Below are 57,279 nucleotides of genomic sequence, written 5' to 3' on the forward strand. Positions count from 1 at the left end.
CACTGCGCGGACGCGCTGGTCTGCGTCTCCAACTGCGACAAGATCACGCCGGGGATGCTGCTGGCCGCGCTGCGCCTGAACATCCCGACCGTGTTCGTCTCCGGCGGCCCGATGGAGGGCGGGCGCACGGTGCTCGTGGACGGCACGGTCCGCAAGCTCGACCTCATCTCCGCGATGGCCGACTCCGCGAACGACGCGGTGTCCGACGAGGACCTGCTCCGGGTCGAGGAGGCCGCCTGCCCGACGTGCGGCTCGTGCTCGGGCATGTTCACCGCGAACTCGATGAACTTCCTGGTGGAGGCGCTCGGCCTCGGCCTCCCGGGCAACGGCTCGACGCTGGCCACCCACACCGCCCGCCGGGCGCTCTACGAGAAGGCGGGCGCGACGGCCGTCGAACTCGCGCACCGGTACTACGACGGCGAGGACGAGTCGGCGCTGCCGCGCTCGATCGCGACCAGGGAGGCCTTCGGCAACGCGATGGCGCTCGACATCGCGATGGGCGGCTCGACCAACACGATCCTCCATCTGCTCGCGGCCGCCCGCGAAGGCGGGATCGACTACGACCTCGGCGACATCGACCGGCTGTCCCGCCGCGTTCCGTGCCTCAGCAAGGTCGCGCCCAACGGGGCGGCCCTGGTGGAGGACGTGCACCGGGCGGGCGGCGTCCCCGCGCTGCTCGGCGAGCTCGACCGCGCCGGTCTCCTCGACCGCGGGGTGCACAGCATCCACGCGGCGTCGCTGGAGGCGTGGCTGGCGGACTGGGACATCCGCGGCGGATCGGCCACGCCCGAGGCGATCGAGCTCTTCCACGCGGCCCCGGGCGGGGTGCGGTCGGCGCAGGCGTCGTCGCAGTCGGAGCGGTGGGAGTCCCTCGACACCGACGGCGCGACCGGTGTCATCCGGGATGTCGCCCACGCGTACTCGGCGGACGGCGGCCTCGCCATCCTGCGCGGCAACCTCGCTCCCGACGGCTCGGTAGTGAAGACCGCGGGCGTCGACCCGAGCATCCTGGTCTTCTCCGGCCCGGCCGTGGTGGTCGAGTCGCAGGAGGAGGCCGTCGACGCCATCCTGACCAAGCGCGTGCAGGCCGGGGACGTGGTGGTCGTGCGTTACGAGGGTCCGCGCGGCGGCCCCGGGATGCAGGAGATGCTGTACCCGACGTCGTTCCTGAAGGGCCGCGGCCTCGGGGCGAAGTGCGCGCTGATCACGGACGGCCGGTTCTCCGGCGGGACCTCCGGTCTCTCGATCGGGCACGTCTCGCCCGAGGCGGCGGCCGGCGGCGCGATCGCGCTGGTGGAGGACGGCGACACGATCACGATCGACGTCGCGGCGCGCAGCATCCGACTGGAGGTGTCGGACGCCGAACTCGACGCGCGGCGGGAGGCGCTGGCCTCGGGCCGGGGATTCCGTCCGCTGGACCGGGAGCGCCCCGTGTCTGCCGCGCTGCGGGCGTACGCCGCGATGACGCTGTCCGCTGACCAGGGCGCGGCCCGCGACGTCGACCAGCTCACCCGCGCGGCGGTCCCGACCGCCTAGCCGCCGGCCGCCGGCCGCCGAAGGGCACGTAAACGCCCCTAAAACCGCGTTTTAGGGGCGTTTACGTGCCCTTCGATCGCGGTCAGTCCTTCGGGGCGCGGGGCTTCGGGGCCTTGCGCGGCTTCTTCTCCTTCGGCGGCATCCGGCCGACCTGCTCCAGGGCGACGCCGATCCACTCGCGGAGGAGGTCGGGGTCGTCGCGCCAGGCGTCGGGGAGCGACACGTAGCCGCCCATCGGGCGCTCGGCCGGCCCGTACGGCCCGGTCCCGTCGATCGCTTGCAGCTCCTCCCGCACGGCGTCGTCGGGCACGCGCACACCGACGCTCTCGCCGAAGAGCCCGGCGAACATGTTGCCGTTCACGAACGCGCCCAGGTTGGCGAACATCGGCTTCACCTCGACGCCGGGAGCGTCCGGCACCACCGAGCGGAACAGCTCCATCGTCTCCTGCGACGGTCGTGGGATCTGCATGGTCGTGACCTTTCGTCCGGCGGTGGTCTGTGCACAACGGCACCTGTCCACATCCTGCCACTCGCCCGGGACAGTGCGCCCCTGAGCGCCGGTAGACTGGGATCCATCCCCCGCCACCGCCAGCAGCCTGGAGTGCCCGCGTGACCGACACCACCGTCCAGCATGTCGTCGACACCGTCGCGAACGCCGCCGCGACTCCGGAGAAGGAGCAGCCGTTCGCGGCGCTCGGCCTCAAGGAGGACGAGTACATCCAGATCCGCGAGATCCTGGGCCGCCGCCCCACCTCCGGCGAGCTGGCGATGTACTCGGTGATGTGGTCGGAGCACTGCTCCTACAAGTCGTCGAAGATCTACCTGCGCCAGTTCGGCCAGAAGGTCACGCCGGCGATGAAGAAGAACCTCATGGTCGGCATGGGCGAGAACGCGGGCGTCGTGGACGTCGGCGAGGGCTGGGCGGTCACCTTCAAGGTGGAGTCGCACAACCACCCGTCGTACATCGAGCCGTTCCAGGGCGCGGCGACCGGCGTCGGCGGCATCGTCCGCGACATCATCTCGATGGGCGCCCGGCCGGTCGCGGTCATGGACCAGCTGCGCTTCGGCCGCATCGACGACCCGGACACCGCCCGCGTGGTCCACGGCGTCGTCTCCGGCATCTCGTTCTACGGCAACTGCCTCGGCCTGCCGAACATCGGCGGCGAGACCTACTTCGACTCCGTGTACCAGGGCAACCCGCTGGTCAACGCGCTCTCGGTCGGCGTGCTGCGCCACGAGGACCTCCACCTCGCCAACGCGTCCGGCGCGGGCAACAAGGTCGTCCTGTTCGGCGCCCGCACCGGCGGCGACGGCATCGGCGGCGCGAGCATCCTGGCCTCCGACACGTTCTCCGAGGGCGGCCCGACCAAGCGCCCGGCCGTGCAGGTCGGCGACCCGTTCGCCGAGAAGGTGCTCATCGAGTGCTGCCTGGAGCTGTTCCGCGACAAGCTCGTTGAGGGCATCCAGGACCTCGGCGCCGCGGGCATCTCGTGCGCGACCAGCGAGCTCGCCTCCAACGGCGACGGCGGCATGTTCGTCGAGCTCGACAAGGTGCTGCTGCGCGACCCAACGCTCACGGCGGAGGAGATCCTCATGTCCGAGAGCCAGGAGCGCATGATGGCGGTGGTCAAGCCCGAGCTGCTCGACGCCTTCCTCGCCGTCACCGCCAAGTGGGACGTCGAGACCAGCGTGCTGGGCGAGGTCACCGAGACCGGCCGCCTCGTCATCAACTGGAAGGGCGAGGAGATCGTCAACGTCGACCCGCGCACGGTCGCCGTCGACGGCCCGGTGTACGAGCGCCCGGTCGCCTACCCGACCTGGATCGACGCCCTCCAGGCCGACACCGCCGCCGTCCTGGCGCGCCCGGCCACCGGCGACGAGCTGCGCGAGCAGGTGCTCGCCCTCCTCGGCAGCGCCAACCTGGCCGACAAGAGCTGGATCACCGACCAGTACGACTACTTCGTGGGCGGCAACACCGCGCTCTCCTTCCCGGACGACTCCGGCATGGTCCGGGTGGACGAGGAGAGCGGCCTCGGCTTCGCCATCGCGACCGACGCCAACGGCCGGTACTGCCAGCTCGACCCGAAGCAGGGCGCCAAGCTCGCCCTCGCGGAGGCGTACCGCAACGTGGCGGCCTCCGGCGCCGTGCCCGCCGCAGTCACCGACTGCCTCAACTTCGGCAGCCCGGAGAACCCCGAGGTGATGTGGCAGTTCTCGCAGGCGGTGCAGGGCCTCTCCGACGCGTGCCTCGAGCTGGAGATCCCCGTCACCGGCGGAAACGTGTCCTTCTACAACCAGACCGGCGACACCCCGATCTTCCCGACCCCGGTCGTCGGCGTGCTCGGCGTGATCGACGACGTCGCCCGCCGCGTCCCGGCCGGCTGGCAGGACGAGGGCGAGAACATCTACCTGCTCGGCGTCACGCGCGAGGAGCTCGACGGCTCCGCGTGGGCCGGCACGATCCACGGCCACCTCGGCGGCCGCCCGCCCGCGGTCGACCTCGCGGCGGAGCGCACCCTGGCCGAGACGCTGCACGCGGCCTCGGTCGAGGGCCTCGTCTCTGCAGCGCACGACCTCGCGGACGGCGGCCTCGCCCAGGCCCTGGCCGAGAGCGTCATGCGCTTCGGCGTCGGCGCGCGCGTCTGGCTCGGCGAGCTGCAGGAGCGCGACGGCGTGGACGCCGCGACCGCACTGTTCAGCGAGTCCACCGCCCGCGTCATCGTCTCGGTGCCGCGCGAGGATGATGTGAAGTTCCGCGGGCTCTGCGAGGGACGCGGCGTGCCGCTGCTGCGCATCGGCGTCACCGACGCCGAGGTCGGCGCCCAGCCCGTGCTCGAGGTGCAGGACCTCTTCACGGTCGGGATCGAGGAGCTGCGCGGCGTGCACCGCTCCACGCTCCCCGAGCACTTCGGCCCCACGGTCGCGTAACGCTCCCGCCTTTCTGTCGAAGGGCACGTAAACGCCCCTAAAACGCGGTTTTAGGGGCGTTTACGTGCCCCTCGGCGAGGTTAGTCGGCGACGAGGGCGGCCTGGCGGCGGGTGAAGAGGCGCACGCGCTGTTGCGTCAGCAGGATGCCGCACAGGACGACCGCGGCGCCGACCGGCTCGTTCCAGCTCAGGTGCTCGCCGAGGACGAGGATGCCGAGCGCGACGCCGACCACCGGCGTCACATAGGTCACGCCGGATGTCGCGGTCGGGCCCCAGGCGCGCAGCACATTCATGTTCCAGATGTAGACGACGCCCGTGCCGAGCGCGCCCAGCGCCAGCAGGCTGAGCAGCACCGGCCAGCTGAAGGCGACCGGCGACAGGGCCACGACCGGGGTCAGTAGCAGCATGATCACGGCTGCGATGCCGATGTTGAGGAACGCGACCGACGTCGCCGGGATGTCCCGGTGGCTGATGAACCTCCGGATGTACCCGAAGCTGAAGCCGTAACAGGTGACGGCGCCGAGGCACGCGAGTTGGCCCCACACGCTGCCGGACAGCGCCGCGATGGTCCACGGCCCCACGACGACGACCACTCCGACGACGCCGACGAGCACGCCGAGCACCTGGTCCCGGTTGAGCTTCTCGACCCGGAACGCGGCGGTCGCGAGGATCGCGGTGGTGATCGGGGTGACGGCGTTGTAGATGCTGGCGAGGCTGGAGGACACGTACTGCTCGGCCCACGCGAAGAGCAGGTACGGCACCACGCAGTAGGTGACCGCCACGACCGCGAAGTGCAGGTAGACGATCGGCTGCTTCGGGAGCCTGCTGCGCGTGACGAGCACGATGATCCCGAGCGTCAGCGCCCCGAACACGAGCCGCGCCCACGCCACCTGCCCGAACGAGACGCCCTCCAGCGCCACCTTCATGAACAGGAAGCTGGCGCCCCAGACGAGACCCATGGCGACGAACTGCAGAGCGACCTTCACTCGTCGAGGATATGGCCTCCCGCCGACGCCGACCGGCGGAAATCGGACGTGGCGGCTAGTCGCGGACGGGACGCGGGGACGCCTCGGGGAAGCCCTCCCCGCGGTACACCGTGTTCGCGGCCGTCATGTACTGCTTCCAGACCCGGTGACGGAGCTGGTCGGCCTGGACGCCGCCGACCTTGGACCGCCGCAGCGACACGTCCCCTGTCACGTTGCCGACCCAGACCGCGGTGGCCAGGCGGGTGGTGGAGCCCACGAACCAGGTGTCCTTCTCGGAGTCGGTCGTGCCGGTCTTGCCGAACACGGGCACGCCGTCGTCCGGGTTCGACGCCGAGCCCGTGCCGTTGCGCACGACGCTCTGCAGCGCGGAGGTCATGGCCGCGGCGACCTCCGGGCTCACGGCTTCCGAGCAGGAGGAGCCCGGCACCGGGACCTCGGTGCCGTCGGGCCCGACGATGCGGTCGATCGCGATCGGGGCGCAGTAGACGCCCTCGTTGGCGATCCCGGCGAAGGCGGCGGCCATCCGCACCGGCGAGACCTCGTTGGTGCCGAGGACGTCGGAGACATAAGAGGTCAGCGGCTTGCCGTCGGCGCGTTTCACGCCGAACGCCTCGGCCGTCTTGCGGATCTCGCACTGGTCGAGCTTCTGCGCCATCGAGAAGTATGCCCCGTTCACCGACCCGGCGGTCGCGGCCCGCACCGAGATGTTCCCCTGCTTCTGACCGCTGTCGTTCTTGGGCGAGTACGTGCCGGAGCCCGATCCCTGGCAGCTGTCCTTGAACGAGGACAGAGTGAGCGCGCGCGAGTCGCCGTTGACGACATCGTTGAGCGAGTGCCCGTTCTTCAGCCACTCCGCCAGGGTGAAGACCTTGTACGTCGAGCCGGCCTGGAAGCCGTTCGATCCTCCGTAGTCGGAGTCGGTGCTGTAGTTGACGGCCGTGTTCTCCGCCGACGTCTCGTCCTGGTCGGCGTTGAAGTCCTTGTTCTGCGCCATCGCGAGGATGCGGCCGGTGCCCGGCTCGACGGTGACCAGCGACGAGCCGATGTCGAGGACCTCCGTCGCCTTCGGCACGTAGGCGTCGACGGCCGCCACGGCGGACGCCTGCAGGTCGAGGTCGAGCGTCGTGTAGATGTCGTAGCCGCCCCGTTTGAAGCTGCTGTACGACGGGTCCGCGGCATCCGGCAGGACGTTCTCGTTCTCGATCACGCGCTGCACGTAGTCGCAGAAGAAGCCGGCGCCGAGCGGATTCGCGGTGCGGCAGCCGGTGGACGGCGGCGTGATGTTCGGCTCGATCGGGGTGGCGACCGCCTCGTCGTGCTGCGCCCTGGTGATCCTCTTCTCCTCCAGCATGGCGGCGAGGACGTCGTTGTCGCGGCGGAACTTGTTGTCGCCGATGTTGTCCGGGTCGTCGATGCGGAAGTCGTTGGGCGCGTTGACCGTCGCGACGAGGGCGGCGGCCTGTGCGAGCGTCAGCTCGGCTGCCGTCACTCCGAAGTAGTACTCGGCCGCGGCCTCGATGCCGTACACGGTCCCGCCGAAGTGCGCGATGTTGAGGTAGCCGAGCAGGATCTGGTCCTTCGGGAGCGCCTTCTCGAGCCCGATGGCCAGGCGCATCTCGCGGAGCTTCCTGTCCATGCTGGTCTTGGTGGCCTCCTTGTAAGCGGCCGTGCGCTCGTCCTTGTCGCGGATAGCCTCCGCGCGCTGCATCAGGATGTTCTTGACGTACTGCATCGTGATGGTCGATGCGCCCGAGTCCACTTTGCCGGAGGACGCGTTGCCGATCGCAGCGCGCAGCGCCGACGGGATGTCGACGCCGCCGTGCGTGTAGAACCGCGGGTCCTCGGTGGCGGTGAGGGCGTCCTTGACGAACGGGGAGATGTCGTCCCATCCCACGTTCTTGCGGTTCTGCTCGTAGACCGAGGCCAGCAGCACCGGCTCGCCGTCGTGGTTCTTCGCATAGATGTCGGTCGTCTGCGCGAGCGCGTCCACGGTCAGCGCCTCCGGCATCGTCTCGAAGAGATGGATGCCGGTCTCCGTCGCGACCCCCGCGACCGCGACCACCGGCGCCACCATCGCGCTGACCAGCACCCCGGCCGTCACGCTGAGCCCGACGAAGGCCACCGCGGACGCGCCGCGACGACGTGATCGATTCGATTCTTTCTCTTCCCCCATAACGCTCCAGCCTGCCGTACTCGGCTGAGAAAAGCCTGATGTGTGATATACGCACGGCGGGAGATCGCTGGTTCTGGCTCACCCTCCGCCCGATGCGCCATGCTGGTGCCACCCCGCCGGGAATACTTCCAGCTCGGCGTCGTTATATGCGTTTGCATAGATACGGCGAGAACGAACCTGAGGAGCCAGCAATGCAGTACGGAATCTTCTCCGTCAGCGACATCACCCGCGACCCGGTCTCCGGCGAGACCCCGAGCGAGGCGGAGCGCATCGACGCGATCGTGAAGATCGCCACGCACGCGGAGGAGGTCGGCCTGGACGTCTTCGCGATCGGCGAGCACCACAACCCGCCGTTCTTCTCCTCGTCGCCCACCACGCTGCTCGCGCACATCGCCGCCCTCACCGAGCGGCTGATCGTGACGACCTCCACGACACTGATCACCACGAACGACCCGGTGCGCCTCGCCGAGGAGTACGCGATGCTGCAGCACCTGTCGAAGGGCCGCATGGACCTCATGCTCGGCCGCGGCAACACCGGTCCGGTGTACCCGTGGTTCGGGCAGGACATCCGCCAGAGCCTGCCGCTCGCGCTGGAGAACTACAACCTGCTGCACCGGCTGTGGCACGAGGACGTCGTGGATTGGGAGGGCAAGTTCCGCACGCCGCTGCAGGGCTTCACCTCCACCCCGCGCCCGCTCGACGACGTGCCGCCGTTCGTCTGGCACGGCAGCATCCGCACCCCCGAGATCGCCGAGCAGGCCGCGTTCTACGGCAACGGCTTCTTCGCGAACAACATCTTCTGGCCGAAGGAGCACTACCAGCGCCTGATCGCGTTCTACCGCGAGCGCTTCGAGCACTACGGCCACGGCACCGCCAAGCAGGCGATCGTCGGGCTCGGCGGCCAGGCCTACATCGGCAAGACCTCGCAGGAGGCCAAGAAGGAGTTCCGCCCGTACTTCAACGAGGCCCCGGTCTACGGCAACGGCCCGACCATGGAGGAGTTCACCGAGGCGACCCCGCTGACCGTCGGCAGCCCGCAGGAGGTCATCGACAAGACGCTGACCTTCCGCGAGTGGGCGGGCGACTACCAGCGCCAGCTGTTCCTGATGGACCACGCCGGCCTGCCGCTGAAGACGGTGCTGAAGCAGCTCGACCTGCTCGGCGAGGAGGTCATTCCGGTGCTGCGCAAGGAGACCGAGGCCCGCAAGGACCCGTCGACGCCCGACGCGCCGACCCACGCGTCGCTCGTCGCGGCCAAGTACGGCGACGCCGCGCCGCGCCAGCCGCGCCCGAACGCGAATCGCGGCGACAACGTGACCGGCGCCTCCCCCTATCAGGACTCGGCCGACGAGTTCCAGGCGGACTACCCGGCGCTCTGAGCGCCTGGCGCACCGATTGCGAGAGAAGGACACCATGACCAGCACCGACCAGCGCCCGTTCCGGGTGGTCGTCGTCAACGCGGGCGTCAGCGACCCGTCGTCCACCAAGATGCTCGCCGACCGCCTCGCCCTGCGCGTGGAGGCCGCCGCCCAGCGCGACGGCCACACGGTCGAGACGCAGAACCTCGACCTGCGGGAGCTGCTCCCCGAGCTGTCCGGCGCGCTCGCGTCCGGCCACCTCGGCCCGCGCTTCACGGCGGCCATCGAGGCGCTCGCGGCGGCGGACGGCATCATCGCGACCGCTCCGGTCTACAAGGCCGGCCCGAGCGGGCTGTTCAGCTCGTTCTTCCAGGTGCTCGACAACGACCTCCTGATCGCGAAGCCGGTCATCCTCGGCGCCACCGCCGGGACGGCCAGGCACGCGCTGGTCGTCGACGAGCAGATGCGCTCGATGTTCGCCTACCTGCGGACGATGACGGCGCCGACCTCGGTCTTCGCGTCGACCGAGGACTGGCAGGACAACTCCCTCGGCAAGCGGATCGACCGCGCGGCCCGCGAGCTGGTCGTGCTGATGGAGACCGGCGTGGAGGCCCGCATCAAGGACACGTCGTGGAACAGCTACCAGCACGAGTACGGCTCGGCCGGCGGCAACGAGCTGGGGATCGACCTGGGGTCCGACCTGATGCGGTTGGCGGCGGGTGGGACGCTGGGCGGCCCGGCGCGGAGCTGAGGCGCGGGCCTGCCCGGCCGCCCGCTCGCGGTACTCTGTCGGAGACGAAGGGGAGCGGCGTGGACGTGCTGGGCGTGCTGGAGTGGATCGGCGCCGCGGTGTGCCTGATCCTCGCGCTGACCGGGCTGATCCCGGTGATCGCGGCAGCGGCGACGTTCGTCGTCATCCCGTTCCACGCCTGGATCAACCACTACAAGAAGGCCGCGCCCTACCTCCCGCGCGTCGCCATCGTCGTGCCGGCCTGGAACGAGGGCGCCGTCATCGGGGCCTCCATCGACCGGCTGATGAGCCTCGACTACCCCAAGGACGCGCTGCGGATCTACGTGGTGGATGATGCGAGCACCGACGACACCCCCGTCGTCGTGCGCGCCCGCGCCGAGCAGTATCCGGGCAGCGTGTTCCTGCTGCGCCGGGACCAGGGCGGCCAGGGCAAGGCGCACACCCTCAACCACGGCATCGAGCGCATCCTGGCCGAGGACTGGATGGAGGCGCTCCTCATCATGGACGCCGACGTCATCTACCTGCCCGACTCGCTGCGGCGGATGACCCGGCACCTGGCCGACCCCGAGGTCGGCGCGGTCTCCGCGTACATCCGCGAGGGCAGTCGCGACCGCAACTACCTCACCAAGTTCGTCAGCGTCGAGTACGTCCTCTCGCAGCCCGCCGCACGGCGCGCGCAGAACGTGCTCGGCGCCCAGGCCTGCCTCGCCGGCGGCGCCCAGCTGCACACCCGCGAGAACCTGCTGGCCATCGGCGGCCGCGTGGACACCTCCACCCTCGCCGAGGACACCATCACGACCTTCGAGACGCAGCTGCACGGCAAGAAGGTCGTGTTCGAGCCGCACGCGCACGTCCTGGCCGAGGAGCCGCGCGCGGTCGACGCGCTCTGGAAGCAGCGGCTCCGCTGGGCGCGCGGCAACGTGTCCGTCACGTCGCGCTACTCGAAGGTCTGGTTCCGCCCGTCGAAGGTGCACCACCTGGGCGCGTGGACGTTCGGCATCGTCTGGTTCAGCCTGTGGCTGCTGCCGCTGATCATGATCACCTCGGCGATCGGGCTCGCCGGGCTGCTCTTCCTGCAGAACGAGCTGGCCGCGACCGTCTTCCGCGTCCTCTGGATCTCGGCGGCGCTCGCCTACCTGTTCGTGCTCATCCTCGGCTCGCTCACCGACGCCAAGACCAGTCGCAAGGAACTCGGCCACATCCTGCTGTTCCCCGGCATCATCAACATGCTCGTGATGATCACGGCACTGTTCCCGCCGATCACCCTGGTCTGGCTGCCCGGCCTGTTCGGGATGACGCTGAGCGCGGAGGCGCTGTTCATCCTGACGCTCGCGATCTACATCTGGATCCCGTTCTCGATGGTCGTCGCCTGGCTCGCCCGGCGGTCGGAGCGCACCCGCGCGGGACGCTGGCTGGCGCCCACGCTCATCTACCTGGCAGGATACGGATCGCTGCTCTGCGCGATCACGTTCGACTCCTACCTCAAGGAGCTGGTCGGGGCCGAGGCGCGCTGGGACAAGACCGAGAAGGTCGGGCGGGTCGCGGCGGGCTGACGCGGCGACCGGAGCAGGACGCGGTCAGTCGACCAGCGTCAGCTTGACCGGCACGTTGCCGCGCGTCGCGTTGGAGTAGGGGCAGACGTGGTGCGCCTTCTCCATCGTCTCCTCCGCCGTCTCCCGGCCGAGGCGCGGGATGTAGACGTCCAGCTCGACGGTGAGGCCGTAGCCGCCCGCGCCGTTGTCGCCGATGCCCACGCTCGCCGAGACGGCGGAGTCCGACGTGTCCAGCTTGTGCGCGTGGCCCACCGCGTGGATGGCGCTCAGGAAGCACGCGGCGAAGCCGGCCGCGAAGAGCTGCTCGGGGTTGGTGCCCTCTCCCGAGCCGCCGAGCTCGCGCGGCGGGCGGGTGTCCAGGTCGAGCAGGTCGTCCTCGCTGCGGACGTGGCCGTCGCGACCGCCTCCGGAGGCGTGCGCGATGGCGGTGTAGGCGATGTCCATGAGGACAGCCCAGTCGACGGGACTGAGCGTCCGCTGAGAGCGCGCCCAGGATCCTGATGTACACGGATTCGGGTAGCGTTGCGTGCGATGAGAGTGCACGGCGTGACGCAGACCACCGAGACCCGCGAGCTGACCGCCGAGGCCGACGACGCCGAGTCGGCACGCGCGGCCGTCAAGGAGCAGGTGCCGGACGGTTTCGAGCTGCTGGAGGTGCACAACGCGATGCCCCGCGGCGGGCGCGTGATCGCGACCGCGGTCATCCGGGAGTCGGCGACGCAGCACATCGAGGCCGACGGGGCCGACTATCCGGCCGCCCGGGACGCGCTGCGCGCCAAGGTGCCGGAGGGGCAGCGGCTGCTCTCCATCGTCGTCGACGACTGACGCGCGAACGGTCCGCTCGTCAGCGGACGGTGAACTCCTGACCCGACGCGGCCTCCAGCAGCGGCCACAGTCGAGCCCCGGCGCGCGGAGAGCGTGACGCCCGCGTCGCCCGCCCGCTCGACGGCGCGCCCTTCGTGAGCCCGGCCGGCCCGAGGTAGCCGGCGGCGGTCAGGGTCGGATCGAGGACGGCCCGCACCGGGACCCACGCACCGTGGTCCTTGCCCTGCGTCCATGCCGCCTGCAGGTTGTCGGCGAACCGCTTGGCACGGCTCGGCTGGTTGACGCCGTGGACGCCGGGCGTGCGGCCGGAGGTCGAGTAGCCGGGATGGACGACCAGGCTCGTCGCTCCACTGCCCGCGGCGCGGAGCCGGCGCTCCAGCTCGAACCCGAACACCTGCGCGGCGATCTTCGAGCCCGAGTACGCCCGCCACGACGTGTACGACCGTTCGAGCTGGAGGTCGTCCAGCCGGAGCGTCCCCAGCCGGCTCGCGAGCGACCCCAGCGAGACGATGCGCGCGCCCTCGCTGCGCTCCAGGGCAGGCAACGCGCGGGCGACGAGGCGGAAGTGGCCGAGCACGTTGGTGGAGAGGACCAGCTCGTTGCCGTAGCGGTCGGTGCGGTGCTCGCGCGGCGGGTGCACCATCCCCGCGTTGAGCACGAGGGCGTCGACCCGCTCGCGTTCGAGCAGGGAGGCGGCGAGGGCGTCGATGGAGGCGTGGTCGGTCAGGTCGAGCGGCGTGGCCTCCACCCGGGCTCCGCGAACCCGCCGGCGGATGGCCGCGACCGCGCCCTCCGCGCGCTCCTGGTCCCGGCAGGCGAGCACCACCCGGGCGCCGGCCCTGGCGAGCTGCTCACCCGTGAAGTAGCCGACGCCGGCGTTGCCGCCGGTGATGACGACGGTCTTGTCGTGGGCGTCGGGAAGCTCAGTCGGGTCCCAGGCCACCGCCTAACGGCCGTTCTCGGACGCGATGCGCTCGTGGTGGTGGATGACCTCCGCCACGATGAAGTTGAGGAACTTCTCGGCGAACGCGGGGTCGAGGTGGCTCTCCTCGGCGAGCACCCGGAGGCGCTGGATCTGCTCGCGCTCGCGATCCGGGTCGGCGGGCGGGAGGCCGTGCTCGGCCTTCAGAGCGCCGACCTGCTGGGTGAACTTGAACCGCTCGGCGAGCATGTGGATGACGGCCGCGTCGATGTTGTCGATGCTCTGCCGGATGCTCCGCAGCCGCTCCAGCGCCTGCACGGTCGACTCGTTCTCAGCCATGCTCCGACCCTACCGGGCGGAGGGGGGACGTCGGCCGCAGTGGTCGGCGGATGACGGTCCTGTTCTCACGCCGAACCGCCCCGATACGGTGGAGCCATGACCCAGTCGCACTTCACCGCACCCCTGGACGCGCGCTCGACGGCCGACCTGGCGGAGGCCGGCCTCCGGCTCGCCCTGGTCGATCTGGAGGACACCGCCGCCCTCGACGCGTGGATCGTCGCGGACATGCGCGGCTTCCACGGACGCCGGCCGTCGGCGGAGGTCCTCGAGGAGGCACGGACGAGCTTCGGCGGGCGGCGCACGACCGCCGTCTACGACGAGGGCGTGAGCACGCCGGTCGGCACGGTCAACTCGTGGGTCGCGCCGCTCACCGTCCCGGGCGGCGGCAGCCTGAACTCCTGGGCGATCAGCTCCGTCACGGTCGCGCCGACGCACCGCCGACGGGGGGTCGCGACCGCGCTGCTCGGGGCCGAGCTGCGGACGGCGCACGCGCTCGGCATCCCCGCTGCGATCCTGACCGTCTCCGAGTCCACGATCTACGGCCGCTGGGGCTTCGGGCCCGCGACCTTCGTCACCGGCTGGAGCGTGGACGCCAAGCGGGTGCGCTGGACCGGCGCCCCGACCCCGGGCCGGCTCTCGTTCACCACGCCCGACGAGTACCGCGAGACCGGCCGCGCCGTCCTCGCCGAGGCCATGGTCTCCCGCCACGGCGAGATCGGCCTCGAACCGTACCTCGCCGACCGCCTCCTCGGCCCGCTGAAGGGCGACGACGACGCGGCGCGGTACCTCCTGGTGCGCTACGACTCCCCGGACGGGCGGCCGGAGGGCTTCGTCAGCTACGTGGTGCGCGGGGGTGAGGAGGACTTCTCCCGTCACGTCGTGGAGGTGAACTACCTGGCGGCCGCGACCGACGCCGCGCTCACCGCCCTCTGGCGCTATCTCCTCGAACTGGACCTCGTCGCCGAGGTGAAGGCCTGGACGCGCGGCGTCGACGAGCCGGTGCAGCTGCTCGTGCAGGACATCCGCGGCGCCCGCATCACCAGCGTCCAGGACCACCTCTGGGTGCGCATCCTCGACGTCCCGGCGACGCTCACCGCCCGCCGCTACGAGAGCGACGGCGACCTCGTGCTGGAGGTGAGCGATGGGCTCGGCTTCGCCGGCGGACGCTACCGCCTGATCGTGGAGGACGGCGAGGCGCGCGTGGAGTCGACCACCGACGCCCCGGACGTCACGCTGCCGGTCGAGGCGCTCGGCAGCGTCTACCTCGGGCACGACCTGGCGCGCGGGCTGGCGCTGGCGGGACGCCTCCACGGCGACGCGGAGGCACTCGACCGGCTGTTCCGGACGACGGTTCCGCCGCGACTCAGTACGTGGTTCTGAGGGAGGAGGCCGGAATAACGGGATAGTTATTCCGGGTTAGGGGGTGAAAACCGGAATAACGAGTCGCTTATTCCGGGGAATGGTGCTTGAATCGGAATAGCGGAGTTGTCATTCCGGGTTTGGGGGCGCCATGAGCGATGCGAGCGATTGGGTTCCGCACGAGCTCGAGGCCGTCCCGTGGCGAAGCAGGAGCGGTCGCGGATCACGCGCCGACCGGACACTCACGTCCGTCGATGCGACCATCCCGCCGTTCATCGCCGACCGGGTGTACTCCGGCGACCCGGCCGTCCAGGTCGCGCAGGAGGCCGCGATCCGCGCCCTCGCCGCGCTCGACGCCGACACCGGCCCGGGAGTCGGCGCGATCTCCGCGTTCCTGATCCGCACCGAGTCCATCGCCTCCTCCAAGATCGAGCACATCGAGGCCACTCCGGAGGACTTCGCCCGCGCGCTCGCCGGCGTCCGGGCGAACACGAGCGCCACCGCGATGGTCTCGGCGTCGCGCGCCATCACGCGGATGATCGACGATGCCGGCACCACGGGGCGGATCACGCTCGAGTCGATGCTCGACGCACATCGGACACTGCTCTCCGACGATCCGAGCGAGGCGCACTACGCCGGCCGGGTCCGCGACATACAGAACTGGATCGGCGGCAGCGACTTCTCGCCGATCGGCGCCGATCACGTCCCGCCCGCTCCCGAGCGGGTCCTCCCGCTTCTCCACGACCTCCTCGCCTTCGCCAACCGCGACGACATCCCCGTCATCGCGCAGGCCGCGATCGCTCACGCGCAGTTCGAGTCGATCCACCCGTTCACCGACGGCAACGGGCGCATCGGCCGGGCGCTGATCGGTGCGATCTACCGGCGCAGGGGGATGACGTCGATCACGACGCCGCCGATCGCCTCCGCCCTCGCCGCCGACCAGGACGGCTACTTCGACCTCCTGACCGAGTACCGCCGCGGGGTGGCGACGCCGATCGTGCGGGAGCTGGCCGACGCCACCAGGATCGCAGCCGAGGAGGCGCTGGAGTCCGTGCGCGTCATCCGCGCGCTCCCCGGCGAGTGGGCCGCAGCGCTCTCACCCCGCCCGGGCAGCGCGTTGGCGGCGGTCGTCGACGGTCTGCTCGACAGCCCGGTGTTCGACGCGGAGTCGGTCGAGGCACGGATCGGGCGTTCGACGTCCGCGACCTATGAGGCGCTCGAGCGGGTGGAGCACGCGGGGATCACGCTCCGCATCACGAACCGCCAGCGCAACCGCGTCTGGGCCGTCACTACGATCATCGACGAGCTCGGATCGCTCGACTGGCGGATCGCCGCGCGGGCACGTCGGCGCAGCGATCCGGAGCTCCAGGCGCTGCTCGGCGCCTGACCGAGCAGCGCCCCTAGTCCACCAGGTCGTGCCGCACGACGATCTCGTCGCGGGCCGGGCCGACGCCGATCGCCGAGATGCGGGCGCCGGAGATGGCCTCCAGGGCGAGCACGTAGTCCTGCGCGTTCTTCGGGAGGTCCTCGAACGTGCGGGCGCCGCTGATGTCCTCGGTCCAGCCGGGGAACTCCTCGTAGATCGGCGTCGCGTGGTGGAAGTCGGTCTGCGAGGACGGCACCTCGTCGTGGCGCACGCCGTCGACGTCGTAGGCGACGCAGACCGGGATGCGCTCGATGCCGGTGAGGGTGTCCAGCTTGGTGAGGACGAAGTCCGTGACGCCGTTGATGCGGGCCGTGTAGCGGGCGACGGGCGCGTCGTACCAGCCGGTGCGGCGCGGGCGGCCGGTGGTGGTGCCGAACTCGAAGCCGCGCTCGCGGAGGAACTCGCCCCACTCGTCGAACAGCTCGGTCGGGAACGGGCCCGCGCCGACGCGCGTCGTGTACGCCTTCACGATGCCGATGACGCGGTCGATGCGGTTCGGGCCGATGCCCGAGCCGGTCGCGGCGCCGCCGGACGTCGAGCTGGAGGAGGTGACGAACGGGTAGGTGCCGTGGTCGACGTCCAGCATGGTGGCCTGGCCGCCCTCGAAGAGCACGTACTTGCCGTCCTCCAGCGCCTGGTGCAGCAGCAGGGAGGAGTCGACCACCATCGGGCGGAGGCGCTCGGCGTAGCTGAGCAGCTCCTCGACCACCTCGTCCACGCCGATGGCGCGGCGGTTGTAGACCTTCACCAGCAGGTGGTTCTTCTGGTCGAGGGCGCCCTCGACCTTCTGCCGCAAGATGTTCTCGTCGAAGAGGTCCTGGATGCGGATGCCGACGCGGTTGATCTTGTCGGCGTAGGTCGGGCCGATGCCGCGGCCGGTCGTGCCGATCTGACGCTTGCCGAGGAAGCGCTCCGTCACCTTGTCGATGGTGCGGTGGTACTGGGTGATGACGTGGGCGTTCGAGCTGACCTTGAGGCGGGACACGTCGACGCCGCGGGCGATCAGCCCGTCGAGCTCCTGGAACAGCACTTCGAGGTCGACGACGACGCCGTTGGCGATCACGGGCGTGACGCCCTCGGTCAGGATGCCGGACGGCAGCAGGTGCAGCGCGTACTTCTCGTTGCCGACGACGACCGTGTGGCCGGCGTTGTTGCCGCCGTTGAACTTGACGACGTAGTCGATGCGGCTGCCGAGCAGGTCGGTGGCTTTGCCTTTGCCTTCGTCGCCCCACTGGGCGCCGATGATCACGATCGCGGGCACGTTTCGTCCTCTCGAGGGTCGGGAGTGCGTCGGCGCCTCGCGGACGACCGTCGCACTCGATCCTATCGCGACGGGTTTTGCGGGCCGCCGAAGGGCACGTAAACGCCCTTATCCGCGCGTTTTAGGGGCGTTTACGTGCCCCTCGGCGGGATCTCAGCGGGCAGAGACGGGCATTGTCGCGAACCTGAGCGAAGCTCTACATTGGCCGGGATGTCGTCGCTCCTGTACTTGCTGGGCCGCGCCGCCTTCCGGGCGCGCAGACGCGTGCTGGTCATCTGGCTCGCAGCGCTCGTGCTGCTGCTCGGCGGTGCGGCGCTCCTGAGCAACGGGACGGACAACACCTTCAGCATCCCGGGCACCGAGTCGCAGAACGCGCAGGACGCGCTCGCGCGCACCTTCCCGCAGGTCAGCGGCACCTCCGCGCAGCTCGTCGCGGTCGCGCCGAAGGGGACGGACGTACATGATCCGGCGTTCCAGTCGGCGGTCGAGTCGTCGGCGGCGGCGATCGCGAAGATCCCGCAGGTCACGTCGGCGTCCTCCCCGTACAGCGGTCCGTCCACGGGCAATATCGCGGCGGATGGGTCGGCCGTCATCGTGCCCGTCCAGCTCTCGGTCGCGCAGACCGCGGTGCTGCCGTCGACGTCCGACGCGATCCGGAAGGCGGGCAGCGACCTGGAGGCCGCGCTTCCGAAAGGGTCGCAGGTCGCGGTCGGCGGCCAGCTCTTCTCGCAGACGGTCGCCGGGATCAGCGTGACCGAGCTGCTCGGCATCGTCGTCGCGTTCGCGGTGCTGATCGCGACCTTCGCGTCGGTGATCGCCGCGAGCCTCCCGCTCATCACGGCGCTGCTCGGAGCCGGGCTGTCGCTGTCGCTGATCTTCGCGGCGACGCACTGGCTGACCATCGCCTCCACGACGCCGTTGCTCGCGCTCATGCTCGGCCTGGCGGTCGGGATCGACTACGCGCTGTTCATCATCTCCCGGCACCAGGAGCAGCTGAAACACGGGATGGCGCCGGAGGAGTCCGCCGCCCGCGCGGTCGCGACGGCGGGCTCGGCGGTGGTGTTCGCGGCGGTCACAGTGATCATCGCGCTGGTGGGGCTGAGCGTGGCGGGGATCCCGTTCCTCACAACGATGGGGGTGGCGGCGGCGCTCGCGGTGACGTTCGCGGTGCTGATCTCGATGACGCTGACGCCGGCGCTGCTCGGGTTCGCGGGGATGCGGGTGGTGGCGAAGCGGTACCGAGGTGACGCGAAGACGCGGAAGCCGCGGGCGGTCGGGCCTGCGAAGCCGGGCAGGGCGAAGCAGGACGGGCCGAAGCAGGACGGGGCGAAGCCGCCACCGCCTTCCGCCGTCCGTCACCCGATCGCCGGCTTCTGGGTTCGGCTGGTCACCCGCATCCCGATCCTCACCGTCGTCCTCGTCGTCGCCCTGCTCGGCCTGGTCGCGCTCCCGGCAGCGACCCTCCGCCTGGCGCTGCCGGACGCCGGCTCGCTCGACGAGCACGAGCCCGCCCGGATCGCCTACGACCTGATCGCCGAGCACTTCGGCCCCGGCTACAACGGTCCGCTCATCGCCACCGGCTCCGTGATCGGCAGCACCGATCCGATCGGGCTGATGAACGACCTGGGCGCGGAGCTGAAGACGGTGCCCGGCGTCGCGGCGGTCCCGCTCTCCACCCCGAACGAGCCGGGTGACACGGGCATCGCGCAGGTGGTCCCGACCGGCGCTCCCGACTCCGCGGCGACGCAGGAGCTCGTGGCGAAGCTCCGGTCGATGCACGACCACTTCCAGCGCGAGTACGGCATCGACCTCTCCATCACCGGCTACACGGCGGCCGGGATCGACATCTCGGCGCGGCTCGGCGGCGCCCTACTGCCGTTCGCCCTCCTCGTCGTCGGGCTGTCCCTCGTGCTTCTCGCGATCGTGTTCCGGTCGATCGTGGTGCCGGTGACGGCCGCACTCGGCTACCTGCTCAGCATCGGTGCGGCGTTCGGCGTGACCAGCCTCGTGTTCATGAGCGGCTGGCTCGCAGGGCCGCTGGGGGTCGCGCACATCGGCTCGGTGATCAGCTTCATGCCGATCATCGTCATGGGCGTGCTGTTCGGGCTGGCGATGGACTACGAGGTGTTCCTGGCGAGCCGGATGCGCGAGGAGCACATCCTGGGAGCGGACACGAAGGGCTCCGTGCACAAGGGCTTCCAGGGGTCGGCGAAGGTGGTCACGGCCGCGGCGGTCATCATGTTCGCGGTGTTCGCGGCGTTCATCCCCGGTGGCGACGCGCAGATCCAGCCGATCGCGCTCGGCCTCGCGGTCGGGGTCGCGGTGGACGCTTTCGTGGTGCGGATGACGCTCATCCCGGCCGTGCTGGTGCTGTTCGGGAGGGCGACCTGGTGGATGCCGCGGTCGTGGGACCGCGTGCTGCCCGTGCTCGACATCGAAGGCGAGGGCGTGCAGGCGGAGCTCGACGCGGCCGGGTGGCCGGCGCCCGGGACGGTGTACGCGCTTGCGGCGGACGGCGCCCGGGCAGGAGGGTCGGGTGCGCTCGACGCGCTGGTCCCGCCGGGCGGCGCGATCGTGGTCACCGGGCCGGGTCATACGGCGCTCGCGCTGGCGATCGCAGGACGCGCGCCGCTGACGGCGGGGCGGATGAAAGTGGACGGGCTGCTCCTGCCGGTGCGGCGGTCGTCGGTGCGGGCCCGGGCGGGAGTCGCGCGGCTGGGCCGGGCAGCGGACCCGGTCGCGGCGGTGCGGGATGCGGCGGAGGGCCGGCCGGCGGTGGTCGTGGTGGATGGCGCGGAGGCCGTGGTCGGGGAGGAACGGCGCCGGCTCGCGGAGGAGTTGCAGCGGGTGGCGGATGCGGGTGCGGCGGTGGTGCTGGCGGCGACAGCGCCGGAGGGGGTCGCGGACGTGCTGCCGGTCGCGGCGCCCCGGGTCGACGGCGGCCAGGCTCCCGATGAAGACGCGCTAGACACCGATGCTCCCACCGCAGAAGCAACCACCCCCGAACCTCCCGACGCACACCCCGACCCCTCCCATCCCCGCCATGCCCAGCCCCAGTCCCCCACCACCCCCGACGAGCGCGACGACGCCGCACTCGACCCACACCTTCCCTCCTGACAGGAGCGCACCATGACCGATCCATCCGCCGGCCGGGCGCCGTTCGGCGCCCGCGCCGGGACCGAGCGCACGCGCGTGATCACCCTCGTCGGGCTCGCCCTCGCGCCGCTGCTCGTCGTGACCGTGCTCGGCTGGGGGCTGTTCTCACCCGTCCAGCACCTCGACCGGGTGACCGCGGCCGTGGTCAACAATGACACTCCGGTCACCCAGAACGGCAAGACCATCCCGCTCGGGCGGCAGTTCGCCGGGTCTCTCATCGCGGGCGCCTCGACGGTCTCCGCCTCCGGGAGCACGAGCCCGACCGAGGCGCCGCCGTCCACCGACTCCACGAACTTCACCTGGGTGCTGACCAACGACAAGGACGCGGCCTCCGGGCTGGCGAGCGGTCAGTACGCGGCCGTGCTCACCATCCCGTCGTCGTTCTCGGCGGACGCGACCTCCATCGGAGGCGCCGCGGCGAGCGCGAAGCAGGCGAAGGTGACCGTGCAGACCAGTCCGGCCTCGGCGCTGGTCGATCCCGCTCTGGCCGCGGCGGTCACGCAGGCGGCGACGGCCGCGCTCGACCGGCAGCTCACCATCCAGTACCTCCAGAACGTGTACGCGGGCTTCAACACGATCGACCAGCAGATCGGGTCGGCGGCTTCCGGTGCGGCCTCCCTCTCGTCCGGTGCGGCCACGCTTGCGCAGGGCACCCAGTCGTTGGCGAGCGGGGCGGCCACCCTCGCTTCGGGCACCCAGTCGCTGGATGCCGGCGCCCAGTCGCTCGCGGCAGGGCTCGACACCCTGAGCGCCAAGACGCAGCCGCTGCCGGCGCAGACCCAGCAGCTCGCGGCCGGGTCCGCGGCGCTCGCGGGAGCGGCGGACCAGGCGTCGGCGGGGGTGGGCTCCGCGACGAACCAGTTCGCGCAGGTGGTCGCGCAGCTCTGCGCGACGGGTCCCGCCGTGCTGTGCACCCGGGCCACGGCCGCCCTCGGCACGCTGCAGCAGGCGAACAGCGGGCTGTCGGCCTTCGCGCAGGGCTCGGACGCCGTCGCCTCCGGCAATGCCGCCCTGGCGAGCGCGATGCCCGCGGTCGTCGACGGGATCGACGCCTCCGCGTCGGGAGCGTCGCAGGTCGCCTCCGGTGCGGCGCAGACGGCCTCCGGCGCGGCCTCGGTGAGCTCGGGGGCCGCCTCCGCCGCGACCGGCGCGGACCAGACGGCGCAGGGCGCGGCCCAGCTCGCCTCGGGCCTGGCGCAGGCGACCCAGTCCATCCCGACCTACAGCGACAGCGACATGACGACGCTGTCCGCGGTTGCCGCGCAGCCGGTGGTCGCGGTCCAGAAGGCTCCGCCGACGGGAGTCGGGACGCTCCCGCTCTATGCGGTCCTCGCGCTCTGGCTGGGTGGGATGGCGACCGCGCTCGCCCGGCGCGCGGTGCCGTCCCGGATGCTGCTCACGACGACCCCCTCTGCGTGGATCGCGCTGCGGTCGGCCGGGATCGTGGCGCTGATCGGGGCCGCGCAGGGCGTCGTGGTCGCGGGCGCCGTGCAGTTCGGGCTCGGCCTGCGGCCGGACGTGTGGCTCGGCTTCGCACTGGCGGCGGCGTTCGTCGGGGCGGTGTTCGGCGTGCTCAACCAGGCGCTGGCGGCGGCGTTCGGGGGCGTCGGCCGCCTGGTGGCGCTGGTCGTGGGGATTGTGGCACTGACCGCTGGGCTGTCGTCGACCGTGCCGGCCGCGTTGACGTCGCTCGCGGCCTCCCTGCCCACGGCGCCGGCGCTGGCGATGCTACGCGCGGCAGCGAACGCTGACGTGGGAGCGGCCTTCGGCTCGTGTGGACCGTTGCTCGTGTACGCGGTCGGGGCGCTCGCACTGACGCTGGCGGCCGTCGCGGCGCGGCGCAGCGTGCGGCTGCCGACGGTCGCGGGAGGGAGGGCGGTCGCGGCCTGATCGCTTAACTTGCACACTCGTGTGCAAGAAGAGTACGATCGTCGTATGCCCACCACCCCTGCGCCCGACCCCGGCGCGCCCGCCCGCGCGCCACGGCGTGACGCTGCCGCGAACCGGGAGGCCCTCCTGGTCGCCGCCGCCGCCGCGCTCAACGAGGACATCGACGCCTCCCTCGAGGCCATCGCCGCCCGTGCGGGGCTCAGCCGCCGCTCGGTCTACGGCCACTTCGCCAACCGCGACGAGTTGCTGATCGACGTCTTCACGCGCGGCGCCGCCCGCCTGGCCGCGCTGCTCGACCCGGTGTCGCATCCCGACGCCCGCGTGGAGATCGCGCTGTTCGGCGCGACGCTCTGGGCCGAGGTGGAGCACATCCGGGTCAGCGCCGCCCTCGCCGTGCGCGGGCCGCACCGGGAGCTGGTCGGCAGCGCGCTCGACCCTGCCCGCGAGCGGCTGCGCGACACCGTGGGTCGCGGGATGGCGGACGGCACCATCCGCACCGACCTGGACCGGGAGACGGTGACGCGGCTCATCGAGCACGCGGCCGTGTCCGTGCTGGACGAGGCGACGCGCTCGAAGCTCTCCGACCGCGATGGGCACCGGCTGGTCATCCTGGCCGCGCTGTCCGCCGCCGGGATGGGGTGGCAGGAGGCCGGCGAGCTGCTGGCGGGGACGCCGGAGCTGGCCTTCGACGCCGTACAGGGAACCTCGCAGGCCACCACGGAAGCGACCACCCGATGAAGCTCACCCTCGACTCCGTCGCCAAGGGCACGCGCGACGCCGCCCTCCCCGCGACCTCCGTCAGCTTCGAGACAGGCCGGTCCACGCTGTCCCGCGCCGAGACCGAGCAGCGGCCGACCGTGCTCGGGCTGATCGCGTCCGGGCGGATGCGGCCCGACTCCGGCACCGTCACGATCGACGGCCGCGCCGATTTCGGTGCCATGCGCCGGCGCATCGCGCTGGTCGACGCTCCCGACGTCTGCGAGCCGGCGCCCGACGTGACCGTGGCCGGGATCGTCGCCGAGGAGCTGATGTTCGCGGGCCTCGCCTCCCACCCGCTCGCCGTGCGCCGCCGCCTCGCCGAGCTGGGCGCCGCCGAGTACGCGCGGTACGCGATCGGGACCGTCCCGCCGACCGTGCGCATCCGACTCCTCACCGAGCTGGCGCTGCTGCGGACGGGCGTGGAGGGCGTCGTGATCGTCTCGCCCGACCGGCACGGCGGCGACCCCGTGGAGTGGTGGCGGTTCGCGCGCGAGCTCGCCGGGCGCGGCATCGCGGTGCTCGTCGTCGCGGGCGACGCCTCCGCGGCGGCCATCGCGGCGTCCGCGCTCGTGTCGCGGCAGTTCACCGGCGACGACACCGACACAACACCTCAGACCTTCGACGAAGACCCGGGCCGGGACGACACCGACGATCTCCCTGACCTGATCGAGACCGAGCCGTCCGTGGAGGGCGCATGAAGATCCGCATCCCCCAGATGATCGCGGCCGAGTTCCGCCGCCTGACCGCCAGCCCGATGTCCATCGTGGCGCTCATCGCGCTGATGTGCGTCCCGGTGCTCTACGGCGGCCTCTACCTCTGGGCCAACCAGAACCCGTACGCGAACCTCGACCGCATCCCCGCGGCGATCGTCGTGGACGACACCGGCACGACCGTCGACGGCAAGACCGTGAACTACGGCAGCCAGGTCGCCGACCAGCTCATCCAGGACGGTTCGTTCCAGTGGCACCGGGTCGCCTCGGGCTCGGCGGCGACGGGTGTGGACGACTCGAAGTACGACTTCAGCATCACCTTCCCGTCCGACTTCTCGACGGCGCTCGCCTCGGCCTCCGGAACGACGCCGCAGCGCGCGATCGTCACGCTGACGACCAACGACACCAACAGCTACCTGGCGTCGACCATCGGAACGCAGGCGGCCGAGAAGATCCGCACCTCCATCGTCAAGCAGGTGAACCAGGAGGCCGCCCAGCGGTTCCTGCTCGGCCTCGCCGACATCCGCACCAGCCTGGTGACGGCCCAGGACGGCGCCGCCCAGCTCGTGAACGGCAGCGCCAGCGCGCAGAGCGGCGCCTCCCAGCTCGCCGACGGGACCGCCCAGCTCGCCGCAGGCGCGCAGACGCTCGCGAGCAAGCTCGGCGACCTCTCCTCCGGCGCGGCGCAGGTGCGCGACGGCGCGGCGCAGGTCAGCGCAGGCGCCGCGCAGGTCTCGGCGGGCAACGACCAGCTCGCGGCGAAGGCGACGCAGGCCGGCCAGGCCGCGGCGCAACTCGCGGTCCAGGCGCCCGCCGCCGGACAGCAGCTCATCGCGCAGCTCCAGGCGGCGCACGTCGACCCGGCCGTGATCGCGCAGGTGGAGGCCGGCCTCAGCGGCATCGACCAGAAGGTCCAGTCCGGCAACACGCAGATCCAGTCGGCCGTCGGCCAGGTGAACCAGCTCGCCGCGGGCTCCGACCAGGTCGCGGCGGGGGCGGCGCAGGTGTCGTCCGGCGCGTCCCAGGTGGCTGACGGGGCGTCCCAGGCGCAGGCCGGCGCCGCCCAGCTCGCCACCGGCGCCTCCGCGGCGGCGACCGGCTCGGCGCAGCTCCGGGACGGGCTCACGACCTTGCACGACGGCGCGACCCGGCTGAACGACGGGCTCACGAAGGGCGTCGCGCAGATCCCGGACAACTCCCCCGCCCTGCAGAAGAAGCAGGCGTCCACGATCGCCGACCCGGTGAACCTGAAGAACGACTCCGTGACCTCGGCCGGCACCTACGGCGCGGGCCTGGCCCCGTTCTTCGTCGCGCTCGCGGGCTGGATCGGCATCTACGCGCTGTTCCTGATCATCAAGCCGGTGTCCCGGCGGGCGATCACCGCCCTCCACTCGCCGGTGAAGATCACGCTCGCGGGCTGGCTCACGCCCGGCCTGCTCGGCGCGGTCCAGATGATCGGGCTGTTCGCGATCGTCGCGGGAGCGCTGGGCTTCGGCATCCACAACCCGCTCGGGATGTTCGGGATGATGGCGCTGGCTTCGGTGACGTTCGCGGCGATCATCCTCTCGCTCAACGTCTGGCTCGGCAGCGTCGGGCAGTTCCTCGGGCTCGTGCTCATGGTGCTGCAGCTCGTCACCGCCGGAGGCACGTTCCCGTGGCAGACACTGCCCGGGCCGCTCGCGGCGCTCCACCACGTACTGCCGATGTCGTATGCCGTGGACGGCATCCGCCAGCTCATGTACGGCGGCAACCCAGCGACGGCGTGGGCGGACGCGGGCGTGCTCGCGGTGTGGATGCTGGTCGCGCTGCTGGTGTCGGCGATCGGGGTGACGCGGATGACGCACTTCCGGACGCTGCGCGACCTGCGGCCGTCGCTGATCGGCTGAGTCGCGTCACGCGGGGGCGTCGGAGCGTCGCGCTAGGGTGGGCGGCGTGACCGACGGACTCCGGATCCTGCACCTGAGCGACACCCACCTGTACGGCGACGGCCGCCTCCAGTACGGGCTGGTCGACACGCTCGCGGCGCTCGACCGGGTGCTCGTGCGCGCCGGCGAACTGGAGGGCGTCGACCTGGTGGTGGCCTCCGGCGACCTGTCCGACGACGGCACCGCCGCGTCGTACCGGCTCCTGCAGGAGCGGTTGGAGCCGTGGGCCGCGGAGCGCGGCGCCGTCGTCGCCTACGCGATGGGCAACCACGACCTCCCCGACGCCTTCGAGGAGGTGCTCGGGCCGCGCGAGACGACGTTGGATGTGCGCGGCTTCCGCGTCGTGACCGTCGACACCACGGTCGCACGCGCGGGCTACGGACTGATCGGCGACGAACGGCTCGCACGGCTGCGGGAGGCGCTGGCCGAGCCGAGCGCACATGGCACGGTCGTGGTGCTGCACCACCCTCCCGTTCCGCCGACGACCGGGCTGTTCGAGACGCTGCGCCTCGTGGACCCGGAACCGCTGCTCGACGTGTGCTCGGCCGGCGACGTGAAGCTGATCCTGGCCGGGCACTACCACCACGCCCTGTTCACCTCGGCGGGCGTCCGCGCCATCCCCGTCGTCGTGGCCCCGGCCGTCGCCAACACGACGGATGTGCTCTGGCCGCCGCCCCGGGAGCGGGCGGAACGCGGCGCCGGGTTCGCGTTGGTCGAGCTGGCGGCTGACGGGCCAGTGCGTGCCCACGTCGTCCGCGCGCCGGCGGCCGACGACGGCGAGACCGTGTACGACCTCGACGCCGACGCGATCGCCCGGATCGCGGCCGACTCCGGCTGGCAGGTCCGCGCGTGAGCGGCGCCGGCTACTCGGGCACGCCGCTCTGGAAGAAGCTCGGGCTCAAGCCGGGGATGCGCGCCCAGCTCCTGCACGCCGACCCGGGCTGGGCGGTGCCCGTGGAGGACGGCCCGGTGGACGTCGAGTGGCTCGGGCCCTCCTCGACCGAGCCGGCCGGGCTCATCGTCGCGTTCTATCGGGAGGCGGCCGACTACGTCGCCGAGCTCGACACGCTGGCGCCGCGCATCCACCCGTCCGGGATGATCTGGGCGGCCTGGCCGCGCAAGGCCGCCGGCCACGTCAGCGACATCGACGAGAACCTCATCCGCGACACCGCGCTCGCCCGCGGCCTCGTGGACGTCAAAGTCGCCGCGATCTCCCAGGACTGGTCGGCTCTCAAACTCGTCCACCGCCGCGCCAACCGCTGACCCCACGCAATCTCTCCCGGAGTTGTGTACGCCCCGGCTCGGCGTGTTGCGTGCATAACTCCGGAATTGATGGCTGGTTAGGCGAAGGGGACGTGCTGGAGGACCCAGGCGTGCATGGCGACGGCGGCGGCGGCAGAGGCGTTGATGGAGCGCGTGGAGCCGAATTGGGAGATCTCGACGACGACGTCGGCGGCCTCCAGGGCGGCGTCGGACAGGCCGGGGCCCTCCTGACCGAACAGCAGCACGCACTCGCGCGGCATCCGGTACGTCTCGATCAGCACAGAGCCCGGCACATTGTCGATCGCCACGATCGGGAGGCCGGCCTCCCGCGCCCAGGCGACGAACGCCGCCACGTCGTCATGATGGACGACGTGCTGATAGCGGTCGGTGACCATCGCGCCGCGCTTGTTCCAGCGCCGCCGGCCGATGATGTGCACGGTGTCGGCCGCGAACGCGTTGGCACTGCGCACGATCGAGCCGATGTTCATGTCGTGCTGCCAGTTCTCGATCGCGACGTGGAACGGGTGCCGGTGCTCGTCCAGGTCGGCGACCACGGCCTCCATCCGCCAGTAGCGGTAGCGGTCGATCACGTTGCGGGTGTCGCCGTTCCTCAGCAGCTCGGGGTCGTACCGGTCGTCGTCCGGCCACTCGCCCGGCCACGGGCCGACGCCGTGCGTGGTCAGCTCGGCGGAGGGCGGCAGGTCGCCGGGACGCTCGCTCGGCTCGGGGTTCTGACTCACCGACTCAGCGTAGCCGGACCCGTCGCGCGGCATCCCGACAGCGGACGGAAACCCTGCCGCAACCCCCGGGCAATATGCTGGTGGGGCACTTCATCATCGGAAGGGGTCCTGCGTGGCGCGACGCGACGAGATCGAATGCTGGCTGACCGACATGGACGGCGTCCTCGTCCACGAGAACTCCGCGCTCCCTGGAGCGTCCGCGCTGATCCAGCAGTGGCGCGACCAGGGCACGCCCTTCCTGGTGCTCACCAACAACTCGATCTACACCCCGCGCGACCTCGCGGCCCGGCTGCGCGCCTCCGGCCTCGACGTGCCGGAGGAGTCGATCTGGACCTCCGCGCTGGCGACAGCCGACTTCCTCAAGTCGCAGAAGCCGGGAGGCAGCGCCTACGTCATCGGCGAGGCCGGGCTGACGACCGCCCTGCACGAGGCGGGCTTCATCATGACCGACACGAACCCGGACTACGTGGTCGTCGGCGAGACCCGCAGCTACTCGTTCGACGCGATCACGAAGGCCGTCCGCCTGATCGGCGCCGGGGCACGCTTCATCGCGACGAACCCGGACGCCACCGGCCCGAGCGCCGAAGGCCCGCTGCCGGCGACGGGCGCGGTCACGGCGATGATCACCAAGGCGACCGGCGGCATGGAGCCGTACGTGGTGGGCAAGCCCAACCCGATGATGTTCCGCTCGGCACTCAACCGCATCGGCGCGCACTCCGAGAACACGGCGATGATCGGCGACCGGATGGACACGGACGTCGTCGCGGGCATCGAGGCCGGCCTCCACACGATCCTGGTGCTGACCGGGATCAGCGACCAGGCGGAGATCGACCGCTACCCGTTCCGCCCGGACGAGATCCTGTCCGGGGTGAAGGAGCTGGTCGAGGCGGCGCCGGTCGAGACCGACCTCTGAGTCCACCCCGCTGAGGCGGTCAGCCGGTCGGACCCGGCCCCGCCACCGAGGACGTCATCGGCTGGCCGCTGGAGCGGTTCGCGAAGCAGTAGTAGGACCGCTGCCCGCTCGTCCACTGCGCCTCCGTCGCCGGGAACGCGCCCTGGACCTGGAGATCGGGGTACGCGGCGGCGGCGCTCAGGTCGATCACGCCTGAAGCCGTGCACAGCGTGTTGATCTGCTGCGCGAGCGCGTCGACGCCCGGGTAGGGGGCGGCAGGGTCGGCGGAGACGAGGTTCGTGTAGACGAGCTGACCGGTGTGCCCGGCGGTGCAATCCACGACGGTGAAGGTCTCCGCCCACGGGCTCGTGTACGGCTGGACGCACTCGCCACCGCCGAGCGTGTTCCACGCGTGGGTGCCCGGCCCGACCGCCGCAGCGGGCTTCGGGCTGACCGTGGGCGTCGGCGTGGGCGTCGGCGTCGGGGTCCTCGACGGGGTCGCGGACGTAGAGGCCTTCGGTGCGGCGGCGGACGCGCCGAACAGCGACGGGAGGCGCGTGCCGAGCGCGAACAGGCCGACCAGGACGAGCAGCACCGCGAAGATGCCGAGGATGAGGAAGAGGCGCCGGTTGGTGAGGGGTTGTCCGGAGGCCGGCGGGGCAGGGGGTGCCGGCGTGGTGGAGGTGGGGGGTGCGGGGGTGGTGGAGGTGCCGGGGGAGATCCAGGGTGGCGCAGCGCCGGCTGCCGCCGGAGCGGCGCCGGCGGGGGCGGCGCCGGCGTGGGCGGCGCCAGCGGGGGCTGCACCAGCGGCAGCGGCTGCGGCACCAGTGGCGGCGGAAGCGGGGCCTGGGGACGTCTGCTCAGCGGCGCTGGGTGGCGGCGTCGTGTCGCGGGCTGCCGCAGCGGCGTCGAACGCGACGGTCGGCGTGTCAAGGGCGTCGAGGGCCGCTGTCGGCGTCAGGAGGGCGTCGAATCCGCCCGTCCCGGAGCCGACCTGCGGACCCTCCAGCCCGGCCGACGGCTCGTCGAACGCGAACCCTGCGGAGTCCTCGGCGGGGGTGGCGTGAGGGGCCGTGGCTTCGTGCCGCGGAAGAGCGTCGGGCTCCGGCTGAGCGTCCTGCTCCTGTTCGGCCGCGAGCTCGGGGAAGAGGATCGCATCGATCCCCAGGGCGGCCGCGGGGAGCAGCGCGTCGGCGCCCGGCGTCGGCGCCTGGTCGGCCGGCTGCGAGGGCTCGCCGGAGGGGGCGGGCGCGCCGTGCCCGACCGGCTCGGCGGATGAGGGCTCGACGCGCCCGGTGGGCTCGCCGAAGGGCGCCTGATCGACTGGCGTCGGCAGATCCTGGCCGGCGACTTCGGCGGCCGGGCGCTGCGCGTGGTCGCCCTCCTCGTCGTGGGCGTCGTCGGACTCCTCGCCGATGCCGAAGTCACCGAAGAGCGCGGCGATGCCGTCCTGCTCCTCGTCGTCCGGCTCGTGGGCGGCTTCGGACGCGGGAAGGTCGGCCGCACCCTCCCGTGTCGAGTCGGAAAGCGGCGCGAAGACATCCGGTCCGGCAGCGGAGGCCGCGGCGAGCGCCTCCGCGTCGAACGGACTGGTCGCGGGAGACGGCGGCGCGCCGAGGACTGCCTCGGTCTGGGCGGCCCCGTCGAACGCGACGGGCGCGACGCCCGGTTCGCTGAGGGGAAGTGAAGTCGGAGCGGCATCGTGACCGTCGCCGGCGCCTCCGGCCGCCGACCAGGCGCGCGCTTGCGCCTCCGCCTCGGCCCGCGCTGCCGCGGCCTGCTCCTCAGCACGGGCGCGCTCGTAGGCCTCTGCCTGTGCCTGGGCGTCGGCTCTCGCCTGCGCCTCCGCTTGCGCCTGCGCGTCGGCCTGTGCCTGAGCGTCGGCTCTCGCCTGCGCCTCCGCTTGCGCCTGGGCGTCGGCCTGTGCTTGCGCGTCGGCTCTGGCCTGCTCCTCTGCCTGGGCCTGGGCCTGAGCCTGAGCCTCGGCTATCGCCTGCGCCTGGGCCTTGGCTTCGGCCATGGCCTGGGCCTCGGCTATCGCCTGCGCCTGGGCGTCGGCTTCGGCCTGCTCCTTCGCCTGCGCGCCCTCGTCGGCGTCAGCCTGCGCCTGGGCGTCGGCTTCGGCCTGGAGTGCGTCCTTGCGGGTCAGCGGGGCAGCCTGGATCGGGATGATGCCCGTGGTGTCCCCGAGCAGCGGACGCGGCGCGGGACGCTCCTCCTCGAACATCCCGAGCAGCGCCGCCAACCCGTGGCCCTCGACGGGGCCGGTCGGGGTGGCGTCAGCTGCTGTGGGCTCGGTGGTGGCGGGTTCGGCGGCGGTCGGCTCGAACGCTGCAGGCTGGGACACTGCAGGTTGGGACACTGCGGGCTCGGCCACTGCGGGCTCAGACACTGCGGGTCCGGGGGCCACAACCTCAGAGGCCGCGGACTCCGGCGCTGTGGGCTCGTGGGCGGGGAAGCCGGGCACGGCCTGATCCGCCGTGGTCGGTTCCAGAACCTCATCGGGACCGGAGAAGCGGTCGCCGACCTCCGGAGGCTGCGGCATGCGCAGCGCGGCCACGAAGCCGCTCGGCTCGAACGGCTGGGTCGGCGGCGCGGCGGCGGGTGGGGCCGGCTCGGTCGGCGTGGCGGGCGACTCCGACAGCGGGGCCGACGGCTCCTGCGGCGTCAGCGCGGCGGGCGACTCCGACAGCACATCGGACGCCTCCTGCGGCGTCAGCGCGGCGCGAGAATCCCGCACCGGGGCTGGCTGCTCCTCGAACGTCGGCGCAGGCGTGGCGCTCGGCTCCGACACCGGGGCAGGCGACTGCTCGGGGATCAGCGAGGGCGCGGCGCTCGGCTCCGACATCGAGCCCGGCACGGGTAGAGCAGCGGTCGGCTCGGCCCCGGACTCCGGGGCGACGGGAAGTACCGCCGTCGGCTGCGAGGGCGTCGGCTCGACGAAGTTGGAGCGGCGGACGGGAGGAACGTCGTCCTCGGCGTCCGGGGGCTCGGCCTCGGCGAACAGGGATGGCGCTTCGGGCTCCGGGTTCTCGCGGGACGTCAGGTTCCAGGTGAAGCCGGGGGCGGTCGGGGCGATGGGCGTTGCGTCCGGCAGGGCGGCGGCGCTCTCGTCGGCCGCGGGCTCGGGAGCGTCCGGGTCGCGGAGGAGATCCTCGAACGCGGACGAAGGCGCGGGAGTCGGAGGGACGGGAGCGGCAGGCTCGGCCGGAGCCACGGGCCCGTCGGGGGTCGGATTCGGCGTGGCGAAAGGCCAGACCGGCGCGGAATCGGCCGGCTCGGTCGGAGCATCATCGGCAGGCGCGGCAGGCTCCACCGGCGACTCGGGCGAAGCAGTCGCGGCAACCTCCACCGGCGAAGCGGGGACCGCCGGCGCAGCATCCGTGGACGAAGCCGGCTCCTCCGGCTCAGACCGCGCAGCCCCGCGCGACGAGCGCGACCCACGCGCCGCACCCGGCGCCGGCGGCCGCGTCAACGGGCGCCCGCCGCTGAGCTGGGCGAGGAACCACTCCGAGCTCCCCACCTCCGGCTCCGTCGGCTGCTCCGATCCCGTCGGCTGCTCCGGCTCCTCCCCCGCCGGGGGTTCGCGGTGTTCCGCCACTACGCCAGCCCCAGATCCTCGAGGCCGATGGCGGCGAAGTACGGGTAGCCGGCCGACTCGATGACCTCGCGCGCGCCCGTGTTGCGGTCGACGACCACGGCGACGCCGGCGATCTCGGCGCCGACCTTCTTCAGGGCCTCGATGGCCTTCAGCGGGGAGCCTCCGGTGGTGGACGTGTCCTCCAGGACGATCACGCGCTTGCCCTCGAGGTCCGGGCCCTCGACCTGCTTGCCGCGGCCGTGGTCCTTCGGCTCCTTGCGGACGACGAACGCGTCGTAGGCGAGCCCGCGGGCCGCGCCCTGGTGCAGGATCGCGGCGGCGACCGGGTCGGCGCCCATCGTCATCCCGCCGACGGCGACCACGTCGGGAACCTCCGCGATCAGGTCGATCATGACCTGGCCGATCAGCGGCGCGACCCGATGGTCGAGGCTCACCTTGCGCAGGTCCACGTAGTAGGTGGCCTTCTTTCCGCTGGTGAGCGTGAAGTCACCGTGGAAGACCGCCTCGGCGGAGATGTGGTCGATGAGCTGCTGTCGTGCGTCCGTCACGTCTGACATTCTACGGTTAACCGGTACCCGGCAACGGGGTCGGCGGTCCCCGATACGATCGGGGCATGCGTGTCGCCACCTGGAATGTGAACTCCATCCGCACCAGAGTCGCCCGGGTGGTGGACTGGATGGTCCGGGAGGACGTCGACGTCCTGGCCATGCAGGAGATCAAATGCAAGCCGGAGCAGTTCCCCTACGAGGCGTTCGAGGCGGCCGGTTACGAGGTCGTCCTGCACGGCCTCAACCAGTGGAACGGCGTCGCGATCGCCGCCCGGCTGCCGATCGAGGACGTCGAGATCGGGTTCCCCGACATGCCCGGGTTCCTGAAGGACCACGATGGCCCCGACCTCCCGAAGGAGGCCCGCGCGATCGGCGCGACGGTCGACGGGGTGCGGCTGTGGAGCCTGTACGTCCCGAACGGCCGCTCGCTCGACGACCCGCACTACGTCTACAAGCTGGACTGGCTGGCCGCCCTCGCCGCGGACACGCAGCGCTGGCTGACCGAGAACCCAGGCCAGCAGCTCGCGCTGATGGGCGACTGGAACGTCGCGCCGCTCGACTCCGACGTCGGAGACCCGACCCTGGTTCCCGGCGCCTCCACGCACATCTCGCCGCCCGAGCGCACGGCGTTCGCCGCGTTCGAGAAGGCCGGACTGACCGACGTCGTGCGGCCGATCGTGCCCGACGGCTACACGTACTGGGACTACAAGCAGCTCCGTTTCCCGCGCAACGAGGGGCTGCGGATCGACTTCATCCTCGGCTCGCCGGCGTTCGCCGACCGGGTGACGGACGCGAGCATCCACCGCAACGAGCGCAAGGGCGACGCGCCCAGCGACCACGTCCCTGTGCTGGTCGACCTGGCGGAGGCCGCGACGGACGAGGACGACGACGACCGGCCGATGATCTGGTGAGCCCGACCCGCTGATTGCGTCGCCCGCTGATTGCGCCGCGTGCCGCTACGCGGTATCCCGGACTCATGCGCACTGCGCCGCGCCCCCAGGCCATCGCCCTCCTCATCGCCTTCGGCGTGCAGTTCGCGCTGGGGATGCTGCTCAACCTGTTCGTGGAGCTCCCGAAGACACACCCCGGCAGCACCGGCGCCGAATACTTCTCGCGGTCGTTCACGAGCCTCGGCTGGGCTCTCAGCGGCGGCGCGGGCCCGGCGCTCCTCCTCCACGCGTGGCTCGCCCTCCTGCTCGCGCTCGGGACGCTGGCGCTGTTCGTCCGCTGCCTGGCCGGACGGGTGCGCGGCTGGCGCTGGCTCACCGGCATCGCGGCCCTCTTCACGGTGGGCGCGTTCTTCAACGGGATGAGCTTCGTGGACTACGGGGAGGACTTCAGCTCGGCGATCATGGCGGGGTGTTGGCTGATCGCGGTGACGTTGCTGGTGACGGCGGTGGCGCGGCGGGGAGAGGAGGTTGCGGTCAGCGCGTGAGGGTGAGGGACGGCTCTGTCGCAACGCAGCGGGGGCCGCCTGGGCCTAAAAGAGGGTGACCTTCACGATCGTTACCGGGCCGCCGCTGATCGCAACGGGACCGGGGGTCTTGGGTCCCGTGATCGTGGCGCTGCCGGACTTCCATTGCAGTTGTCCGATGCGATTTCCGTTGGTGTAGGTGCTGACCCCGCCGACGCTGACAGCCATACTGCCCGTGCCCTGATACCCGCGGTACGGATTCGAGTACAAGCACAGGGAGGTCGTTGTGCAGCCCGGGCCGATGATAGTGACGCCTCGGCCCTGGAGGTTGGGGCGCGTGCCCACGACGGCGCCCGTCTCCGCATCCACGACGGTAACGGTGTCGAAGCTGGGCGCGAATCCAGGGAACGACGGCAGGTCCCGATCCTGCGGCAGCTCATGAATGCCGGCCTCGTTCGCGCTTGCAGCCGGTGCGGCGACGAGCAGGCCGCCTAGAGCGAGTGCAGCGGCTCCTGCCGCAGCGATAAAAGTGCGCTTCGTCTTCATCAGATGCTCCTTCGCTGGGTTGAATTTTCAATGTCAGACGACAATTTCACACACACGCGATCCGTGCAACCCCCGGGCAACTTTTTTTCGTTACGCCGCATTGCGCCCCCGCGAGCGCCCGCTGGGCCGCTGTCGATAGCGTCGAAGGACCATGCCTTCCGCCTCCCCCGCGTCCGCGTTCTCCGTCGACTTCGTCGGGGTCGGGCGGGCGTTCGCGGGGCCTCGGCGGAGCGGGGTCGCGCCCGTCGCGCGGCCCGTGCTGCGGGATGTCTCGCTGAACGTCGCGGCCAGGGAGGTCGTCGCGATCCTGGGCGCCAGTGGCTGCGGCAAGTCGACGCTCCTGCGGATCGCAGGCGGGCTCGACGCGCCCACGGCCGGGGCGGCGCGGATCGACGGGTCGCCCGTCGCCGGGATCGACGGGCGGTGCGCCGTCGGGTTCCAAGAGCCGCGACTGTTGCCGTGGCGGTCGCTCGCCGACAACGTCGCCCTCGGGCTGCCGCGCGGGCTCGACCGGGCCGAGGGGCGCGAGCGGGTCGGGAGGCTGCTCGAGCTCGTGGGGCTGGAGACGTCCGCCTCGCTGCGGCCGCGGGAGGTGTCCGGGGGGATGGCGCAGCGCGCCTCCCTCGCGCGCGCTCTCGCCCGCAACCCCGGAGTCCTGCTGCTGGACGAGCCGTTCGGGGCGCTCGACGCGCTCACGCGGCTGCGGATGCAGGACCTGCTCCTCGACGTCCACGCCGCGAATCCCGCCACGATCCTCCTCGTCACGCACGACGTCGACGAGGCGCTTCAGCTCGCCGACCGCGTCATCCTGCTGGGCCGCGAGGACGGCCGTGACGGCGCGACCATCCGTCGCGTCGTCACGGTCCCCGGCTCACGGCCGCGGGACCGGGGCTCCGCGGCGCTCGCCGAGCTCCGGGCCGAGCTGCTCGACGGGCTCGGGATCGACCGGCACGGGAGGGCGCTCGACGACCAACTGTCCTCCACAATCCCGGTCTTCCCCTACTGATTCTACAGATTCACCGGATCGAGCCCGGCCCGTCCGCGCATCCGGGAGGCTCGAACCACAGCACGAGCCACCACGCATCACCGGACACGAGAGGCACCCCGCATGCACCGCAGACCCACGATCGTCACCGCCGTCACCGCCCTCGCGGCCGCGGCAGCCCTCCTGCTCTCCGGGTGCGTCGCCGGGGAGGGCGCGGCCTCCGGCTCAACCGCCGGGGTCACGAAGGGCGGGACGCTCACCATCGACTTCGCGACCTACAACCCGCTCAGCCTGGTCATCAAGAAGGAGGGCTGGCTCGAGAAGGCGCTCAAGAAGCAGGACATCACGGTCGACTGGGTGCAGTCGGCCGGGTCCAACAAGGCCAACGAGGCGCTCCGCTCCGGCGCGATCGACGTCGGGTCCACGGCGGGCTCGGCCGCGCTGCTCGCGCGCGCCAACGGGTCCGCGATCAAGGCGATCGACATCTTCTCGCAGCCCGAGTGGTCGGCGCTCGTGGTCGGCCCGAACTCGCCGATCGCCTCGGTGAAGGAGCTCAAGGGCAAGCAGATCGCGGCGACCAAGGGCACCGACCCGTACTTCTTCCTGCTGCAGGCGCTGGAGGCCAACGGGCTGTCCGCGAGCGACGTCACGATCCAGAACCTCCAGCACGCCGACGGCTGGACGGCGCTGCAGAACGGCTCGGTGCAGGCGTGGAGCGGGCTCGACCCGATCATGGCGAACGCCCAGAAGTCCGGGGCGAAACTGCTTTACCGGAACGTGAAGTTCAACACGTACGGGTTTCTCAACGCGACGGAGTCCTTCCTCACCACGAAGCCGGACGTCGCGCAGACGGTGGTGAACACGTACGAGTACGCGCGCGACTGGGCGCTGACGCACCCGGACCAGACGGCGAAGATCCTCGCGGACGTCGCCGGCATCGACCCGGCGGTGGCGACCACGGTCATCACCGAGCGCACCAACCTCGGCGTCTCGAACATCCCCGGCCCGGCGCAGCTCGCTGTGCTCAAGAAGGTCGGCCCGATCTTCGTGGAGTCCGGCGACGTGCGCACGCAGGCCGACATCGACAAGGCGCTCAATAGCCTCCTCGACCCGACCTTCGCGAAGAAGGCCGACCCGAGCGCGATCGGGGGCTGAGCGCGGGATGAGCTACCAGAACGCGCCGGACGGCGACGGGCCGCTGATCGTGGTCGGCGGACCGCGTGGCGGCGGCACCTCCGTCGCACGCGAGACTCCGCGCGAGGCCCCGCCGCGGGAGGCCGCGCCGCGGGAGGGCTCCCCGCGCACGCCGTTCCTCTCGCGCCGCTCGGTGCGGGTGGTCGGCGGCGCGCTGATCCCGGTCGTGCTGCTCCTCGTCTGGCAACTCGCCTCGACGTCGGGCGCGTTCTCCTCCTCCCAGCTCCCCACGCCCGCGATGGTCGTGCAGGCCGGCGTAGACCTCGCGCAGCGCGGCCTGCTCGGCCTCTACATCGCGATCTCGACGCAGCGGGTCCTCATCGGCTTCGCGTTCGGTGCTGCCCTCGGGCTGCTGTTCGGCGCGATCGTCGGGCTGTCGCGTCTCGGCGACGTCCTGTTCAGCCCGACGCTCGGTGCGATCCGGGCGGTGCCGTCGCTCGCGTGGGTGCCGCTGCTGATCCTGTGGTTCAGGATCGGCGAGGACTCCAAGATCATCCTGATCGCGATCGGCGCGTTCTTCCCGGTCTACACGACCGTCGCCGCCGCCCTCCGGCACGTCGACCGGCAGCTCGTGGAGGCCGGGCGAGCGTTCGGGCTCGGCGGGGTGCGGCTGTTCACGACCGTGCAGCTGCCGTCCGTGCTGCCGTCGGTCGTGTCCGGACTGCGGCTCGCGCTCGCCCAGGCGTGGCTGTTCCTCGTCGCCGCCGAGTTGATCGCCTCCTCGATGGGGCTCGGCTTCCTGCTTAGCGACTCGCAGAACAACGGCCGCACCGACCGGCTCTTCCTCGCGATCATCCTGCTCGCGATCCTCGGCAAGCTGACCGACTCGCTGGTCGGGCTGTTCGAGCGGTGGGCGAACCGTCGCTGGGCCTGACACCCCGGCTGAAGCCGACACCCCGCTGGGCCTGCCCCTTCCCACCATCCCGGGTGACTGTCGAGCCCCTCGCCTGTTGCGGGGACCCCGCCTAGCGTCGTCGCCGAATCCGCACGCATCGAGGAAAGGAATCGGCCCATGACCGCAGTGACCGAGAGCATCGACGTGAACGTCCCCGTCACCACCGCCTACAACCAGTGGACCCAGTTCGAGAGCTTCCCGCAGTTCCTCGACCAGGTGGAGGACATCCGTCAGGTCGACGCCACCACGAACCACTGGCGCGTGAAGATCGGCGGCGCGACCCGGGAGTTCGACACCGTCATCACCGAGCAGCACCCGGACGAGCGGGTGGCGTGGAAGAGCGTGGCCGGCGACGTCGTCCACGCGGGCGTCGTCACGTTCCACCACCTCTCCGCGGACAGCACGCGCGTCACGGTGCAGTTCGACTGGCAGCCCGGCGACGCGCTGGAGAAGCTGGGCGCAGCGCTCGGCGTCGACGACCACGCCGTCAAGAAGGACCTGCGCAACTTCAAGGAGTTCATCGAGGCGCAGCCCGCGGAGACGGGCGCCTGGCGCGACGACGTCGACCGTGGAGGCCTCGTCTGACACCCGAACGGCTCTGCTAGGTTCTCGCCCAGGAATGTCATATCTCACGGTGAGGGATCGCCGGGAGACCGGGAACGAGAGAACGGGCCGTCACCATGAAGCCTGGGGAGCAGCCGCCGGATCGGAGATTCGCGCGGCTGCTCCTCGACTACGACGACACGCGCCGCCGGTTCAGCGAGACGACGGTCCCGCTGCTCTGCACGACCACGGAGTCGCAGACCTTCCGCACCGCGGTGAGCGGCGCGATCGTCGGCGGCATCGTGCTCAACGCCATCAGCGGCTCACGGCACACGGTCGAGCAGCCCGACCAGCACGGCGCGAGCGAGACCGGCGCCAACACGATGATCCACATCCAGCTCACCGGGGAGAGCACGCTGGAGCAGGACGGCCGTGCCGCCACGGTGCGGGCCGGAGACATCACCGCGTACACCGCCGCGCGCCCCTTCCTGCTCGACCACGGCGGGGAGAGCCTCATCGTGCGCATCCCGCACCGCGCGCTGCCGGTGCCCGCGAGCACCGTGGACGATGTGGTGGCGGTGCGGTTCGAGCGGGAGCGTCCGCTCGTCGGCATCGTCCATCCGCTCGGCGTGCAGCTCGGCCGCACCGCCCACCGGCTCGAGGGCGGCGCAGGCCGGCGCCTGGTCGAGAGCGCGGTCGGGATGCTCGGCGCCGTCGTGGTGGAGACGCTGCAGGATCGGGAGAGCGGCGCGAGCGCGTCCCAGCTCGACCAGGTCATCGAGTACATCGAGGTGAACCTCTCCCGACCCGACCTCTCGGTGGCGGAGATCGCGCGCGCCAACTTCATGTCCGTGCGCAAGCTCCACGCGCTCTTCGGGGCGCACGACAGCACCGTCGCTGCCTGGGTGCGGTTGCGCCGCCTGGAGCGCTGCCGGCGCGACCTGGCCGACTCGGAGTTCGCCGCCCTCCGCATCGGCGAGGTCGCTGCGCGCTGGGGGTTCAAGGACGCGGCCCACTTCAGCCGTCTCTTCACCGGCCGGTACGCGATGTCGCCGCGCGAGTTCCGGGCCTCCGTCGCGGGCGTCGCGGCGCGCGGACGAGTGGCGGGACCGCGTGCGGACCCGCCACTCGTCGCAGTGCCGCTCTAGCGGCTACGTCCGGCTCGACCGGCGCTTCAGCGCCTGCCCGAGCGCGAGGCAGCCGCTCGTCACCAGCAGCACGACGGCGAGCGCCGCCGGCTTCCACGCGTTGGCGAGCGCGTCGCCGGTCATCGCGAGAGACCCGGCCGGGGCGACGTTCGAGCTCGCCGGGGTCACACCCTCCTCGCCGACCGTCCCGGGGTCGAGCGGCGGGACCACGATGTCGGTGTCGTCGTCCGTGCAGACCGCCCCGGTCACCGGGTCGTCCTCGCAGACGCCGTCCGAGGTGATGGACGCGGTGTTCACGATCGACGTGCCCTGCTCGACGTCGGCGCGGACGTTCGCCGAGACGACGATCTCCCGCCGCTCCCCGACGGCCAGCTCGCCGAGCTCCCACACGAGGGTCGAACCGGACGACGCCGCGCTGGGCGCGACCGAGGACTCCACGAAGTCCAGGTGCTCGGGGAGCGTGTCTGCCACGACCACGTCCGGTGCGGGGATGTCCCCGACGTTGGCCGCGACGAGCACGTAGTCGAGACGCTCGCCCGCGGTGACGACCGTCCGGCCGTCGTCCTTGGCGATCGACACCGCGGGCAGTGTCATCGGGTCCTGCGGCGGCGGCCCGACCGGCCCGGGGTCCTCGGCGAACGGGACCTCGAAGGCGCTCGCGAACAGGTTGGAGAGCACCGTCTTGATCTGGTCGTTCGCCGCACGGACCCCGCTGCCCAGCGGCGAACCGCCGCCCAGGGCGTGCGTGAACGTCTTGCGGAAGCCGAGCGTCACCGGCTGATCGAGCGGCTTCTTCTTCGTGACGTGGATGCTGCCGTCCGCCGAGGTCGTCGCCCCGAGGTAGTCGTCGTACCCGGGTGTGGAGGCGGCGGGGTCGACCTCCAGGGTGAAACCGCGAAGGGCGTCGGCGTCGGTGAGGGTGACCCGGTCGGCGAACGTGATGGGATCGGACGCGAAGTCCGGGGTCGCCTCGAAGCGCGCGAGCAGCGCGTCGAGCTCGGCGTGGAGCGCCGGCAGGTCGACGGGCTCGACCGACACCGTGACCCCGCCGGGCCCCGTGGTCCGCCGGTCGACGGAGAAGTCGCCGCGCTCCAGGAACGGCAGAGGCTCGAGGAGGTTGTCCCTGGCGAACAGGTACCAGGCCTCGACCTGCGCCGCGAGCATGATCTCCGACGCCTCGCCGGTCCCGAACGTGAGCGGCCGGCTGCCGTCGGTGGCGATCGTGAGGCCGCGCTCCTGCGCCAACTGGAGGCCCGCGTTGAGGACCCGCGAGATGCGGACCGCGGTCTCCGGCGGAACCACCGTCGCGAGGTCGAAGTACTCGGACCCGTCCGGCACCTGGTAGTCGACGTGCAGGATGTCGACGCAGACGAGGATGCTGTCCGGTCGATACCTCCCGGTCGCCGGGTCCACTCCGAGGAAGTAGTACGGGATGCCCCAGACGGGCTGGCCGCCGGACAGCCTCAGCTTCGGGGTGTGCATGCCCTCGTGCGCCTTCTCGATCCGGTCGACGTCGAGGTCGACGCGGCGGTAGGTCGCCCCGAGGAGGGTGTCGGTGGCCTCCCAGCGGAGGCCGGAGAAGTCGCGTGGGGCGGCCTCCGCGCGGGGTGCCGACGCGGTGAGCGCGCCGAGTCCGACGCCGAGCGCGACGACGAACGCCAGGGCCGACCCGATCCGTGTACCGATCCGTTTCATGATGTTGCCTTTCGAACGAACGGGCCCCGTTTCGGCCCGCGCATCCAGGCTCGGCGACAGGAGCGGCCCGGCGGCGTACGGCTGCACGGATATCCAGGTCCGGTCGCGAGACCGGCACGGATCGTCAGGTCAGCGGCCGGTGAACTCGTCCATCGAGCTGTAGACGCCGAACAGGCGCCCGACGGCGTCCCAGGCGCGGGTGGGGAGGACGCCCTTCAGCGTCTTCGCGAGCCCCACCGACCACGGCAGCAGCAGCACCGGCTTGCCCGCGAGCATCGCCCGCCAGACCCGGTCGACCACGTACTCCGGGGTGAGGATGGGGGTGAGCAGCGGCCCGCGAGCGCCCTCGAACATCCCGGTGTCGATGTAGCTCGGCGCGACGGTCGTCACCTTGACGTGGCCGTAGCCCTCCTGCTCCAGCTCGAGGCGGAGGCTGTCGCTCCAGTTGATGACGGCGGACTTGCTCGCCGCGTAGACGCTCATGCGCGGGTTGGCCAGCGTGCCGGCCGCGGAGGCGATGTTGACGATGCGCGCCTCGCGGGCGCTCGCGATCATCCCGGGCAGGAACTCCCGCGTCGTGTACATCGGCGCCAGCGCGTTGACCTGCATGGTCGCGCGGGTGTCGTCGCCGTTGTCGTGCTCCCAGAAGAACTTGCCGCGGACGATGCCGGCGTTGTTGACGAGCACGTCGATGCCGTCGAGCTCCTTGCGCACCGACTGCGCGGCCTGGGCGATGCCGCCCAGCTCCCGGAGGTCGACGACGTACGGGTGAATGCTCGTCCCGGAGGCCGTGCCTCCGGCGCCTGAGCTCGGCGAACCGGCGGGCGCGCCCCAGGCCGTGACGGTGCGGCCCGCGAGCACCTCGGCGCGCAGGCGGTCGGTGAGCCGGGTGAGGCCGGCCTCGTCGCGATCCCAGAGCACGACGTCGCGGGCGCCCTCCCGGACAGCGCGCTCCGCGTACAGGAGGCCCATCCCGGAGGCCGCTCCGGTGATCAGGACGCGTGCGCCTCGAACCGTTCTCGCCATTGGTCCATCATCTCAGGCCCCCTCAACTCCGGCGAGGCGCGGCCCGATACGCGGCCCTGGTCGCGGCGTCGAGGTGCTCGGTCGCGTACGCGAGCATCGTACGCGGCATCCGGCCGGCGTGCTCGTCGAGGAAGCCGGTGAGCAGCGTGCGGTCGACCCGCTTGCCGGTCTCGCGCAGCATCCAGCCGACTGCCTTGTGCATGAGGTCCTCCGGGTCGTCCAGCAGGCGTGCCGCGAGCTCCAGCGTCGTAGAGGCGTCGCCCGCCTTGAGGAACGCGAAGGTGGAGAGCACGGCCACCCGGCGCTCCCACAGCACGGGGCTGGCGGCGAGTTCGTCCAGCAGCCCGCGCGGGCGGTCGAGGAGGAACTCGCCGAGCACGTACTCGGCGGAGGCGTCCACGAGGTCCCAGTTGTTCACGCGACCGTCGCGCACGGCCCGGAGGTAGAAGGCGGCCAGCCGCTCGCGCTCGGCGTCGTCGCGGGTACGGGCGCCGCTCGCCCGGGCGAAGGCGGCGTTGAGAACGATGAGCCCGGCCAGCCGGTGCTCATGGACGGGGCTGTCCAGCAGCGCGCGGACCTCCGGGAGCGGCAGGCCGGCGAAGCGCTTCGCGACCGCGCGGGTCTGCGGCACGCGCACGCCGAGGAAGACGTCGCCCTCCCCGTACTCGCCGGGGCCGGTCTTGAAGAAGCGCTGCAGGAAGACGGCGTCGGCCGGGTCGGCCACCGCGGCCAATGCCGCCATGACGGCGCCGGCGGTCTGCTCCGTGGTCACGAGAGCACTCTAAGCGCTTGGGATGACGGGACGACGGGGATGGTTCGGTTCGCGGGGTGCCCGGCCTTTCCCGAATGCACCGGCACCCCGCGAGCAGCCTCCCCTCGAGCTGCACCGGTCGGCACGAGTGACGTACCGGCATGTGAGAGAGCGGGCCCTCCGGAATCCATGACGCGGCGGAGGGGTGAAATCCCGCGCGATGGGATTCGTCATGGAACCGGTGTCCGGCGCTCTCTTTGACACGGTCGTCCCCCGGCGACGCCGACCAGTCCCGATCTGGAGAGCCCGTGTCCCGTCTCGCTGCCCGCAAGGACGCCATCGATTCCCTGTCCGACAGCCAGCTCGTCGACCGCACCCGCGACGGCGATCAGCGTGCCTACGCCGAGCTCTGGCAGCGGCACTACCGCGCGGGCGTGACGGTCGCGCGCTCGTACACGACCACGTTCGACCCGGACGACCTGGTGTCGGAGGCGTTCACCCGGATGTTCGCGGCGATCGCCGGCGGAGGCGGCCCCACCACCGGCTTCCGGCCCTACCTGTTCACCGTGATCCGGAACACCGCGGCGAGCTGGGGCCGCCGGGCGTCGCACGAGATCGCGATCGAGCACGCCGAGGAGATCGAGGACCTCCGGTTCACCGAGGCGAGCCGCCTGGCGGAGCTGGACCGCTCGCTGGCGGCCACCGCCTTCCGCGCCCTCCCGCCGCGGTGGCAGGAGGTGCTCTGGTACACGGAGGTCGAGGCCCTGCCGCCGCGGGAGGTCGCACCGCTGCTCGGGATGAGCGCCAACTCCGTGGCGGCGCTGGCGGTCCGGGCCAGGGAGGGGCTACGCGCCGCCTGGATCCAGGCCCACCTGGCGACCGTGCCGGAGGGCTCCGAGCACCACTGGGCGATCGAGCACCTCGGCATCGGCCTGCGCAAACGGCTGGCGACGAGCGTGCAGCAGCGCCTGGACGCGCACCTCGACGACTGCGCGGACTGCCGCGTCGTCGCCGCGGAGGCGGCCGAGGCGAACCGGCACATCGGGTTCGTCCTGCTCCCGCTCGCCGCGGCGGCCGGTGGTGTGGCGGCGTTCGCGCGCGGTGCGGGGGACGGCGAGGCGCCCCCGGCGAGCGCGGCCGAACCGCCGGGCGGGGCGGGGTGGTGGCGGGCGTGGGGGTCGTGGGGGTCGTGGGGCGTCGTGGCAGGGGCGGCCGTCGTCGCGGCGACCTCGATCGTGGCTGTCTCGCTCGGGGTCGCGCCCCGCGAGACGGCGTCAGTGCCGGTCGCGGACCTCGCGACACCGTCGGCGACGGCCACGCCCGGAGTCCCGGATGCTGTGGGCTCCGAGGGGAGGCCGGCTCCGGCGCCCGCGCCCGTCGCCCCTCCGGCGTCCGTGCCGGATCCGGTTCCGCACCCGACCGCCGATGACTCGACCGATGGCGCCACCCCGGCGCAGGCGACCACCGGCACGGTCTTCCCGCCGACCGCGGCGCCGACGCCGGCCCCCCTGTCGGCCCCGACGCCGGCCCCGACCCCACGTCCGACTCCGAGCCCGACGCCAACTCCGAGCCCGACGCCAACTCCGAGCCCGATGCCAACTCCGCCACCGACGGCGACGGCGACCCCAGGTCCGACGCCGACACCAACCCCCACGCCGACCGCCCCGTCCCCACCGGTCGGTCGCGGGCCCGCGCGCACCCACACCCACTGGCACGGTCAGCGAACTCACAGGACCGGCAGCGTCACGCCGAGAGGTGAAATCGCTCCTTAACTTCAGAACCAGTCTCGATCACCCGATCCGCGCCCGGCTGGCCCCACCCGAAGACCCGAACCCTCGGAGGACCCCGACGTGTCTGCGCCCATCCTGCACGCCGCCCGCACAGCAGCCGCACCCGCAGCCGCCGCGCGCCGCTCCCTCGTGCGCCGGCTCGCCGCACTCGTCTGCGCCCTCCTCGTCTGCGCCGTCGCCCTGGTCGCGGGCGGACCGGCGCTCGGCGCGGGCGGCTCCGCAAGCCTCTCGGTGACGATCACCCCCGCGACGACGCCGATCCCGGCGGGCGCGACAGCGCAGTGGACCGTGAACTACCAGTGCTCGTCCGTCGACCCGTCGGTCACCTCCTGCGCGAATGCGGTCATCACCATCACCGTCGCCAAGCTCTCGCCGCAGGGCCACGCGATCACCTGCACCGTGGGCGGGTCAACGGCGAACGGCGACTTCACCGCCACGTCGACCGGCTTCATCGGCTCCGCCGCCGGCAACAGCATCCCGGTCGGCGCCTCCGGTCAGCTGACCTTCGCGTGCAAGACGGCCGCCGGCACCACGCCGGACCAGTCGACCCTCGCGGCCACGGCGACGTTCACCTCCGACTCGGCGAGCGCACCGGCCACGGCGACGGCGGCGCCGATCACGATCACGGCGAGGCCAGTGCTGAACGTCACCAAGGTCCTGGAGGGCAACTCGGTCCTCGACGGGATCACGGCGTACCAGCTCTCGGGAACCTTCAACGACTTCATCCTGGCCACCGGCGACTGGATCACGACCAATCCCACCCTGGTGGACACCCTTCCCGCGGGGGCGGTCTTCGTCAGCGCCACCAACGGCGGCGTGTACGACCCGGCCACCAACACGGTCACCTGGCCGGCCGGCTCGGCGGCCAACAACTCCACCATCGGGGCCACCGTCGACGTGACCTACCCCTCCAGCACCTTCGGCCCGACCAGCACGGTGACCAACACGGCGAAGCTCACGGCGACGACCGTCACCGACCCGACCACCGTGTCGGCGACCGCGAGCGTGACGCACACGTTCGCGAACGCCTCGGCAGGCTCCGGCCTCTTCACCAAGACCGTGTCCCCGAACCTGGCGGCCACGAGCGCGATCTTCAAGACGGCCAACTACAACTGGAACCTCCAGGTCAGGAACACCGGGCAGGTCCCGATCGGGGGCACGCTCTACGACTATCCGCCGTGCGGCAGCGCCCCGCTGAGCAACTCGCTCCCGCAAGACTGCCGCAACCCCGGCTTCACGATCACCAAGTTCGAGAGCGTCCCGTCCGGGTCGGCCTTCACGTTCTTCCTCGCCGACGGCACCACCCAGAGCGTGACGAAGTCCACGGACGGGACCGTTCCGTACGTCGTTCCCACCGGCTGGCTGATCGCGGGCTACTCGATCGCGCTGCCGTCGTACGCCGTCAATCCCGGGACGACGCTCTACATCAACGTGGACGGCCGTCTGACCGCGGGCGACGGCTACGTGCCGATGACGCAGACCAACTGCGCCCAGTGGTCGATCACGAACGCGCCGCCGACGCCGATGGCCAGCCTGGGCGACAAGGACAAGTCGTGCGCCGTGGCGTACTTCAAGCTCGCCGCCGCGTCGCTGCTGATCCACAAGTCCTACACCGGCGGCCCGAACGCCCTGCTCTCCGGTCAGGTCGCACCGTGGAGCCTTCTCGTCTCCAACACCGGCGCTGCCGGGGACGCGCACTACCTCGACGCGCCGGTGCACATCACCGACACGCTTCCGGCCGGGGTCAGCTACGTGCCGGGCAGCGCGGTCGTGACCAGCGCCTCCGGTTCCTACACGTACGACCCCTCCTACACGACGGCCGGCCTCACAGTGACGCAGAGCGGGCAGACGCTGACGTTCTCCTTCCCGCCCACAGCGGTCCTGAACCGGCAGCAGGCCTTCACGATCCAGTTCTCTACGGTCGTGAATCCCGGCGTAGGAGCCACGACGCAGACCAACACCGCCGGCGTCTGGGACGACGCGGACCCGACCTGGACGCCGAGCGGCAACAACGGCACGATTTCGGCCGCGTCCTTCGCGACCGGGACGTCCGCGCAGGCCGGCGCCCAGAAGGAGGTCAAGGGCCAGTTCGACAGCCAGTACCTGTTCTCGGTCCCCGGCTCGCCCGCCGTCGGCACCTCTCCGGCCGGGGGGACCTCGCAGTGGCGGCTGAACATCGGCTCGCTCGGCTCGACGCCGATCACGAACCTGGTGGTCTACGACGTGCTCCCCTCCGTCGGTGACACCGGGGTGTCGGGAGGCCAGAGCGGTGTGGCCCGCGGCTCCCAGTTCCAGCCGGCGCTCGCGGGCGCGCCGACCCTCCCGGCCGGAGTGACGGCGACGTACTCGCTCAGCGCGAACCCGTGCCGGCCCGAGGTCTACCCGAACCAGCCCGCGGGGTGCGCCCCGACCTGGCTGACCGCCGCCCAGGTGACGGACTGGACGCAGGTGCGCGCCGTCCGCATCGACGCCACGGCGCTGACGTTCCAGCCGGGTCAGACGGTGGAGGTCGACTACGCGATGAATCTTCCGGCGTCGGCCACCCCGGGCCAGGTCGCCTGGAACTCGCTCGCGTACGCGGCCTCCAGCCCGAGCGGACCGCTCCTTCCAGCCGAGCCCGTGAAGGTCGGCATCCGGGTCGCGACGCCGCCGGCCGTCACGATCACGAAGACCGACGCCGCAGGGCACCACGCGCCGACCGCCGCCACGGCGGTGACGCTCGACGCGACGAAGGCGACCGGCCTGACCTTCGCCGTGACCAACACCGGAGGCGAGCCGCTGCAGAACGTCACGGTGACCGACGCGATCATCGCCGGCTCGGCGACCGTCACCGGGTTGAGCTGCGCCTTCCCGGACGGGTCGACCGGGACGCAGTGGACCGGCCCGTTCGCCGTCGGCGCGACGTTCCACTGCACCGCGACGCTGAGCGCGCTCGGCTTCAACGCCGTCCACGCCGACGACGCGACCGCGACCGGCACCGGTGCCTTCACCGGCGCGCCCGTCGCCGCAGCCGACCAGTACCACGCGCAGACACCGGGCGCTCCGGCGATCGTCCTGCCGCTCACCGGAGGCCTCGGCACCGACGTCATCGCCTTCGCGGCGATCGGGACGTTCGCCGCGGCGGCGGCGCTGGCGGCGTGGCAGCTGCGGCGCCGGCTCCGCAGGCTCCCGCGCTGACCGCGGCAGACCCCTTCTCTTCCCTACCCGTCCACAGAACAGGAACCCCATGACCATCAGAAGACTCACCGCCGCGATCGGCGTCGGCGCCGTCGCCCTGCTGGGGGCGGCGGCGTTCGCCGGCCCCGCGAGCGCGGACACGACCGGCGGCAACGCGCCCGCGGGTCCGTACACGCTGACGATCACGAAACTCCAGAATCCCCCCGGCGGCGGAACCCCCACTGACGGCACCGCCCAGACCAGCGGCCTCACGCCGATCCCCGGCGTGGTGTTCAGCGTCGCGCCGGTGAACGGCGTCGACCTGACCACGCCCGCGGGCTGGACCACCGCTGCCGGCCTGACCGTGAACAGCGCGGGCCGGGTCGTCGGCGGCGGCACCAGCTACACGACCGGCGCCACGACCGCCCTGCCGGCGACCGGCGGCTCCGGCATCACCTCGTACACGACCTCTACGCCGGCCGTCTACGAGGTCACCGAGACGAGCGCCCCGGCCGGAACCGAGCTCGGCGCGCCGTTCCTGGTGACGCTGCCGCTGCCGCAGGGCGGGAACTGGCTGACGAACGTGTTCGTGTACCCGAAGAACACGGTGGAGGGCGCCCCGGTCAAGGCGGTCGACGACACGGGCGCCTACGGCGTCGGCGCCTCCGTCACCTGGCGCGTGGCGTCCACCGTCCCGAACCAGGTCGCCGGGAACGCGTTCACCCAGTACTCGCTGACCGATCCGCTGGACGCACGGCTGACCCCGCCGACGCCAGGGAGTGTGACGGTGTCCCTGGCCTCCTCGACCGGCGCGGCGATCGCGCTTCCGGCGGCGGACTACACGGTCGGCGTGGCCGGCCAGACCGTGACCGTGGACTTCACCGCCTCCGGTCTCGCCCTCCTCACGGCGAACCCGGGCGCTGTCGTCACCGCGACGATCCCGACCGTGATCGGCACGGTCGGCAGCGGCACGATCCAGAACATCGCGGACCAGACGATCTCGACCCAGACGGGCACGACGGTCACCACGCCCTCCAACCCGGTGCAGGACACCTGGGGCGACGTGAGCCTGCACAAGGTCGACCCGAACGGCAAGGCCCTGGCCGGCGCGCAGTTCCAGGTGTTCACCTCCCCGGCGGATGCGCAGAACCTATCGAACCCGGTCGCGGTAAACGGCGCCACCACCTTCACCTCCGACGCCTCCGGCGCTGTCGCGATCGACGGCCTCAAGGCGCAGAACGACGGCGCCGGCGCGGACCTGACCTACTACCTCGTGGAGACGCAGGCCCCGGCCGGGTACACGATCGCGCCCGCGTTCGCGCAGGCGGCCGGCGGGTACGCGGAGACAGTGGCCCCCGGCGCAGCGAACCCGACCGTGACGGTCACCGACCCGCAGGCGCCGCCGATCGCGCTGCCGCTGACGGGCTCCACCGGGACGACGGTCTTCGTGGTCGGCGGCCTCGCCCTGGCCGCCCTCGCGGTCGCCGCGGCCGTCCTCGTGGTCCGTCGGCGCACGCGTGAGGAGGGGCCGGCCGCGTGACCTCCTCGCAGCACAGGAGGGCCGCCACCGGGAGACGGTGGCGGCTCTCCGCCCTGTCGGTGGCGGTCACCGTGCTGTGCCTGCTGGGTGTGAGCGTCGCGCTCTACCCGGCGACGGCGAGCTGGTTCAGCGCCGCGCAGGAGGCCGCCCGGCTCGCGCAGTACGGCGACGCGGTGAGGGCCATCGGGCCGGCCAGCCGACTCCAGGCATTGAAGGAGGCCGCGGCGTACAACTCCGCGCTCACCGGCGGCGGCGCGGTGAAGGCGGACGAACGCGTTCCCGTCGGCACCGCCGCGCTGCCACAGGGCTTCGACTACGACCGGCTCCTGGCCGCGAACGCGTACGGCCTGATGGGGCGCATCGTCATCCCGTCGATCGGCACGGACCTCCCGATCTACCACGGCACCAGCGACGCGACCCTCGCGGAGGGCGTCGGCCACCTCGAGGGCACGTCCCTCCCGATCGGCGGCCCCGGCACCCACGCCGTGCTCGCCGGTCATCGCGGGCTGGCCTCTGCGACGCTGTTCACGAACCTCGACCGGGTCCGCGACGGCGACGCCTTCACGCTCTACGTCTTCGGCGAGACGCTCGACTACCGGGTCTCGAACATCGCGGTCGTGGACCCGGACCAGACCAAGACGCTCGACCCGGTGGCGGGGAAGGACCTCGTCACCCTGGTGACCTGCACGCCGCTCGGGATCAACAGCCAGCGGATCCTCGTGACGGGCGAGCGCGTGACGCCGACCCCGGAGGCCGCTGTCGCGCGCGGGCACGAACCGGCCACCGGACCGGGGTTCCCGTCGTGGGCCGCCGGGTTCGCGACCGCGGTGGTCGCGGGCGGCGGCTACCTCTGGCGGTCGGGCCGGCCCCGGGTGCGCCGTGGGTAGGCGGCCGGCCGCACGTCGTCGCCGGCCCGGGCCGGCGCGCCTCGCGATCGCACTGCTGCTGTGCGCAGTGGCGGTCGTCGCGGGTGGCGTCGCCGTGTCCGCCTCTCTCAGCGGCAGTAGCAGGCCCACGGACATGCGCGGCAATCCCGTCGACCTCCCGGCGCCGTCGCGAGCCGTGCAGCAGCGGACGGCCGCTGTCGCCCAGGTGGCCGGCCTGAGCCTGCGCGTCCCGGCCGCCGGGCTCACCGTGCCCCTCGGTGAGCTGAACGAGGTCGACGGCGTCATCGACCCGCCGGGGTTCTCCTCCGCCTACCTGGTGCGCAACTACGGCACGCAGCTCGCGCACGCCGGTCTCGGGACGGTCTTCGTGGTGATGCACTCGTGCCGCGGCGGAGCGGTGTGCCCCGGCAACTATCTGACCGATCTGGCGGCAGGGACGTCGTCGGTCGCGGTAGGCGCCGACGTCTATGTGGGCGCCCTCCACTACCGGGTGACGGGCTCGGAGAGCGTCCACAAACCGGACGTTCACGCCGACGCCGCTCTGTGGGCGGACGTCCCCGGGCGGCTGGTGCTGCTGACCTGCCTCCAGACGCCCGCTCAGACCGCGTCCGTCGACAACCTGGTCGTCTCGGCGCAGCTCGTCACGACGCGGTGACCGCCGGACCGCCGAACCGCTCCACCCACTCGGCGTAGGTGTGGTCCTCCCCGATAGGACAGTCGCAGGAGATGAGGATCCACTCGCCGGAGCGGGAGGCGAGCATGCGCTCGACGTGCGGGGCGAGGACGGAGTCGGTGTGCGAGGTCATGTTGAAGAGACCTGCGCGTGCGCCGGCCATGACGCTGCGGCGTTTTCGTGCGCGATCAGCCGCCCGTGCGCAGCTTTCTGTCGAAACAGTCAAGAAATCGTCCGGACTTCGCGGTTAGGCTCGAATCGGAGCGCCGAAACGACGCTCCGTCGCAGTGCCGCGAACGCGGCCGATCGCACGACGGGAGGTTCGTCATGTCTCAATTCGTCCCGCAGTTCACTGCAGGAGCCATTGTCGGGGAGCCCGAGGTCGTCGAGGACGCCCGCTCCGTGCGCGAGGTCGCGACGCACCCCGCGTGGCTGCGGCTCAAGGAGGCGGCGACCGCCCTCCAGGCGCTCCAGGTCAAGGACGGCTCGGTCGAGCAGGATTCCGACAAGCCCGCCGCCGCCGAGCTCACCGCCGCGATCGTCGGCTCCATCGAGGAGCTCGCCCCGTTCTTCCCGCACGACGCGGCCTACCTCGCAGCCGTGCAGCGCGACTTCGGCCGCTGGGCGGACGAGGGCTTCGGCGTGCCCGACTTCCTCGACGCGCTGAACGCGTTCCAGCCGCAGCAGCACCGCGTCGACGGGCTCGGCCACCTCGTGGTCTTCCCCATGTACACGCAGAACGGCAGCACGAACCGCCTCGTGGAGGCCGTCCTCGTCGAGGTCATTTGGCCCGAGTTCATCGCGGCGCTGCAGGCCGGCGACTACGGCAACAAGCTGTTCGTCGCGCTGCGCTTCGTGGACTTCACTCCCGGTTACGACACCAACTCGGCCGTGCTGTTCCCCGAGACCGTCGCGATGCGCGAGATCCCGTCGTTCACCTGGGGGGCGATCTTCCAGGACCGGGAGGCCGCCCGCTACCGCCGCGTCGTGCGCGCCGCCGCGGAGATCACGAAGCTGGAGCTGCCCGAGGATGCCGCCCGGATGCTGGAGGACCAGCGGCTCACGGAGGAGACCTTCGTGATGTGGGACATCATCCACGACCGCTCCCACATGCGCGGGGACCTGCCCTTCGACCCGTTCATGATCAAGCAGCGGATGCCGTTCTTCCTCTACTCCCTGGAAGAGCTGCGCTGCGACCTGACCGCGTTCCGCGAGTCGGTGCGGTTGCAGCGTGAGCTCGGCGCCCTGCCCGAGTCGGAGCTGTCCCAGCCGCAGCAGCAGATCCGCGACCACGCCAAGCTCGTGCAGTACGCGGTGATCTTCGACCGGATCTTCCGGTTCGCGATCACCGGCAGCCGGGTGCGCAACTACGACGGTCTCGGCGGGCAGCTCCTCTTCGCCTGGCTGCACCAGCACGACGTCCTGCACTGGACCGACACCCAACTCACCATCGACTGGGACGAAGTCCCCGACGTGGTCGTCGCCCTCTCCGACCGGATCAACGACCTGTACTGGCGCTCGATCGACCGGCCCAAGGTGGCGCACTGGCTCGCGGCCTACGAGATGCTCACCCAGACCCTCACCCCGAACCCGGCCTCCAACTGGGCTCGCGGGCTCCCGGACGAGACCCTGGCGGGGCCGCCGAAGGGCTACACCGACGCGGTGCTGGACGACGAGTTCCCGCTCTCCATGTTCTACGAAGCGCTCAACAAGAAGATGGCCACCGTCATCGAGTCCACGTCCGGCATCACGGGGACGACGGACGAGGCGTGACGGATCAGGAAGGTTCGACGCCGGCGCGGTTCTCACCCGAAGGGACCGCGCCGGCGCCGGCGAACGGCGTCCCCGGGCGCCTCGTACTGATCGCCGGCGCGACCAGCGCGTCCGGCGAGGCGGTGGCGCGCGCACTCAGGGCGGAGGGCGCGACGGTGCTCGCGGTCGGCACCCGGCAGGAGGCGCTGGACGCACTGGCGGAGGCCGTCCCCGGCGTCGACACCCGGGTCTGCGATCTGGCCGACCGCGACGCGGTGGCCGAGCTGGCGATGCGCATCCACCTCAAGTTCGGCCGGATCGATGGCCTGGTGCACCTGGTCGGCGGCTGGCGCGGCGGTGGCGGCATCGCCGGGCAGAGCGACGCGGACTGGGACTTCCTGGAGCGCGGCTTCCAGACCCTGCGGAACACCACGCGCGTCTTCTACGACGATCTGGTGGCCTCCCCCGCCGGCCGGCTGGCCGTGGTCTCCTCCACGGCGGTCGACAAGCCGTACGCGGGCGGCGCGAACTACGCCGCGGCCAAGGCGGCGGCGGACGCGTGGACGCGCGCCGTCGCGCAGGGCCTCGGCAAGGAGGCGCCGCAGTCGGCCGCCGTCGTCTTCGTCGTCAAAACCCTCGCCGGCCTCGAGCCCGCCCTCGCCGACGCCGTCGTGCGCCTCTGGCGCACCCCGGCCCCTCGCCTCAACGGCACCCGCATCGCGCTCGACATTCGTGCCGAATAGTGACTTTCGCGCGTCGAAAGGCGACATTCGGCACGAATTCGACCGAGCTTCGCGAATCTAGGATGGAACAGTGACGCTACAACTCCATGACCTCAACCTGCGCGGCTTCGCGTCGGACAACTACGCGGGCGTGCACCCGGAGATCCTCGACGCGATCGCGGCGGCCAACAACGGCCATCAGATCTCCTACGGCGAGGACGTCTACACCGAGCGCCTCCACGAGGTGTTCGCCGAGCACTTCGGCGACGGCGTTCAGGTCTTCCCCGTGTTCAACGGCACCGGCGCGAACGTGACCGGGCTGCAGTCGATGGTGCCGCGCTGGGGCGCCGTGGTCTGCGCCAAGACCGCGCACATCAACACCGACGAGGCCGGCGCGCCGGAGAAGGTCGGCGGCCTCAAGCTGTTGCCCGTCGAGACCCCGGACGGCAAGCTGACCCCCGAGCTCATCGACAGGGAGGCCTGGGGCTGGGGCGACGAGCACCGCGCGCAGCCGCTGGTCGTGTCGATCACCCAGACCACCGAGCTCGGCACGGCGTACAGCGTCGAGGAGATCCGCGCGATCGCCGACCACGTCCACGCTCGCGGCATGAAGCTGCACATGGACGGCGCCCGGATCTCCAACGCCGCGGCCACCCTCGGCGTGCCGTTCAAAGAGTTCACCACCGACGCCGGCGTCGACGTGCTCAGCTTCGGCGGCACCAAGAACGGGATGCTGTACGGCGAGGCCGTCGTCGTCCTCAACCCGGCGGCGTCCGAGGGGCTGCTCTACCTGCGCAAGCTCAACATGCAGCTCGCCTCCAAGATGCGGTTCATCTCGGCGCAGCTCATCGCGCTGCTGCACGACGACCTCTACCTGCGTTCGGCGTCGCACGCCAACGCGATGGCGTCCCGGCTGCGCGGCGCGCTGGAGGCGGGGATCGCGGACGGCAGCATCCAGGGCGTCGGGTTCAGCCAGGCCACCGAGGCGAACGGCGTCTTCGCGACCCTTCCGGCCGGCGTCGCGGACCGGCTGCGGCAGCACTTCCGGTTCTACGACTGGGATGCGGCCCGCCACGAGGTGCGCTGGATGTGCTCGTTCGACACCACCGAGCAGGACATCGACGACTTCGTCGCGGCCCTGGTCGCCGAACTGAGGGCCTGACCGGCCTCACCCCCCTCTACTGGGGACAGACCGGGGTACAAGAATGTCCTCCATTTGGCCGACAGATTTGGTAGTCTCTAAGAGTCGGCGGAGGAACCCGAATAATCCTCCGGCGATAACCCCGAAACGCATGCCGGGCTGTGTGGAGTAACCCTAGTATCCACACCGCCCGGCATCGTGGGTTAACGGTGTCGTATCAGCCGAACCTCATGAAGCGCAGCGGCTGAGCGGCTCAGCCGGAGGGCGCCGTCCAGTACGCATACTGCGACGCGGGACGGAAGCCCAGCCCGGAGTAGAGCGCGTGGGCACCGGCGTTGTCCGCGAGCACCTGGAGCCACAGGTGCCGGACACCGCGGCCGCCCGCTTCGTCTGCGAGGGCGACGGCGAGCGCGCGGGCCAGGCCGCGGCGGCGAGCGGCCGGGAGGGTGGCGACGGCGTAGAGTCCGGCCCAGTCTTCCGCGAGGGCGAGGCGCGCGACGGCGTCGGGGGCCTCCGCTGGGCCGGCCCAGGCGTAGAGAGCCGCGCCGGCGTTCAGGATGCGGGCGACGATGTCGCGCTCGGCGTCGCCGCCGCGGCCGTCGACGGCCCACCAAGTGGCGAGCCAGCCGGGCGGTGGGGTGTCGGAGGTGGAGATCGGGGCTGCGGTGTCTGCGGCTGCCGCGGCCACCACCTCCGCCCGGTCGGCCACGAGGATGTCGGTCTGCGAGTGCTCCCGGTACTCCCGGGCGGCGAGCGCTGCCACCAGCGCCGGCGCCGTCGCCGGGCTCACCTGGAACACCGCGGGGATGCCGCGCTCCCGGTACCAGCGCTCTGCCCGCTCGATCGCGGCCTCCACGTCCGGCACCTCACCGCAGGTCAGCACCGAGTTGGCGCGGTTGGTGACGCCGTCCGCGGCCCGCAGCGTCCAGCCTCCCAGCTCTTCGCGCTCCAGCGCCGGCCAGCCGCGGTCGGCGAGACGGTCGAGGTCGGCGGGCTCTGCGTGGTCGGCGGGCTCGTGCTGGCGCATCCGTCGAATGTATCCCGCTGCCGCCGCCCGCCGCGGAGGCGTACCGTGCCTCCCATGACCGACCCGAAGGACGCCGCGTCGACAGCCGGCGCAGAACCGTTCCCCGCCGCGGAGATCGCCGGCCTCAAGGCCAAGACCGTGGCGCACGTCGTCCACTACCGCCGGAAGACCTACGTCACGCTGCCGTCCGAGGGGTACGCCCTCCTGAAGCGCGTGCGGACCCTCCTGCGCGACGGCACCACCGACCTCGTCCCGCTGGTGCACCGCGACGGCTTCGTGTGGCTGGCGATCGGCCCGAACATCCCCATCGCGGTGGACGAGGTGGAGACCGACAACGGCGAGAGCGAGAAGCACACCCTCAAGCGGCTCGGGCTGCGCTGACCGCCGGGCCGTCGACCGGTCGATCGGGCCTACTGCGGGCGTCGGGGCCGGGGCTATGCTGACGCCGTGAGCGCAGACGCCGGCTTCGCACCCCGCACCGTCCGACACGACGGAAGGCGCACGCGGACGCGTCGACGCGTGGCCGCCGCACTCGTCGGGGTGGCCGTCCTGGGCCTTCTGACCGGCTGCGACCTGCTGGCCCCGCAGGACACGAAGTACATCCAGGAGACCGCGGACGGTGTGAACGGCGACATCGGGCCGATCTTCATCGGCAACGCGGTGCTTCTCACCGCGCAGGCGACCTCCCCCGTGAGCCTGGTCGCGACCCTCGTCAACCAGGGCGACTCGAGCGAAGAGGTGCGCATCGTGACCACGGCCGGGTCCGAGACGGTGACGGTGAAGCCGTCCGAGTCGGTGCAGCTCGGCACCCCCGACGGCCAGACGGTCACCTTCGACAGCCTCGACGTGAAGCCGGGGGCACTGGAGCCGGTGACGTTCCAGACCAGCACGATGACGGAGACGCTGAACGTGCCGGTGCTGGACGGGTCGCTGCCGCAGTACCAGGACCTGGTGCCCTGAGCGGCCCTGCGCCAGGGAACTGCCACCCCAACCGGGGCGGCGCCGCACCCGTTTCCTGAGAACTCCATCACCTCCAACCGGCGACGACTCAGCGGGGAGGTCGTAGGTTGGAGCGTCAGCCAACGAGGAGGTCGTGTGTCGCAACAGGTTCAGGAGGAGTCGCTCCAGCTCTCGGGGACGCTCTTCGACGGGGACAAGCGCACGGACGTCGGGTCGCTCGCCGAGCTCATGGACGAGCTGCAGACCTCCACCGGCTTCGGTTACCTCGAGATCCAGGACCCCGACCGGCTGCAGCTCGCCGAGCTCGCCGACCGCCTCGGCGCGCACGACCTCGTCCACCCGCCCGCGTCGGCCTCCGCCGGGCACATGCCGATGGTCGCCGGCGAGCACGTCCGCCTGTCCACCCACCGGGTGCAGCTGGAGGAGCCGACGTTCCAGCTCGTCGTCGCGGACCTGCACATCTACGTGCTGCCGCGGCTGCTGATCCTCGACCATGACGGCGGCTTCGACTTCGAGCCGCTGCGGGCGCGCCT

General features: G+C 71.7%; 50 protein-coding genes (2 of these 50 only partly in view). 34 read left to right on the forward strand and 16 right to left on the reverse strand.

Annotated elements, in window-relative coordinates; genetic code table 11:
* A protein-coding gene (gene ilvD, locus ACFRFH_RS04020) for a dihydroxy-acid dehydratase (RefSeq protein ID WP_382461719.1) crosses the window boundary here: on the forward strand, positions 1-1,536 show its 3' portion. Its footprint begins 330 nt before the window's first position; the window shows 1,536 of its 1,866 coding nt (coding positions 331-1,866); its start codon lies beyond the left edge, outside the window; it ends in the stop codon at positions 1,534-1,536.
* A gap of 82 nt (positions 1,537-1,618) precedes the next feature.
* Here the strand turns inward: ilvD and ACFRFH_RS04025 are convergent, their stop codons facing one another.
* Positions 1,619-2,005, reverse strand: coding sequence for a TfoX/Sxy family protein (locus ACFRFH_RS04025; RefSeq protein ID WP_382461720.1), 387 nt, complete (start codon positions 2,003-2,005; stop codon positions 1,619-1,621).
* Positions 2,006-2,145: 140 nt separating this feature from the next.
* Between ACFRFH_RS04025 and purL the strand changes: the two genes are divergently transcribed.
* Positions 2,146-4,464, forward strand: coding sequence for a phosphoribosylformylglycinamidine synthase subunit PurL (gene purL / locus ACFRFH_RS04030; RefSeq protein WP_382461721.1), 2,319 nt, complete (start codon positions 2,146-2,148; stop codon positions 4,462-4,464).
* Positions 4,465-4,544: 80 nt separating this feature from the next.
* Here purL and ACFRFH_RS04035 read toward each other — a convergent pair whose 3' ends face one another.
* Both ACFRFH_RS04035 and ACFRFH_RS04040 read right to left on the reverse strand, forming a co-directional pair.
* Entirely contained in the window at positions 4,545-5,450 is a 906-nt protein-coding gene (locus tag ACFRFH_RS04035; protein ID WP_382461722.1) for a DMT family transporter, read from the reverse strand.
* A 55-nt stretch (positions 5,451-5,505) separates the two neighbouring features.
* Positions 5,506-7,572, reverse strand: coding sequence for a transglycosylase domain-containing protein (locus ACFRFH_RS04040; protein ID WP_382461723.1), 2,067 nt, complete (start codon positions 7,570-7,572; stop codon positions 5,506-5,508).
* A 242-nt stretch (positions 7,573-7,814) separates the two neighbouring features.
* Between ACFRFH_RS04040 and ACFRFH_RS04045 the strand changes: the two genes are divergently transcribed.
* From ACFRFH_RS04045 to ACFRFH_RS04055, 3 genes are all read left to right on the forward strand, one after another.
* The gene (locus ACFRFH_RS04045; protein WP_382461724.1) at positions 7,815-9,002 is read left to right on the forward strand and encodes an LLM class flavin-dependent oxidoreductase; all 1,188 of its coding nucleotides are present in this window, start codon (positions 7,815-7,817) and stop codon (positions 9,000-9,002) included.
* Between the two features lie 34 nt (positions 9,003-9,036).
* Positions 9,037-9,732, forward strand: coding sequence for a CE1759 family FMN reductase (locus ACFRFH_RS04050; RefSeq protein ID WP_382458032.1), 696 nt, complete (start codon positions 9,037-9,039; stop codon positions 9,730-9,732).
* A gap of 74 nt (positions 9,733-9,806) precedes the next feature.
* Positions 9,807-11,285 (forward strand): glycosyltransferase, encoded by a 1,479-nt coding sequence (locus tag ACFRFH_RS04055; protein ID WP_382462727.1) that lies wholly within the window; start codon positions 9,807-9,809, stop codon positions 11,283-11,285.
* A gap of 24 nt (positions 11,286-11,309) precedes the next feature.
* Here the strand turns inward: ACFRFH_RS04055 and ACFRFH_RS04060 are convergent, their stop codons facing one another.
* Positions 11,310-11,729 carry an organic hydroperoxide resistance protein gene (locus ACFRFH_RS04060; protein WP_382461725.1) on the reverse strand — a complete coding sequence of 140 codons (420 nt, stop codon included), beginning with the start codon at positions 11,727-11,729 and terminating at the stop codon, positions 11,310-11,312.
* A 102-nt stretch (positions 11,730-11,831) separates the two neighbouring features.
* On the opposite strand from ACFRFH_RS04060, the gene ACFRFH_RS04065 reads away from it, so the two are divergent.
* A complete protein-coding gene (locus ACFRFH_RS04065) occupies positions 11,832-12,110 on the forward strand; it encodes a hypothetical protein (protein WP_382461726.1) in 279 nt (92 codons plus the stop codon).
* 19 nt (positions 12,111-12,129) lie between these two features.
* On the opposite strand, the gene ACFRFH_RS04070 is transcribed toward ACFRFH_RS04065, so the two are convergent.
* Both ACFRFH_RS04070 and ACFRFH_RS04075 read right to left on the reverse strand, forming a co-directional pair.
* A complete protein-coding gene (locus ACFRFH_RS04070; protein WP_382461727.1) occupies positions 12,130-13,053 on the reverse strand; it encodes an SDR family NAD(P)-dependent oxidoreductase in 924 nt (307 codons plus the stop codon).
* A gap of 3 nt (positions 13,054-13,056) precedes the next feature.
* Positions 13,057-13,371, reverse strand: coding sequence for a chorismate mutase (locus ACFRFH_RS04075; RefSeq protein WP_370055044.1), 315 nt, complete (start codon positions 13,369-13,371; stop codon positions 13,057-13,059).
* A 96-nt stretch (positions 13,372-13,467) separates the two neighbouring features.
* On the opposite strand from ACFRFH_RS04075, the gene ACFRFH_RS04080 reads away from it, so the two are divergent.
* Positions 13,468-14,751, forward strand: coding sequence for a GNAT family N-acetyltransferase (locus ACFRFH_RS04080; protein ID WP_382461728.1), 1,284 nt, complete (start codon positions 13,468-13,470; stop codon positions 14,749-14,751).
* Positions 14,752-14,881: 130 nt separating this feature from the next.
* A complete protein-coding gene (locus ACFRFH_RS04085; RefSeq protein ID WP_382461729.1) occupies positions 14,882-16,117 on the forward strand; it encodes a Fic family protein in 1,236 nt (411 codons plus the stop codon).
* Positions 16,118-16,130: 13 nt separating this feature from the next.
* Here the strand turns inward: ACFRFH_RS04085 and ACFRFH_RS04090 are convergent, their stop codons facing one another.
* Positions 16,131-17,417: an adenylosuccinate synthase gene (locus ACFRFH_RS04090; protein ID WP_382461730.1), complete on the reverse strand. Its 1,287-nt coding sequence runs from the start codon at positions 17,415-17,417 to the stop codon at positions 16,131-16,133.
* A 210-nt stretch (positions 17,418-17,627) separates the two neighbouring features.
* Here ACFRFH_RS04090 and ACFRFH_RS04095 point away from each other — a divergent pair, with 210 nt between their 5' ends.
* Genes ACFRFH_RS04095 through ACFRFH_RS04125 form a run of 7 tightly spaced genes read left to right on the forward strand, consistent with a single transcriptional unit; the run spans position 17,628 to position 27,120 of the window.
* Entirely contained in the window at positions 17,628-20,534 is a 2,907-nt protein-coding gene (locus ACFRFH_RS04095) for an MMPL family transporter (RefSeq protein WP_382461731.1), read from the forward strand.
* 12 nt (positions 20,535-20,546) lie between these two features.
* Positions 20,547-22,463 (forward strand): YhgE/Pip domain-containing protein, encoded by a 1,917-nt coding sequence (locus tag ACFRFH_RS04100; protein ID WP_382461732.1) that lies wholly within the window; start codon positions 20,547-20,549, stop codon positions 22,461-22,463.
* A 45-nt stretch (positions 22,464-22,508) separates the two neighbouring features.
* Positions 22,509-23,201 (forward strand): TetR/AcrR family transcriptional regulator, encoded by a 693-nt coding sequence (locus ACFRFH_RS04105; protein ID WP_382461733.1) that lies wholly within the window; start codon positions 22,509-22,511, stop codon positions 23,199-23,201.
* Entirely contained in the window at positions 23,198-23,920 is a 723-nt protein-coding gene (locus tag ACFRFH_RS04110) for a hypothetical protein (RefSeq protein WP_382461734.1), read from the forward strand. Before ACFRFH_RS04105 ends, ACFRFH_RS04110 begins: the two co-directional genes overlap by 4 nt.
* A gap of 2 nt (positions 23,921-23,922) precedes the next feature.
* Positions 23,923-25,818 carry a YhgE/Pip family protein gene (locus tag ACFRFH_RS04115; RefSeq protein WP_382462728.1) on the forward strand — a complete coding sequence of 632 codons (1,896 nt, stop codon included), beginning with the start codon at positions 23,923-23,925 and terminating at the stop codon, positions 25,816-25,818.
* 46 nt (positions 25,819-25,864) lie between these two features.
* On the forward strand, positions 25,865-26,710 hold the full coding sequence (locus tag ACFRFH_RS04120) for a metallophosphoesterase (protein WP_382461735.1): 846 nt from the start codon (positions 25,865-25,867) through the stop codon (positions 26,708-26,710).
* Positions 26,707-27,120 carry a DUF3052 family protein gene (locus ACFRFH_RS04125; RefSeq protein ID WP_382461736.1) on the forward strand — a complete coding sequence of 138 codons (414 nt, stop codon included), beginning with the start codon at positions 26,707-26,709 and terminating at the stop codon, positions 27,118-27,120. Before ACFRFH_RS04120 ends, ACFRFH_RS04125 begins: the two co-directional genes overlap by 4 nt.
* Positions 27,121-27,197: 77 nt before the next feature.
* Here the strand turns inward: ACFRFH_RS04125 and ACFRFH_RS04130 are convergent, their stop codons facing one another.
* Positions 27,198-27,893 carry a TrmH family RNA methyltransferase gene (locus ACFRFH_RS04130; RefSeq protein ID WP_382461737.1) on the reverse strand — a complete coding sequence of 232 codons (696 nt, stop codon included), beginning with the start codon at positions 27,891-27,893 and terminating at the stop codon, positions 27,198-27,200.
* Between the two features lie 79 nt (positions 27,894-27,972).
* On the opposite strand from ACFRFH_RS04130, the gene ACFRFH_RS04135 reads away from it, so the two are divergent.
* Positions 27,973-28,773 carry an HAD-IIA family hydrolase gene (locus ACFRFH_RS04135; protein WP_382461738.1) on the forward strand — a complete coding sequence of 267 codons (801 nt, stop codon included), beginning with the start codon at positions 27,973-27,975 and terminating at the stop codon, positions 28,771-28,773.
* 19 nt (positions 28,774-28,792) lie between these two features.
* Here the strand turns inward: ACFRFH_RS04135 and ACFRFH_RS04140 are convergent, their stop codons facing one another.
* Together ACFRFH_RS04140 and pyrE are read right to left on the reverse strand one after the other, a co-directional pair.
* Positions 28,793-32,353 carry a hypothetical protein gene (locus ACFRFH_RS04140; protein WP_382461739.1) on the reverse strand — a complete coding sequence of 1,187 codons (3,561 nt, stop codon included), beginning with the start codon at positions 32,351-32,353 and terminating at the stop codon, positions 28,793-28,795.
* Positions 32,353-32,910, reverse strand: coding sequence for an orotate phosphoribosyltransferase (gene pyrE / locus ACFRFH_RS04145; RefSeq protein WP_382461740.1), 558 nt, complete (start codon positions 32,908-32,910; stop codon positions 32,353-32,355). Before pyrE ends, ACFRFH_RS04140 begins: the two co-directional genes overlap by 1 nt.
* A gap of 56 nt (positions 32,911-32,966) precedes the next feature.
* Here pyrE and ACFRFH_RS04150 point away from each other — a divergent pair, with 56 nt between their 5' ends.
* Together ACFRFH_RS04150 and ACFRFH_RS04155 are read left to right on the forward strand one after the other, a co-directional pair.
* Positions 32,967-33,812 (forward strand): exodeoxyribonuclease III, encoded by an 846-nt coding sequence (locus tag ACFRFH_RS04150; RefSeq protein WP_382461741.1) that lies wholly within the window; start codon positions 32,967-32,969, stop codon positions 33,810-33,812.
* A 65-nt stretch (positions 33,813-33,877) separates the two neighbouring features.
* Positions 33,878-34,336 (forward strand): hypothetical protein, encoded by a 459-nt coding sequence (locus ACFRFH_RS04155; protein ID WP_382461742.1) that lies wholly within the window; start codon positions 33,878-33,880, stop codon positions 34,334-34,336.
* 45 nt (positions 34,337-34,381) lie between these two features.
* On the opposite strand, the gene ACFRFH_RS04160 is transcribed toward ACFRFH_RS04155, so the two are convergent.
* Positions 34,382-34,861 carry a hypothetical protein gene (locus tag ACFRFH_RS04160; RefSeq protein WP_382461743.1) on the reverse strand — a complete coding sequence of 160 codons (480 nt, stop codon included), beginning with the start codon at positions 34,859-34,861 and terminating at the stop codon, positions 34,382-34,384.
* A 151-nt stretch (positions 34,862-35,012) separates the two neighbouring features.
* Between ACFRFH_RS04160 and ACFRFH_RS04165 the strand changes: the two genes are divergently transcribed.
* The 5 genes from ACFRFH_RS04165 (at position 35,013) to ACFRFH_RS04185 (ending at position 39,626) form a co-directional block, all read left to right on the forward strand.
* Complete coding sequence (locus ACFRFH_RS04165) at positions 35,013-35,867, forward strand: ABC transporter ATP-binding protein (protein ID WP_382461744.1); 855 nt, start codon at positions 35,013-35,015, stop codon at positions 35,865-35,867.
* Between the two features lie 102 nt (positions 35,868-35,969).
* Positions 35,970-37,001 (forward strand): aliphatic sulfonate ABC transporter substrate-binding protein, encoded by a 1,032-nt coding sequence (locus ACFRFH_RS04170; protein WP_382461745.1) that lies wholly within the window; start codon positions 35,970-35,972, stop codon positions 36,999-37,001.
* A 7-nt stretch (positions 37,002-37,008) separates the two neighbouring features.
* On the forward strand, positions 37,009-37,914 hold the full coding sequence (locus ACFRFH_RS04175; protein WP_382461746.1) for an ABC transporter permease: 906 nt from the start codon (positions 37,009-37,011) through the stop codon (positions 37,912-37,914).
* A gap of 138 nt (positions 37,915-38,052) precedes the next feature.
* On the forward strand, positions 38,053-38,520 hold the full coding sequence (locus ACFRFH_RS04180) for an SRPBCC family protein (RefSeq protein ID WP_382461747.1): 468 nt from the start codon (positions 38,053-38,055) through the stop codon (positions 38,518-38,520).
* A 95-nt stretch (positions 38,521-38,615) separates the two neighbouring features.
* Positions 38,616-39,626, forward strand: coding sequence for a helix-turn-helix domain-containing protein (locus ACFRFH_RS04185; protein ID WP_382461748.1), 1,011 nt, complete (start codon positions 38,616-38,618; stop codon positions 39,624-39,626).
* A 3-nt stretch (positions 39,627-39,629) separates the two neighbouring features.
* Here ACFRFH_RS04185 and ACFRFH_RS04190 read toward each other — a convergent pair whose 3' ends face one another.
* The 3 genes from ACFRFH_RS04190 to ACFRFH_RS04200 all read right to left on the reverse strand — a co-directional run bounded on the left by ACFRFH_RS04190 (position 39,630) and on the right by ACFRFH_RS04200 (position 43,119).
* The gene (locus tag ACFRFH_RS04190) at positions 39,630-41,321 is read right to left on the reverse strand and encodes a DUF11 domain-containing protein (RefSeq protein ID WP_382461749.1); all 1,692 of its coding nucleotides are present in this window, start codon (positions 41,319-41,321) and stop codon (positions 39,630-39,632) included.
* A 129-nt stretch (positions 41,322-41,450) separates the two neighbouring features.
* The gene (locus ACFRFH_RS04195) at positions 41,451-42,347 is read right to left on the reverse strand and encodes an SDR family NAD(P)-dependent oxidoreductase (RefSeq protein ID WP_382461750.1); all 897 of its coding nucleotides are present in this window, start codon (positions 42,345-42,347) and stop codon (positions 41,451-41,453) included.
* 22 nt (positions 42,348-42,369) lie between these two features.
* Positions 42,370-43,119: a DNA alkylation repair protein gene (locus tag ACFRFH_RS04200; protein WP_382461751.1), complete on the reverse strand. Its 750-nt coding sequence runs from the start codon at positions 43,117-43,119 to the stop codon at positions 42,370-42,372.
* 287 nt (positions 43,120-43,406) lie between these two features.
* Here ACFRFH_RS04200 and ACFRFH_RS04205 point away from each other — a divergent pair, with 287 nt between their 5' ends.
* From ACFRFH_RS04205 to ACFRFH_RS04225, 5 genes are all read left to right on the forward strand, one after another.
* Entirely contained in the window at positions 43,407-44,870 is a 1,464-nt protein-coding gene (locus ACFRFH_RS04205; RefSeq protein ID WP_382461752.1) for an RNA polymerase sigma factor, read from the forward strand.
* A 78-nt stretch (positions 44,871-44,948) separates the two neighbouring features.
* Positions 44,949-48,065, forward strand: coding sequence for a hypothetical protein (locus ACFRFH_RS04210; protein WP_382461753.1), 3,117 nt, complete (start codon positions 44,949-44,951; stop codon positions 48,063-48,065).
* A 49-nt stretch (positions 48,066-48,114) separates the two neighbouring features.
* Positions 48,115-49,584 carry a SpaH/EbpB family LPXTG-anchored major pilin gene (locus ACFRFH_RS04215; RefSeq protein ID WP_382461754.1) on the forward strand — a complete coding sequence of 490 codons (1,470 nt, stop codon included), beginning with the start codon at positions 48,115-48,117 and terminating at the stop codon, positions 49,582-49,584.
* Entirely contained in the window at positions 49,581-50,471 is an 891-nt protein-coding gene (locus ACFRFH_RS04220) for a class C sortase (protein ID WP_382461755.1), read from the forward strand. The genes ACFRFH_RS04215 and ACFRFH_RS04220 overlap by 4 nt, the downstream gene beginning before the upstream one ends.
* Positions 50,472-50,604: 133 nt before the next feature.
* Positions 50,605-51,126: a class F sortase gene (locus ACFRFH_RS04225; RefSeq protein WP_382461756.1), complete on the forward strand. Its 522-nt coding sequence runs from the start codon at positions 50,605-50,607 to the stop codon at positions 51,124-51,126.
* Here the strand turns inward: ACFRFH_RS04225 and ACFRFH_RS04230 are convergent.
* On the reverse strand, positions 51,113-51,277 hold the full coding sequence (locus tag ACFRFH_RS04230; RefSeq protein ID WP_382461757.1) for a hypothetical protein: 165 nt from the start codon (positions 51,275-51,277) through the stop codon (positions 51,113-51,115). The two genes, ACFRFH_RS04225 and ACFRFH_RS04230, sit on opposite strands and share 14 nt — an antisense overlap.
* 194 nt (positions 51,278-51,471) lie before the next feature.
* On the opposite strand from ACFRFH_RS04230, the gene ACFRFH_RS04235 reads away from it, so the two are divergent.
* From ACFRFH_RS04235 to ACFRFH_RS04245, 3 genes are all read left to right on the forward strand, one after another.
* Entirely contained in the window at positions 51,472-52,917 is a 1,446-nt protein-coding gene (locus tag ACFRFH_RS04235; protein WP_382461758.1) for a DUF6421 family protein, read from the forward strand.
* Between the two features lie 86 nt (positions 52,918-53,003).
* On the forward strand, positions 53,004-53,639 hold the full coding sequence (locus ACFRFH_RS04240; protein WP_382462729.1) for an SDR family NAD(P)-dependent oxidoreductase: 636 nt from the start codon (positions 53,004-53,006) through the stop codon (positions 53,637-53,639).
* A 70-nt stretch (positions 53,640-53,709) separates the two neighbouring features.
* Positions 53,710-54,780 carry a threonine aldolase family protein gene (locus ACFRFH_RS04245; RefSeq protein ID WP_382461759.1) on the forward strand — a complete coding sequence of 357 codons (1,071 nt, stop codon included), beginning with the start codon at positions 53,710-53,712 and terminating at the stop codon, positions 54,778-54,780.
* A gap of 232 nt (positions 54,781-55,012) precedes the next feature.
* On the opposite strand, the gene ACFRFH_RS04250 is transcribed toward ACFRFH_RS04245, so the two are convergent.
* Positions 55,013-55,786: a GNAT family N-acetyltransferase gene (locus tag ACFRFH_RS04250; protein ID WP_382461760.1), complete on the reverse strand. Its 774-nt coding sequence runs from the start codon at positions 55,784-55,786 to the stop codon at positions 55,013-55,015.
* A 54-nt stretch (positions 55,787-55,840) separates the two neighbouring features.
* On the opposite strand from ACFRFH_RS04250, the gene ACFRFH_RS04255 reads away from it, so the two are divergent.
* The 3 genes from ACFRFH_RS04255 to ACFRFH_RS04265 form a co-directional block, all read left to right on the forward strand.
* The gene (locus ACFRFH_RS04255; protein WP_382461761.1) at positions 55,841-56,167 is read left to right on the forward strand and encodes a hypothetical protein; all 327 of its coding nucleotides are present in this window, start codon (positions 55,841-55,843) and stop codon (positions 56,165-56,167) included.
* 138 nt (positions 56,168-56,305) lie between these two features.
* Positions 56,306-56,746 (forward strand): hypothetical protein, encoded by a 441-nt coding sequence (locus ACFRFH_RS04260; protein ID WP_382461762.1) that lies wholly within the window; start codon positions 56,306-56,308, stop codon positions 56,744-56,746.
* Between the two features lie 135 nt (positions 56,747-56,881).
* Positions 56,882-57,279 carry the start of a CorA family divalent cation transporter gene (locus ACFRFH_RS04265; protein ID WP_382461763.1) on the forward strand. The gene runs 595 nt beyond the window's last position, so the window shows 398 of its 993 coding nt (coding positions 1-398); its start codon is at positions 56,882-56,884; the stop codon falls past the right edge of the window.

The sequence above is a fragment of the Leifsonia sp. NPDC056824 genome (assembly GCF_042789575.1).
In the GTDB taxonomy this organism is placed as follows: Bacteria; Actinomycetota; Actinomycetes; order Actinomycetales; family Microbacteriaceae; genus Leifsonia.

What these genes read in the sequence shown, in the direction of transcription:
- ACFRFH_RS04175 (WP_382461746.1), top strand. Translation starts at nt 37,009, where the DNA reads ATGAGCTACCAGAACGCGCCGGACGGCGACGGGCCGCTGATCGTGGTC.
- ACFRFH_RS04085 (WP_382461729.1), top strand. Translation starts at nt 14,882, where the DNA reads ATGAGCGATGCGAGCGATTGGGTTCCGCACGAGCTCGAGGCCGTCCCG.
- ACFRFH_RS04225 (WP_382461756.1), top strand. Translation starts at nt 50,605, where the DNA reads ATGCGCGGCAATCCCGTCGACCTCCCGGCGCCGTCGCGAGCCGTGCAG.
- ACFRFH_RS04170 (WP_382461745.1), top strand. Translation starts at nt 35,970, where the DNA reads ATGCACCGCAGACCCACGATCGTCACCGCCGTCACCGCCCTCGCGGCC.
- ACFRFH_RS04160 (WP_382461743.1), bottom strand. Translation starts at nt 34,861, where the DNA reads ATGAAGACGAAGCGCACTTTTATCGCTGCGGCAGGAGCCGCTGCACTC.
- ACFRFH_RS04215 (WP_382461754.1), top strand. Translation starts at nt 48,115, where the DNA reads ATGACCATCAGAAGACTCACCGCCGCGATCGGCGTCGGCGCCGTCGCC.
- ACFRFH_RS04050 (WP_382458032.1), top strand. Translation starts at nt 9,037, where the DNA reads ATGACCAGCACCGACCAGCGCCCGTTCCGGGTGGTCGTCGTCAACGCG.
- ACFRFH_RS04230 (WP_382461757.1), bottom strand. Translation starts at nt 51,277, where the DNA reads ATGACCTCGCACACCGACTCCGTCCTCGCCCCGCACGTCGAGCGCATG.
- ACFRFH_RS04255 (WP_382461761.1), top strand. Translation starts at nt 55,841, where the DNA reads ATGACCGACCCGAAGGACGCCGCGTCGACAGCCGGCGCAGAACCGTTC.
- ACFRFH_RS04155 (WP_382461742.1), top strand. Translation starts at nt 33,878, where the DNA reads ATGCGCACTGCGCCGCGCCCCCAGGCCATCGCCCTCCTCATCGCCTTC.
- ACFRFH_RS04165 (WP_382461744.1), top strand. Translation starts at nt 35,013, where the DNA reads ATGCCTTCCGCCTCCCCCGCGTCCGCGTTCTCCGTCGACTTCGTCGGG.
- ACFRFH_RS04060 (WP_382461725.1), bottom strand. Translation starts at nt 11,729, where the DNA reads ATGGACATCGCCTACACCGCCATCGCGCACGCCTCCGGAGGCGGTCGC.
- ACFRFH_RS04105 (WP_382461733.1), top strand. Translation starts at nt 22,509, where the DNA reads ATGCCCACCACCCCTGCGCCCGACCCCGGCGCGCCCGCCCGCGCGCCA.
- ACFRFH_RS04235 (WP_382461758.1), top strand. Translation starts at nt 51,472, where the DNA reads ATGTCTCAATTCGTCCCGCAGTTCACTGCAGGAGCCATTGTCGGGGAG.
- ACFRFH_RS04195 (WP_382461750.1), bottom strand. Translation starts at nt 42,347, where the DNA reads ATGGCGAGAACGGTTCGAGGCGCACGCGTCCTGATCACCGGAGCGGCC.
- ACFRFH_RS04130 (WP_382461737.1), bottom strand. Translation starts at nt 27,893, where the DNA reads ATGCCGCGCGACGGGTCCGGCTACGCTGAGTCGGTGAGTCAGAACCCC.
- ACFRFH_RS04080 (WP_382461728.1), top strand. Translation starts at nt 13,468, where the DNA reads ATGACCCAGTCGCACTTCACCGCACCCCTGGACGCGCGCTCGACGGCC.
- pyrE (WP_382461740.1), bottom strand. Translation starts at nt 32,910, where the DNA reads ATGTCAGACGTGACGGACGCACGACAGCAGCTCATCGACCACATCTCC.
- ACFRFH_RS04250 (WP_382461760.1), bottom strand. Translation starts at nt 55,786, where the DNA reads ATGCGCCAGCACGAGCCCGCCGACCACGCAGAGCCCGCCGACCTCGAC.
- ACFRFH_RS04075 (WP_370055044.1), bottom strand. Translation starts at nt 13,371, where the DNA reads ATGGCTGAGAACGAGTCGACCGTGCAGGCGCTGGAGCGGCTGCGGAGC.
- ACFRFH_RS04100 (WP_382461732.1), top strand. Translation starts at nt 20,547, where the DNA reads ATGACCGATCCATCCGCCGGCCGGGCGCCGTTCGGCGCCCGCGCCGGG.
- ACFRFH_RS04025 (WP_382461720.1), bottom strand. Translation starts at nt 2,005, where the DNA reads ATGCAGATCCCACGACCGTCGCAGGAGACGATGGAGCTGTTCCGCTCG.
- ACFRFH_RS04110 (WP_382461734.1), top strand. Translation starts at nt 23,198, where the DNA reads ATGAAGCTCACCCTCGACTCCGTCGCCAAGGGCACGCGCGACGCCGCC.
- ACFRFH_RS04095 (WP_382461731.1), top strand. Translation starts at nt 17,628, where the DNA reads ATGTCGTCGCTCCTGTACTTGCTGGGCCGCGCCGCCTTCCGGGCGCGC.
- ACFRFH_RS04180 (WP_382461747.1), top strand. Translation starts at nt 38,053, where the DNA reads ATGACCGCAGTGACCGAGAGCATCGACGTGAACGTCCCCGTCACCACC.
- ACFRFH_RS04190 (WP_382461749.1), bottom strand. Translation starts at nt 41,321, where the DNA reads ATGAAACGGATCGGTACACGGATCGGGTCGGCCCTGGCGTTCGTCGTC.
- ACFRFH_RS04150 (WP_382461741.1), top strand. Translation starts at nt 32,967, where the DNA reads ATGCGTGTCGCCACCTGGAATGTGAACTCCATCCGCACCAGAGTCGCC.
- ACFRFH_RS04045 (WP_382461724.1), top strand. Translation starts at nt 7,815, where the DNA reads ATGCAGTACGGAATCTTCTCCGTCAGCGACATCACCCGCGACCCGGTC.
- ACFRFH_RS04185 (WP_382461748.1), top strand. Translation starts at nt 38,616, where the DNA reads ATGAAGCCTGGGGAGCAGCCGCCGGATCGGAGATTCGCGCGGCTGCTC.